Raw genomic sequence first — 56,142 nt, 5'->3', positions numbered from 1 at the left:
CCGGCACCGTTGGCCGACAGCTCGGCGATTACGCCATCGAGCTTGGCAAGCATCGGCTTCCAGTCCGAGACCGACAGACGGACCTGTTCGAGCACGGTCTGGACGCGTTTGACGAGGTCGGCAGCCTGGGTGGAATTCAAGGGGGCGATATGGAGCTGAATATGACTGACTCGTGCCGCGGGATCGCTCGGGTGGTCGGCGGAATAGAGCGTGGGGGCTCTGCCCTTTTCCATGACGAGGATTGGATGCACGGCCATGAACAGATCGCGGTAGGTGCTCGTCACTTCACCCATGACCGATTCATAAAGGAAAGGCATGTTCCGGTCGGTCACCGACAGCACCGAGACGGCGGTGCCGCCGGGTGTCACCTCGGCAAGTGTGTCGATGCTGACGCGGGGCGTCTTGCCGTTCCAGGCGGCAAGTTCCTTTGCCGAATGCACGGCAGAGCGCGCCAGCATGTCGGGCGTATAGAGTTCCAGATCGTCATTGCTCGCCCGGCCAAAGAGAATTTCCGGATCGAGATGCGCCTCGCTCATCGCCTTGGCGATCTTGCGCGCAGTCTCGATCTGCTTCTCCCGTTTCGGATTGTTTCTGGCAGCCATGGAACGCCTCCCCGCATTGGACTGATTTTTTCGCAAGCTAGCAGAAGATTTGTCGAAAGAATCCCTAAAATAGCGCTGTCGGGGATCGTTTTGATGCTTTTTTGCCGGCGGAAATTAGAAATTGGCAGAGTTTTTTCGCTTTTGAGGCCGAAACGCGTTGGCAAGGCCTCTCTTCCTGGTTTGCTTTCGCGGCACATTTCCATGCTCACGTGAAGAATGGTTGACAGCTCGCCGTCAAAAAGATCATCAAACGCCATCATCATTCGGACCTCGGTTTCATGTCGGAAAATGCAGCGGGCACAGTCATCGTTATTTCCAGCCATGTCGTGCGTGGCTCGGTCGGGAATCGGGCGGCGGTGTTTGCGCTGGAGACGCTCGGCCATCCGGTCTGGGCGCTGCCGACCATCGTTCTGCCCTGGCATCCCGGCCATGGCCGTTCGACGCGGCTGACGTTTGCCGAAGCGGATTTCGACGCAGCGATCGAGGATCTGATTTGCGCGCCCTGGATCGGTGAAGTCAGGGCTGTGCTTTCGGGCTATTTCGGCAATGCCGCCCAGGCACGCTCGGTCGCCCGGCTGATCACTGCGCTCCGGCAAAACAATCCTGAACTACTTTATGTCTGCGATCCGGTCATGGGCGATCTCGGCGGCCTCTACGTGCCGGAAGCGACGGCCGAGGCCATTCGTGATCATCTCATTCCGCTGGCCTCGCTCGCAACGCCGAACCGGTACGAGCTCGCCTGGCTGTCGGGAGCACCGCTCGATGACAACGGCGCAATCATGGAGGCGGCGCTGGCGCTCGGGCCGTCGCGCATGCTCGTCACCTCGGCGGTGCCGATGATGGCGGGCGGCACCGGCAATCTCTTCCTTTCCGGCCGTCACGCGCTTCTTGCCGAGCACCGCGTTGTCGAGAACCCGCCGAATGGTCTCGGCGACCTGCTGGCCGCCGTTTTCCTGTCGCGCCTGCTGTCCGGCCTCGAGGACGAAAAGGCGTTGCAGCTTGCCACCGCCAGCGTGTTCGAAGTGCTTGCGCGTGCGGTCAAGCGCGGCAGCAACGAGCTGATGCTGGCCAGCGATGCGTCCAGCCTTTCGACGCCGATGGCGATGGTGCAGATGCGCCGGCTCGTACACCCGGCGCAGCGTCGGAAAAAATGACGCATTTGCCAATGTGCGCATTTTGCGGTGCAGCAGTTGATCTTGTCCTCCGCGCGCGCTAATCCAGAGGCATGCAGCGTTTTCCAAACACCCTTCTGAACGGTTATCGCAACTTTATGAACGGGCGTTATGCCGACGCCCGCGACAGGTATCGGCAACTTGCCGAAAACGGCCAGAGTCCGAGTACGCTTGTCATTGCCTGTTCGGACTCGCGTGCGGCTCCCGAGCTGATCTTCGATGCCGGCCCGGGCGAGCTTTTCGTCATCCGCAACGTTGCCAACATGGTGCCGCCCTACGAGCCGGACGGCCATTTCCATTCGACATCGGCCGCTCTTGAATTTGCCGTGCAGGCGCTGAAGGTTTCGGACATCGTCGTGATGGGCCATGGCCGCTGCGGCGGGATTCGGGCGGCACTCGATCCGAATGCCGAGCCACTATCGCCCGGCGATTTCATCGGCCGGTGGATGTCGCTGGTCAGACCCGCAGCCGAGCAGATCCAGAGCAATGACGTGATGACCGCGGCCGAGCGGCAAACTGCGCTCGAGCGTGTCTCCATCCGCAACTCGATCGACAATCTCAGAAGCTTTCCCAATATCAAGGCGCTGGAAGAAGCCGGGAATCTTCATCTTCACGGCGCTTGGTTCGACATCTCGACAGGTGAGCTCTGGGTGATGGACGCGGACACGCGTGACTTCATTCGTCCCGAGATCTAGGGACTAGCGGGTTTATCAGTTTTTTAAGGATTGCTGTTAAACTTGCATCAATTGGTTGCGCGACCGGCATTTGATCACGTGGCGATTGGCGATGAAGTTCGAAACCATTAAAAAGGTTATGCTGGCCGCCGTTCTGCTGCCCTTCGCCTTCATGCTGATTGAAGGCGCCTTCGTTCTCCGAACTTCCATCCAGCATTACAGGGATCTTGAGAAAGACCGGCAGTTCGCCGATGTGCTGGCGCGTGGCGGGTCGATCGCGGCGACTGAAATCCTCAGTGAAATCGATGCCACTCGCCGCTATCTCGCGCATCCCAGCAGCGAGACTGCAGTCGACATGCAGCGAAGCCGACTGACGCTCGATCGCGAACGCCGCGCCTTCCAGGCCAGCCTGCCGCCCCGCGATACGCTCGATCAGGGACTTGCAGCTGAATTGTCGGCTCTCAGCCTTGCCTACAGCCGCATCGTCGCGGCGCGGAGCGCTGTCGACCAGGGCCGTTATTCAGGCAGCAATCCCGGCTCCGTCTACTGGTATGCGGCTCTGAAGCAGCTTGCGGTCGTCGACGCACTTTCACCACTGATCAGCGACCCGGTGCTGCTTGAGAAATCCAACCAGCTGATGGGCATCCTGCTGACCTACTACGGCGAAAGGCTGATCACCGGGATCGGCACCGTTACCTCAATCAAGACGTTTCCGCCAGATTTCCGATTGAACTCTTCATTCAGGGCAAGACCATGCTCGGTGCCGGCATGGATCACATGGTCTTCCATTCCACCGCGCCGATCGTGCGTGACATCGTTGCCTATCTCGGTCGCAGCGATCAGGTGAGGGCGGATGCGATCACCGATGCCATTCTCGCCCGGTCGCGGCCATCTCGCGCAATGGGCGACGCCTGGGCGGCCACACAGCGCGAACGCATGGTTTTCCTCCAGCAGAAGATGGTGGAGGCCGCGAGCGATATTCACGAGACCGGTGAACAGTTTTCGACGCTCTCGCACATACACCTGACGCGGATACTGGCGCTAAGTGCGGGCCTATTGATTCTCGCAACGCTGGTGATGTTGCTGGCGGCAAGAGGCCTTCGGCTGATAGACCGGCTGATCCGCGACCGTGAGACGCTGGTGGGCGAGTTGCGCAACGCTGCTCAAACCGACCTTCTGACGGGGCTGTACAACCGGCGTGGCTTCGAGGTCGCCGCCTCGGCGCTCCTCACCCAGGCCGAGCACGGGTCACGCTGGGTTTCCGTCGTTCTCTTCGATCTCGATCATTTCAAGAAGGTCAACGATGTTCACGGCCATGATTCCGGCGATGCCGTCCTTCGGCACGTCGCGAGCGTCGCGCATCAGAATTTCCGTTCATTCGATCTTCTGGTGCGCCATGGCGGCGAGGAATTCCTGGCGCTTTTGCCGGATTCGACACCTGATGACGCCGCAATCGTCGCCGAACGTGTGCGCATGGCGATCGAGGCGGCTGAGGTTCCTTTGCAGAGCGGCGAACTGCTCAGAGTCACGGCGAGCTTCGGATGCGCCGGCCGGGCAAATGCCGCCGCCAACCGGAACTTCGAGGATCTGGTCAAACGCGCCGATCTGGCGCTTTACGCCGCCAAGGCTTCGGGCCGCAATTGCGTGGTGTCGGGGCCAGTTGTGCCGACTCCTCCGCAAGAGGAGCGACGCAAGACGGCATCGAGCGGCGGTTTTGATTCCCGCATATGAAAAACGCCGCATTCACAGCGGCGTTTTCAGATTCATTGTCGATGAACGCTTATCTGCCGCCGTCGATCTGCTGTCCGATATAGGCGATCGCCTGCTGATAGACGCTGGCGGCGTTCCAGCCCTGAATCGCAGCGAAATTCGGCTCCCCCGGCTGATAGCCGGCGCCGGCACGCCAGCCGTGGCCCTTGAGGAAATTCGCTGTCGAGGCCAGCGCATCGGCGCGGGAGCCGACCATGTCGACCCGGCCGTCGCCGTCGCCGTCGGCGCCAAAGCGCACGACGTTGCGCGGCAGAAACTGCGTCTGGCCGATTTCACCATGGGCGGCACCCTTGGCCTGCGGGCTCAGATAACCCTCGGAGACGAGCTGGAGTGCCGCATAGAGCTGGTCGGTGAAATATTCCGAACGACGGCAGTCATAAGCAAGGGTCGACACAGCCGATAGCGTATGCTGGTTGCCCATATAGCTGCCAAAACCGGTCTCCATGCCCCAGATTGCGATCAGCGGACCGGCGGGAACGCCGAAGCGACGTTCGATCGAGGCAAAAAGGGCCTGGTTGGCCGCTTTCATCGAACGGCCGCGGGAAATGACGGCGGCACCGCCGCGCTTCTGCATGAAGGCGTCGAAGGAGAGTTTGAAGCTTTTCTGGCCGCGATCGGCGGCGATCGTCGGCTTGTTGTAGTTGACGTTAGCGAAGGCACGGCTGAGCACGGATTGGCTGACGCCATTAGCCGCTGCCGTCTGCTTGAAATCGGCGACCCAGGCGTCGAAGCCGGCGCTGGTATTGCCACATTGAAGTCCTTGCGCGAACGCCGGTACCGCGTTGAGGACGAACAGTGCCGCAGCGGCCGCCAGAAACAACTTTGTCATGCGCATTGAGAAACCCCGCTCTCGATCTGCATAGTTTTTAAGCGGGCAAGAGAATGCCAGCCACTCGCGATTTTGTCACGATCATCGTTTAGCGAGCGCTTATACAGTCGTATTTGCCCCGGAAAAAGCCCCGCTGAACGAGCAGGGCTTTAACATCTTATGGTTTACAAATGGTATCAGGCTGCCTGCTTGCGTGGCTTGACCAGGCCGCGATTGACGAGCAGCTCGGCGATTTGGATGGCGTTCAGCGCCGCGCCCTTGCGCAGGTTGTCGGAAACAACCCACATATTGAGGCCGTTTTCAACAGTCGCGTCCTCGCGGATGCGTGAGATATAGGTTGCATCTTCGCCGGCGGATTCATAAGGCGTGATGTAGCCGCCGTTCTCGCGCTTGTCGATGACGAGGCAGCCCGGGGCATCGCGCAGGATATCGCGGGCCTGGTCGGCGGTGATCTCGTTTTCGAACTCGATGTTTACCGATTCCGAATGGCCGATGAAGACGGGCACACGCACTGCCGTGCAGGTCACCTTGATCTTTGGATCGAGCATCTTCTTCGTCTCGGCCAGCACCTTCCATTCTTCCTTGGTGTAGCCGTCTTCCATGAAGCTATCGATGTGGGGAATGACGTTGAAGGCGATGCGCTTGGTGAACTTTTTGTTCTCGATCGGATCGGCAACGAAGACGGCGCGCGTCTGATTGAAGAGCTCGTCCATGCCGTCCTTGCCGGCGCCGGAGACCGACTGATAAGTGGAGACGACGACGCGCTTGATCTTGGCGAAGTCGTGCAGCGGCTTCAGCGCCACCACCAGCTGCGCGGTCGAGCAGTTCGGATTGGCAATGATGTTGCGCTTGGTGAACTGCGTGACGGCGTCCGGGTTCACTTCCGGCACGATCAGCGGCACGTCGGCGTCATAGCGCCAGGCCGAGGAATTGTCGATGACCACGCAACCCTGCTGGCCGATCTTGGGGGAAAACTTCTTGGAGACCTCGCCGCCGGCCGACATCAGGCAGATGTCGGTATCGGAGAAATCGTAATTCTCCAGATTGGAAACCTTCAGCGTCCGGTCGCCGTAGGACACTTCGGTGCCCTGCGAACGCGCCGAGGCGAGCGCCACGACCTCATCGGCGGGGAAGCCGCGTTCGGAGAGGATGTTGAGCATCTCCCGGCCGACATTTCCGGTCGCTCCCGCAACTGCTACTTTGAAACCCATTTCTCAAGCTCTCTTTCTCTTCTCTCCTCTGTCCGGTGAGGGGAAAGGCGCGAATAATCGCGTCTTCCTGTCCCCAGCCGAGCCGGGGAGAGAGCGGCAGGCCAGAGACGTCAGACGGTTTTCGTCGTCGTTTTGGCCTTGGTTTTGGAAGAAACCGGAACGGCAATATCCACCCCGGCAACCCGTGCCCGGTCATTGCATGCGGCAATGGCGTGTTCGTCGCGAACCATGGAGATTCCTTTTCCGCTGTTGCTCTTAGAAGGTTTTCCACAGGAGTCAAGGTTTTTGCGCTCGGAGGCGGAGGGCGAAAGCGGCAGCCGTCATGGTGCGACGTTGTCATGCCGCTGTCATCCTCGGGAGGTATCCCGGCCCGGTTGTCAATGTCTGCAACGAAAACGGGGGTTTTCCATGCGTACGCTTCTTGCCGCCTTTACGGCCACCACCATCCTTGCGGGCGCCGCCCAGGCGACGACGGTCTATCCGCTCGATCGCGCCACGATTCTTGCCGGTTCGCCGTTCGATTTCAAGGTCGAGATCAACAAGCAGGTCAAGCCGGAAGATGTGAAGATCACGGTCAACGGTCAGGATTACAAGACGGTTCTCGGGGGCGAAGCGCAGTTCATCGAGTTGGAAAAAGGCAAGGAAGACAACGCCCTCGGTTCCGCTCTTCTGCTCCGCGGCCTGAAGATCTCCGCACCCGGCGCCTACAAGATCGAGGTCTCCGCCGGCGATGAGACGAAGTCGGTCACCTGGGACGTTTATGAAACAGCCGCTCAGCCGAAGGCCAAGAACATCATCTTCCTCCTCGGCGACGGCCTTTCCGTTGCGCATCGCACCGCCGCCCGCATCATGTCCAAGGGCATGACCGAGGGCAAAGCGAATGGCCGCCTGAACATGGACGATCTCGATCATATGGCCTTCATCGGTACGTCAGCGACGAATGCCGTCGCCACGGATTCGGCCAACACCATGTCGGCCTTCATGACGGGGCACAAGACGGCCGTCAACGCGCTCGGCGTCTATGCGGACCGGACGCCGGCTCCGCTCGACGACCCGCGCGTCGAAACCTTTGGCGAGGCTGTTCGCCGCATGACGAAGAAGTCGATCGGCATTGTCGCGACCTCCGAAATCGAGGATGCGACGCCAGCTGCGGTCGTTTCCCATACCCGCAGCCGCAGCGAAAAGGCCGACATCGTCGGGATGCTGCTCGAAGTGAAGCCGGAAGTCATCCTTGGCGGCGGCTCGGCCTATTTCCTCGGCAAGGAAGTCGCCGGTTCCAAGCGCAAGGACAATCAGGATTACATCAAGCTGTTCCAGGACGCCGGCTACAAGCTCGCGACCGACAAGAACGAGCTCGCCGCCAATGCATCGGCTGACGGCAAGCTGCTCGGCCTCTTCCACACCGGCAATATGGACGTGACGCTCGATCGCGAGTTCCTGAAGAAGGGCACCGTCGACAAGTTCCCAAACCAGCCGGGTCTCGTCGAGATGACCAAGGTTGCGCTCGACCGCCTCTCGAAGAATGCTGACGGCTTCTTTCTGATGGTCGAAGGCTCCTCGATCGACAAGATGTCCCATCCGCTGGATTGGGATCGTGCGGTTATCGACACTATCGAATTCGACAAGGCGATCGGCGTTGCCCGCGAATTCCAGAAGGCCCATCCGGACACTCTGATCGTCGTCACCGGCGACCACACGCATGGCGTATCGATCATCGGCACAGTCGACGACGAGAAGCCCGGCACGGAAATGCGCGAAAAGGTCGGCACCTACGCCGAAGCCGGCTTCCCGAACTACAAGGACGAAAATGGCGACGGTTATCCCGACCAGGTCGACGTCAGCCGCCGCCTGTTCCTCAGTGCCAACAACGGCCCCGATCATTATGAGACCTTCCGTCCGAAGCTCGATGGTCCTTTCGTTCCGGCCGTCCAGAACGAGAAGAAGGAATATGTCGCCAACGAACAGTATAAGGATGTTCCCGGCGCCGTCTTCGTACAGGGCAATCTTCCGAAGAGCAGCGAGAGCGGCGTTCACGCCGTCGACGATGTCGTGCTGCAGTCGGCCGGTCCGGGTGCCGAAGGCTTCCATGGTTACATGGAACAGAGCGACGTCTATCGCGTGCTCGCCGACACCTTCGCTCTCGGCGCCAAGCAGACGAATTGATCGAAAGCCGATCTTGCAGGGCCGCTTGCCGACCTTGCCTCTTTTGTCGATCATGGTCCCGGCCGATTACAGCGCCGCGCGTCTTTCAGACGCGCAAAAAGGCGCTGTAACACTTTGAAGCTGGCATCGTGCTTTCCGAAAATCGTTTCGATTTTCGGGCCGATGCCAGAGGCCGGGATCTACTTCTTGGAGGTCGCCATGGACATATTCTCTTCGCTGCATCTCAGCCGCCGCCGGCTGATCGGCGCTGCCATTGCGTTTCCCTTTGCTGCTTATGCTGCGCGCGCGGCCGGCGCTTCGCTTTCGTTCGACGAGCTCTATGGCAAGTTCGGCGTGCTCGGTCTCGAATTCTCGGACAAGGTGAAGCGCCTTGCCGGGCAGGAAATCAACATGAAGGGTTTCATGGCGCCGCCACTGAAGGCAGAGGCGCAGTTCTTCGTACTCACCGAAGTGCCGATGTCGCTCTGCCCCTTCTGCTCTTCGGATGCGGACTGGCCCGACAATATCGTCGTGGTTTATCTCTTGGAAAAGCAGACCTTCGTGCAGCCGCGCCAGACAATCGAAGTGCGCGGCACGCTGGAATACGGCTCCTGGGCCGATCCGGAAACCGGCTTCGTCAGCCTATTGCGGATCCGCCAAGCCGAATATTTTGCTGTTTAAACCGACATGCTCGCACTCGATATCGAAAACCTTGATGTCACCTTTCCGGGCCTCAGCTCGCCGGCGCTGGCAATCGGCCGCCTGTCGGTCGAGGCCGGCAGCAGGGTCGCTATCACGGGAGCATCAGGCTCCGGCAAGAGCACCTTCGTCAATGTCGTCACGGGTCTTGAGCGGACGCGGCAGGGCCATATCCGCTGGAACGGTGAGGATATCGCCGCTTTTTCGGAAAGCCGGCGCGACCGGTTCCGCGCCGTCAATATCGGCCTGATCATGCAGGAATTCCACCTTTTCCCCGGCCTGTCGGCACTCGAAAACGTGCTTCTGCCTGCCCGGCTTGCCGGCGCCGCGACGGCCGCCGTCATCGAGCGGGCGCATGTGCTTTTGAGCACGGTCAACCTGTCCCGGCCCGGCCAGAAGATCGAGAGCATGTCGCGCGGCGAGATGCAGCGCGTGGCGATCGCCCGCGCGCTGTTGCGCAAGCCCGGTGTCATCATTGCCGATGAGCCGACCGCGAGTCTTGACGCAGAAAGCGGTGAGGCCGTCGGCGATCTCCTCCTCGATCTTGCCAATGCCGAAGGCAGCACGCTGATCGTCGTTTCCCACGACCAGCGGCTCGCCGGCCGTCTCGACCGGCATATCACGCTCAGTTCCGGCCGGATCAGCGAGGATTCCATTGCCGCTGCGGGGGAGGCTGCATGATCCGCTTCATTTGTGCCGATCTTCGCCGCCTGTGGGCGGGATCACTGGTTGTCGTGCTCCTGGTGGCGCTTGCGACCGCGCTCGGCGTCTCCGTGGTGCTGCAGGAGCGGGCGCTTCGCCTCGGCAGCGCGCGCGCCGCCGATAAGTTCGACCTCGTCATCGGCGCCGGCGGCAGCGAGACACAACTCGTGCTCTCCTCCGTCTTCCTGCAGCCCTCGCCCCTGCCGCTGATGCCGGGCGAGGTGCTGGCAAAACTTGCCGCCGACCCCCGGGTCGACTGGGCGGCGCCGATCGGCTTTGGCGATTTCTTCTCCAGCTACCCGATCGTCGGTACGACAACAAAGATGTCGAACAAGCTGTCCGGCGATCTTGCCGAAGGCAAGGCTTTCACCCACGAAGGAGAGGCAGTGATCGGCTCCGCGGTCAGGCTTTCGCTCGGCGATGAAATCAAGCCGATGCACGGTTCGGCGGAAGAAGGGGGCGAGACCCACACCGAACTCGCTTATCATGTCGTCGGTCGCCTGCGGCCGACGGATACTGCCTGGGACCGGGCGATTCTCGTTCCTATTCAGGCAGTCTGGCACATTCACGGGCTGGAGGCGGAGGAGCATGCGGGAGACGCCGAAGAGGACGGACACGATCATGATCATGCAGGCGCCGATCGTGACGCGCACGATCATCATGGAAAGCTCGATCCGGAAGCCGTGCTGAAGGAGACCTGGGCCACAGATGCTCCAGGCCTTCCGGCCATCCTCGTCAAGCCGAAAACGATCGCCGATGCCTATAAGCTTCGACGGGATTATCGCAACGGCAATACCATCGCCGTCTTCCCCGGCGAGGTGCTGACAAATCTTTACGCCACGCTGGGCGACGCCAAGCAGATCCTTGTTGTGGTCGCTTCCGGCGCACAGGCTCTTGTCGCGGCCTCACTGGTCCTGGTCACGGTCATTCATATCGGCCAGCGCCGCCGCCAGATCGGCGCGCTCAGAGCCTTCGGCGCCCCGCGCGGCGCGATCTTCGGCATCGTCTTCCTGGAATTCTTCTTTCTGGTGGCAGTCGGCATAGCACTTGGATTTGCGCTCGGTTTCGCCGCGGCACTGACCTTGGCCGGCATGCTCTCGCAGACCAGCGGCATCGCCATGCCGGTTGGCTTCGCCCGGGAAGATGCCGAGCTTACGGGGGTGTTGCTCGCCTTTGCCGGTATTCTCGCCGCATTGCCGGCGGTGCTTGCCTACCGGCAATCGCCGGCGCAGGCGCTGAGGGCTTAACAGGGGTTGAACCGTCCCGCCGCCAAATGCCATCGCCCGGCAGGAGGGCTGAGCAACGCTCCGATGCGAGTGATGGGACGGCCTCGTTAGACTAAAGTCATAATCCCAAAGCATCTCTCTTTGCGGCCTGTCTTTTCTGGCACACTCTCGTCAGGCGTGTCGCGGCCCGGGGTATGCTTTGAGGAGAGTCGGCCGCGCCCGTTGCTCATCACTCTGTGGAGGACAGACAATGGCAAATGTCACAAGCATCGACGGCGCGAAGGCCGGTCCGATGACGGGCGAGGAGAAGAAGGTCATCTTCGCCTCTTCGCTCGGCACCGTTTTCGAATGGTATGATTTCTATCTTTACGGTTCGCTCGCTACCTATATCGGTGCGACCTACTTCACCCAATATCCTGAGGCGACGCGCAATATCTTTACGCTGCTCGCCTTTGCCGCCGGCTTCCTGGTGCGTCCGTTCGGCGCGCTGGTTTTCGGCCGTCTCGGTGATCTCGTCGGCCGAAAATACACCTTCCTGGTGACGATCCTGATCATGGGTATGTCGACCTTCCTCGTCGGTATCCTGCCGGGTGCGGCCAGCATCGGCATCGCAGCCCCGATCATTCTTATCGGTCTTCGCCTGCTCCAGGGTCTGGCGCTCGGCGGTGAATATGGTGGTGCTGCAACCTATGTCGCCGAACATGCGCCGAACGGACGGCGCGGCTACTTCACCTCATGGATCCAGACGACGGCGACGCTCGGCCTGTTCCTGTCGCTGATCGTCATCATCCTGGTCCAGTCGCTGATGGGTCCGGTTCAATTCGCAGCCTGGGGCTGGCGCATTCCGTTCCTGGTCTCGGTCGTGCTGCTCGGCATTTCCGTCTGGATCCGTCTGAAGATGAATGAATCGCCGGCGTTCCAGCGCATGAAGGCAGAAGGCAAGGGCTCCAAAGCGCCGCTGACCGAAGCCTTCGGGCAATGGAAGAATGCCAAGATCGCGCTCATCGCCCTTCTCGGCGCCACCATGGGCCAGGCAGTCGTCTGGTACGGTGGCCAGTTCTATGCGCTGTTCTTCTTGCAGAACGTGCTGAAGGTCGATCTGTTTTCGGCCAATGTCATGGTCGCTATTGCGCTCTTCCTCGGCACGCCATTCTTTGTCATTTTCGGCGGTCTTTCCGACAAGATCGGCCGCAAGCCGATCATCATGGCAGGCCTCCTACTTGCAGCAGTGACCTATCAGCCGCTGTTCAAGGCAATGACCTGGATGGCGAATCCCGCGCTTGCCGAAGCGCAGGCGTCGATCCGCGCAACGGTCACGGCCGATCCGGCGGATTGCAAATTCCAGTTCAACCCGACGGGTACGTCGAAATTCACCAGCTCATGCGACGTGGCGACAGCATTTCTGACGAAGAACTCGGTGCCATATGACGTCGTGCCGGGTCCCGCCGGACAACCGGCGACGGTGAAGGTCGGTAACAGCACGATTACCAGCTTCGACGTCGTTGCCGCCGGCGACAAGGCGAAGGGCATGACCGCCGCCTTCGAAAAGGGCGTCAACATTGCGCTCCATGATGCCGGCTATCCGCTGAAGCGAGCCGCCGCCAAGGTGCCGGATAGCAAGCTCGATGCCTTTATCGCCGCTAATCCTGAACTGGCGCTCACTGCCGATGCGGTGCGCGCCGGCGACAAAGAAACCATGCCGGCAGCCAAGCTGCTCGAAGGCAAGCTGCTGACGGCCGACGAGGCCAATGGCGTCACTGACATGGCAGTCTACAACATCGCCAATGGCGGCGCCTTCGCCATGGTCGCCGATCCCGCCCGCGTCAACTGGGTCGGCACGATTGCCATCCTCTTCGTCCTCGTCATCTATGTGACGATGGTCTATGGCCCGATCGCGGCCCTTCTGGTCGAACTCTTCCCGACCCGCATCCGCTACACCGGCATGTCGCTGCCCTATCATATCGGCAACGGCTGGTTCGGCGGCCTGCTGCCAGCGACGGCCTTCGCCATGAGCGCTGCCGCGGGTGATATCTATTACGGTCTCTGGTACCCGATCGTCTTTGCGGCGATCACGCTGGTGATCGGCCTGATCTTCCTGCCGGAAACGAAGAACAGGGATATCCACGCCATGGATTGATGACGCGTCCGCGTCTGACATGCTCGAAAAAGGGCCCGGCGCTCACAAGGCGCCGGGCTTTTTCGCGTCGGGGAACAGGTGCTTGGCGAGCGGCCAGCCGTCCGGCGCCAGTTTGAAGAGCAGGCCACAACGGGCATAGACGATCGCCGTCAGCAGTGAGAACCAGCCGCCGAAAGCAAGACCGGCGATAACGTCGCTCGGATAGTGCGCACCGACCATGACGCGCGTCATGGCAAGCCAGATGGCGAAGGCGATGAAGAGAATGCGGTAACGCGGAAACAGAAGCGCAAAAGCGGCAAAGAAGGCGCCGACCGTGGTGGAATGGCCGGAGGGAAAACTTTCGAAAGCGGCATGACCTGAAAAAGGCGTGAAAGAAAACATGCCGTAATCGTGGAAGTGGTCGGGACGCGCCCTTCCAATCGCCCGTTTCAGGAGGTTGGCGAGAAGCCCGGAGCAGACGACCGTAGTGAAAAGGTAGGCGCCGATCCAGCTGACATAAAGCGCCTGTGCCCTGGAGCGCGCCGCCTTCAACAGCTTGTAGCCTGCCCTGCCCTGAAAGAAGAGCAGGATGCTGGTGTAGATCAGCCAGGCGGAATCACCGAAACCGGTCAGAAGCTCGCCAATTTGCTTCACCGGCGCGGGAGGCTTGCTCGCGCCAATCGGGGCATCGAAGAGCAACATGGAAAGGATGACGGCGTTGATCGTGATGAAGAGACAAGCCTGCCAGCGCAAAGGCGGCATCGCAGCGTCGCTCCGGCGCCAGCGCCTGTCCAGGGAAGCCCAAAATGCCCGCATGCCGTCGTCCGTTCGAATTAGCCTTCGAGTGCCGTGCGTGCGGCAGGCGCTCTTTCACTTTGAACTGGCGCATAGACCGGAAATCGTTTCCAACTTCCAAAATATGCGGAGGTGAAATCCGGCGCAAAAATACACGAGATTGTGGCAGAGGATAGTCCGTTTCGGCTAATTCGATCGAGTCCGGCGGGTTTTGTCTATCTCTGAAAGCCCCCCGCATGCGTGATGCGAAGGGCGGGAGCTGTTTCACGTGAAATATATCAGGCCGAAAGCGCCTTGAATTCGGCGAGGATTGCATCGCCCATCTCGACCGTGCCGACCTGCCGGCAGCCGTCGGCCATGATGTCGCCGGTGCGGATGCCCTTGTCGAGCACGTTGGCGATCGCCTTTTCCAGGTCATCGGCTTCCTTGACCATATTGAAGGAATAACGCAGGCACATGGCGAAGGAGGCGATCATGGCAATCGGGTTGGCAATGCCCTTGCCGGCGATGTCGGGGGCCGAGCCGTGCACCGGTTCATAGAGCGCCTTGCGCTTGCCGGTCTTACCATCCGGCGCGCCGAGCGAGGCCGAGGGCAGCATGCCGAGGGAACCGGTCAGCATGGCGGCGACGTCTGAAAGCATGTCGCCGAAGAGATTGTCGGTGACGATGACGTCGAACTGCTTGGGCTGACGCACCAGCTGCATGCCGCCGGCATCGGCCAGCATATGTTCGAGCTCGACGTCGGAATATTTCGCCTTATGCGTTTCGGTCACCACCTGGTTCCAGAGCACGCCCGACTTCATGACGTTGCGCTTTTCCATGGAGCAGACGCGGTTCTGCCTTGTGCGGGCCATTTCGAAGGCGACGCCGGCGATGCGCTCGATCTCGTAGGTATCGTAGACCTGCGTGTCGATGCCACGCTTCTGGCCGTTGCCGAGGTCGATGATCTCCTTCGGTTCGCCGAAATAGACGCCGCCCGTCAGCTCGCGGATGATCAGGATGTCGAGGCCTTCGACCAGTTCCGGCTTCAGCGACGAGGCCGAGGCAAGCGCCGGATAGCAGATGGCGGGACGCAGGTTGGCGAAGAGCTGCAGGTCCTTGCGCAGGCGGAGCAGGCCTGCTTCCGGGCGCACTTCGTAAGGTACGCTATCCCATCTGGGACCACCGACCGCGCCGAAGAGAACGGCGTCGGCGGCAAGCGCCTTCTGCATGTCGGCTTCCGAGATCGCCGCGCCATGGGCATCGTAAGCGCAACCGCCGACAAGGCCTTCGTCGGTTACGAAACCGGCATTCATCGCCTCGTTCATATAGGCGATGATCTTGCGGACCTCGCCCATCGCCTCGGGACCGATGCCGTCACCCGGCAGCAGGAAAAGATTGCGCGCAGTCATGAAACCCTCCTGGAAAAACAAGTTGCGGCTTCTTAGACCCCGGAAATAGGCATTTCAAGCGAGAGAAGGGTTGAATCAGTACGCTTCAATCCTCTGCGTCGGCCCGATTTTTCGGCCGATTCAGAGATTGAAAGCATAACAGCGTCCCTTGCGCGTCTGAAAGCGTGGGCCTGTAGGTCAGGAAGGTTGCTCCTGTGCCGGCAAACGGATTAGAACCGTCGTCTCACTTATCTCTTGGATGTTTGCATGGCTTCAGCACCCCTCCATCTCGACACGCCCCTGCTTCGGACATCCGCCGGCTATAGCGCCAGCGGCAAACCGCTCTGGCTGAAGCTCGATGCGCTGCAGCCTTCCGGCAGCTTCAAGCTGCGCGGCGTCGGCCGGCTGTGCCAGCAGGAGGTGAAAGATGGTGCGCGCGAGATCTTCTGCGCCTCCGGCGGCAATGCCGGCATTGCCGCGGCCTATGCCGGCCGGGCGCTCGGCGTGCCGGTCACGATCGTCGTGCCGGAGACGACGGCGGCCGATGTTCGGCAGTCGATTGCCGCAATCGGCGCAAGTGTCCTCGTCCACGGAGGCGTTTTCGACGAAGCCAATGCCCACGCGGTCGAACTCGCCCGCAGCCGCAAGGCGACCTATGTGCACCCTTTTGACCATCCGCTTCTGTGGGATGGTCATGCCACGCTGATCGATGAGGTCGTTGCGAAGGGTGCGACATTCGATTGCGTCGTCACCAGCGTCGGCGGCGGCGGGCTGCTGGCCGGCATTGTCGAAGGGCTGAAGCGGAACGGCCTTTCCGGTGTCCCCGTCATCGCAGTTGAAACCGAAGGGGCGGCGTCACTTCACGCAAGCCTCAAGGCAAACGAGCGCGTTACCCTTCCCGCCATCACCTCGATTGCCACGTCGCTCGGTGCACGGCAGGTGGCGCAGCATGTCTTCGATCTACCGAAGCAGCATCCGATCGAAAGCGTTGTCGTCAGCGACGCCGATGCCGTCGCCGCCTGCCTGAAATTTGCCGATGCGCATCGCATCCTCGTGGAGCCGGCCTGCGGTGCCGCCCTTGCCATTGCCGATGTGCATGCCGGGCTGCTTCAGCGCTTTGACAATCCACTGATCGAAGTCTGCGGTGGCATCGGCGTGTCGCTCGAAAAGCTGAGGCTTTGGAAGGAGAAGTTTCTCTGAGCTGTGGCCTCTCGATTCCCTCTTCTCCCCTCGGGGAGAAGGTGCCCGTAGGGCGGATGAGGGGGCCGGCGGAATCGGCCTTTCCATAGCGCTCATGCCGGTTTCGGCCGTATTGGCGCCTACCTCGGCAATATCTAGAGACAAGGCGCTGCCGTCAGACGTGGCAGATAGGTTCTGACCGGAGGGGTGATGCCGTGTGGCCCCCTCATCCGCCTGCCGGCACCTTCTCCCCGCTGGGGAGAAGAGGAAATGCCGCGCCATCTCCGTTCCTCGCCCGCTCTCGGCATTGCGAGCCCTCTTGCCGCGAGCGGAGTCCGGGTCGAGACGAAGTAGCGAGTTTGTCAGCAAGCTAAGCCGCGCGAAAGCCCGGCCTGATCGGCAGACAACCCGTCAGGGGTCAAGCCGCCCAGGGATGCGACGCGGCGTTCTTCTTTTCGAATTCGTCAATCGCCTTGCCCTTTTCCAGGGTCAGGCCGATATCGTCGAGGCCGTTCAGCAGGCAATGGCGCTTGAACTCGTCGAGATCGAACTTGATGGAGCCGCCATCGGGGCCGGTGATCTCGAGGTTTTCAAGATCGATCGTCAGGATAGCGTTCGAGCCGCGCGAGGCGTCGTCCATCAGCTTGTCGAGATCTTCCTGGCTGACCTTGATCGGCAGGATGCCGTTCTTGAAGCAGTTGTTGTAGAAAATATCGGCAAAGCTGGTGGAGATCACGCAGCGAATGCCGAAATCGAGCAGTGCCCAGGGAGCGTGCTCGCGCGAGGAACCGCAGCCGAAATTGTCGCCGGCGACAAGGATCTTGGCATCGCGATAGGCCGGCTTGTTCAGCACGAAATCGGGATTTTCGGAGCCGTCTTCATTATAGCGGGCTTCGGCGAAAAGGCCCTTGCCGAGACCGGTGCGCTTAATGGTCTTCAGATAGTCCTTCGGGATGATCATGTCGGTGTCGATGTTGACGACCGGCAGGGGCGCTGCAACGCCCGTGAGCTTCACGAATTTATCCATGACCTATGCTCCATTTCAGCAAAACGTACTTTCCTGAATGTGCATCTAGTCCAGTTTTTCGCCGAAATGAAGGAGAATCTTTCTAAAATGGCGGCCACGCGACGTTCGCGTGGCCTGGGGGCGGTGCGAGGCCTGTTACTTGGCAGGCGCGTTCAAGCCCCAGAGGACGCCGAACGGATCGCGAAGCTGGCCGTAGCGATCGCCCCAGAACATCAGTTCGACCGGCATGACGACTTCGGCGCCGGCGGCCACCGCACGATCCCACCAGAAATCGATATCGTTGATAACAAGCTGGATGGCAAAACCTTCATGGCCTTTGAAGGGATGGCCGTATTCGGGATAGGCATCCGCCAGCATGAGGGAGCTGCCATTGATATAGAGATGAATATGCATCGTCCGGCCGCTTTCATCGACCGGTACCCTGTGGGCCTCTTCGGCGCCGAAGGCCTTCTTGTAGAATTCCGCGGCCTTCACCGCACCATCGACGGTCAGGTAGGGCAGCAGGCCATTCTTCACCGGCGGCAGCTTGGCCGGTTTGTCTTCCATCGTATCCATGCTCGTCCTCCATCGTTTTTGAGCGCCGGCTGAATGCCCGGCTGCTTCAAAGACGTATCACGGAAGCATGATCCGACAGTGTCGGCCAATATTTTTGAAAGCAGGATCTCAGAGATCGATGATCGTGCCGCGGCCGTCGTTCCAGACGCGCATCTCCGGCTTGCCGTTGTTTGCCTTGGCGCGCACCGGAGCGGGCTTCATCTTCATCGAAAGCGCGCGTCCGACCATGAACACGGTCAGGATGCCGCCGACGGCAAGCGTCACCGAGAAGGTGAGAAGCAGCATGGCGACAAAGAAGGTGGCGCCGGCCAGCATGAAGAAGATGGAGCGAATGTTCTGCATGGGTTTGAAACCTTTCTACAGAAAGGAATGTGGTCCTTCCTTTTCCTCTCTGCAAGGCAAGCATGGCTTTTTGTTGTCTTGCCGGGCTTTGCGAAGCTTGGCACTAATGGCTGATGAAGCAAACCACACCTCTGCGTTCCTCAAGTCTGCGCCGCTCGGTGCTGAGTGTGCCGGCCATCAATCTGCGGGCGCTCGAAAAGAGCCGCTCCCTTGATTGTGATGCGGTTATTTTCGACCTGGAGGACTCCGTCGCGCCCGAAAGCAAGGGCCAAGCGCGGGAAAATCTGCATGCTTTTTTTGGCGGACAGCCGCTCGAGGGCAAGGAAAGGATCATTCGTATCAATTCTTTGTCATCCGGATTCGGGGCGGCGGATCTCGAGCTGGTCAAGGCGCTTTTGCCCGACGCCGTTCTCCTGCCGAAAGTGGATGGATCCCAGGATGTCATCGATATTGGCGATCTGCTGGCCGATGCACAGGTGCCAGAGGAGCTGCGCATCTGGGCAATGATCGAAACGCCGCGCGGCGTGCTGAACGTCGGGGCGATCGCCGAAACCGGCCGCATGCTGGGGGCGCGGCTCGATTGCCTCGTCGTCGGCCTCAACGACCTGCGCAAGGAAACCGGCGTCCTGCCGCAGCCGGGGCGAAGCTTTCTCGTGCCCTGGCTGATGCAGGTCATTCTCGCGGTCAAGGCTTATGGGCTTGATGCGCTCGACAGCGTTTTCAACGATTTCCGGGATGGCGAAGGTTTCGACGTCGAATGCGGGCAGGGTCGCGCTATGGGTTTTTCCGGCAAGATGCTGATCCATCCCGCGCAGATTGCGGCCGCCAACCGGCATTTCGGTCCGAGTGCGGAAGAGATTGCCGAAGCGCAGGCAATCATATCAGCCTTTGCCGATCCGGCCGCCCAAGGCCTCAACGTCATCAATGCGAACGGCCGCATGATTGAGCGGCTGCATCTTGTCCAGGCCGAAGCTCTGGTTCATAAAGCCCGCCTGATTTCTGCAAGAAAGCCCGCCTGATGAAACTCTACCGCTTCCTGACCGGTCCCGACGACGCTTCCTTCTGCCACAAGGTCACCGCCGCCCTCAACAAGGGCTGGTCTCTGGAGGGCTCGCCGACCTATGCCTTCAATGCCGCAACCGGCGCGATGCAATGCGGCCAGGCCGTCGTCAAGACTGTCGAAGGCAAGGATTACGATCCGGAGATGAAGCTCTCCGAGCAATAGCGCGTTCTGCCGAACGCACGGTTTCAGCGCTCGGCGGCTTCCTCGGCGCTGGCCTCGATCCGCTCCATATCCTCATCGCTCAGCCCGAAATGGTGGCCGATCTCGTGGATCAGGACGTGAGTGATGATATCGCCGAGCGTCTCGTCGTTCTCGGCCCAATAGTCGAGGATGGGGCGACGGTAGAGGCGAATGCGGTTCGGCATTTCGCCGGTTTCCACGGTGAAACGCTCCGAAATTCCCCTGCCTTCGAAAAGGCCGAGCAGGTCGAAAGGCGTTTCCAGCGCCATATCCTCGAAAACGTCGTCATCGGGGAAATCCTCAATCTCGATGGTGAGATTGGTCGTAAGCTGGCGGAATTCATCCGGTAGATGGCTGTAAGCCTCCATGGCCAGCGACTCGAAGGTGCTGATCGTCGGCGCATGGCGGTCCTGCCAATCATCGCTCTGGTCTACGCGGGCCATGAATATTCCTTCCTTTGCGGGCCCATATAGAACCTTTGCCGCCGATTTTCGAGTGCGGAATCAAAGGCAGGAATAAATTCATAAAAAATGATTGTTGACTCTTCTTCAGCTCTCTGGAATCCATAAGAACATAACAGGAACAAGACGGACGGAGTAAACGCCATGGCGCAGAACGCCCTGGCGCGCGAGCGGCTTTTTGCGCTCCGCGAAACCATCGCCAAGCTAGAAGGAAAGCCTGCGCCGGCGCTTGCGGCAGCGGAGCGAGAAGCCATAGCTTCGGAAAAGACCGGAGAGATTCAGGAACGAAACGACCTCGGGCTTCGCCTGCCAATTGGCGTGTCACCGCTCGACGAGGCGATGGAAGGCGGCCTGCCGCTCGACGCGATCATTGAATTTCGCGCTGCAAGTTCCCGCGATGCTGGGGCGGCAAGCGGCCTGGCTATGGCTGTTGTGACGTGGATGCAGAAACAAGAGGAAGATGCCGGGAGGTCTCTGCCGCTGCTCTGGATCGGCGATGCGGTTGGCGCGCTGGAAGCAGGCCGGCCTTATGCCCCAGGGCTTAAGGATTTCGGATTGAAGCCGGAGCGATTTTTCCATGCCGCGCCGCGCAAGCTGGAGGATGCGCTCTGGCTTGCGGAAGCTGCCGTTGAAAGCGCAGCCTTCTCTGCCGTCGTCATGGAGGTGCGTGGCAATCCTCTGCATTTCGGTCTGACCGAAAGCCGTCGGCTTAGCCTCAGGGCGCGTGCCGCCCGCCGTCCGCTTTTCCTCATCCGTCAAGCCGGCGCGGAGGAAGCGAGCAGTGCTGCTTTGCGCCTTCGGGTCGAGCCGGCGCCGTCGAATCTGCGGCCGTTACCGGACGGATCGAAGTTAGCCGGCAGTATCGGTAACCCGATTTTCCGTCTCACGCTGGAGAAGAGCCGACATCCGGCTCCATTCTCCTTCCTTCTGGAGTGGAGCCCCCATGAACGCGAATTTCTTGCCGTCGACAAACCAAGCTTCACTCGGTCTCCAGGCGAAAAATCAGCGCATTCTGGCGCTCAGCTTCCCGCATCTGGCCACAGATCGCATCGCACGCAAGCGCTGGGGGCTTTCCTGGCGTTCGAAAGGGCGTCCTGAAGAACCGCCGCTCGTCTGTTGCGGCAAGCTCAACAACGCCATGCGTTTGACGGCGCTGGACGAATTCGCCGAGAGGTTGGGATTGCGGAAGGATCAAGGCGTTGCCGAAGCGCGCGCCATGTATCCGGCGCTCGATGTCATGGAAGAAGATCCTGCGGCCGACCGCCGGCTTCTGGAAGCCATTGCCGACTGGTGCGACCGTTATACGCCGATGGTGGCGTTCGATGGCAGGGATGGGCTGCTACTTGACATTACCGGTTGCGCTCACCTCTTCGGCGGGGAAAGAGCTCTTCTCAAGGATATACTGTCGCGGCTCTTCCATATGGGGCTCGATGCACGAGGTGCGGTCTCATCGACGCCGGGCCTTTCCTGGGCTGTCTCCCGTTTCGGAAACGGCGGCATCGTGGAAGACGAGGAGACGGAACATGTTTTGATGCCGCTGCCTGTCGCGGCCTTGCGCCTGGAAGAACAGATCGTCGAGGCTTTGAAAAAGCTCGGGCTCAAATATGTCGGCGATGTCATTCATGCGCCGCGGGCGCCGCTCACCCGCCGTTTTGGCCAGGCGCTGCTTCTGCGGCTCGACCAGGCGCTGGGCCGCGAGGAGGAGCCGATCTCGCCCCGGCGTCCCGTCGCCAGTCTTTCGTCCGAACGTCGTCTGATCGAGCCGATCGGAACGGAAGAACAGATCCTTGCCGTCACCGGGCGGGTTGCCGTGTCGCTGAAGCCGTCGCTGGAAGCGCGCGGTGCCGGCGGGCGGGTGTTCGAGCTAGTGCTGTTTCGTGTCGACGGCAGGGTTTTCCGCATTTCCGTCGGTGCTTCGCGGCCGCTTCGCGAGCCGAAGCTCGTTGCAGGGTTATTTTCCGAACGGCTGCATGCGATTTATGACGATATCGATGCCGGCTATGGTTTCGAGATCTTGCGCCTGAATGTGCTGCGGCATGACCCGTTCAACGACATGCAGGGCGATTTTGAAGGTGACCGGCAGGATGAAATCTCTCTTTCAACCTTCGTCGACCGCGTTTCGGCCCGTCTTGGCCGGGATTGCCTGCAAAGTTTTCAACTTCGGGAAAGCCATGTGCCGGAGCGGGCCGTGATCACGGTACCGGCCATGGAGAGCCTACCGGCATTGCAGAAAGTGAAGCAGGACAGCGCGCTTCCTTTTCGTGAGGAGCGCCCTCTGCGGCTCTTTGCAAACCCGGAGCCCGTTGAGGTCGCATTTGCTGAAGTGCCGGACGGTCCACCGCAGACTTTCCGCTGGCGGCGGACACAACATCAGGTAGCAAGAAGTGAAGGACCGGAACGGGTCGCCATGGAATGGTGGATCGATGGGGATGATGCGCAGACGCGCGATTATTTCAGAATAGAGGATGAGTCTGGACACCGCTTCTGGATCTATCGTCAGGGTCTTTATGGTGAAAAACCCGATCCACGCTGGTTCATGCATGGGGTCTTTGCATGAGGGCCGAGCCTGCATTCTTCGAAATCGGCACGAGAACGAACTTCTCGTTCCTCGAAGGTGCCTCCAGCCCGGAGGAGATGGTCGTGCAGGCCGCTCACCTCGGACTCGGCGGTCTCGGCATTGCGGACCGCAATTCGGTTGCCGGCGTCGTCAGGGCACATGCGCAGGCCGAGCAGCTTGAGGAGAGATATAAAAACAGAGATGCGATTTTGGCTCAGGCAGCGAAGGAAGGGAAAAGAGAAGAGATTCTCGATCCTATCCGGATTCAGCCGGGCGCCCGACTCGTCTTTTCCGATGAAACGCCTGATATTCTCGCCTATCCCCGCAATCGGCAGGGCTGGGCGAATCTCTGTCGTCTCCTCAGCGCGGGCAATCTGAAAGAAGAGGCAGTCAAGGGCGCCTGCATTCTGACAGAAGCAGAGCTCATGGAATGGGGCGACGAGATGATGCTCGCGCTCGTTCCGGACCGGAGCCTTATCAGCGATCCTGCCCGCCAGCCGGTGCTTGAAGACTATCTGGAGCGGTTTCGCAAACGGTTCCGCAAGGGATTTTTCATGGCGTTGTCGCCAGCCTATGACGGGCGGGACCGGCAGGCCTTTGCGGTGTTTTCGATGCTGGCCGCCCGAAACCGTGTGCCCTTGATTGCAACCAATCAGCCGCTCTACCATCACCCCGATCGCCGGCCGCTTTCTGATATCGTGATCGCGATCCGGGAACATGTGCAGATCTCGGAAGCCGGATTCCTTCTGGCGCCCAATGCCGAGCGCTTTCTCAAGGATGCACGTGAAGTATCCAGGATTTTCCGGGACTATCCTCACGCGGTCGAGAATACGCAGGTGTTTTTCGCAGGGCTGAGCTTTTCCCTGAACGAGTTGAAACATAATTATCCCGCGGAAAACGATCCCGGCGAAACCCCGCAGCAAACTCTGAAAAGGCTGACGTGGGCAGGAGCGGCAAAACGTTATCCGGATGGTATTCCCGAGAAAGTGGCGCAGCAGATCGAGTATGAGCTGAAACTCATCGGCGACAAGAATTATGCCTCCTACTTTCTGACGGTTCACAAGATCATCCAGCACGCTCGTTATCAGATTGGTGTGCTCTGCCAGGGGAGGGGGTCGGCAGCGAATTCGGTCATTTGCTTTTGTCTTGAAATTACCGAAGTCGATCCTCAAAAGAGCACGCTCCTCTTCGATCGCTTTATTTCGATGGACCGGGACGAGCCGCCTGATATCGATGTCGATTTCGAGCATGACAGGCGTGAAGATGTCATCCAGCATATTTATGGAAGGTATGGCGTCGCGCATGCCGGGCTGACGGCAGCCGTCACCAGCTATCGCACTCGTTCGGCAGGCCGCGAAGTCGCCAAGGCTTTCGGCCTGTCGGAGGATGTTCAGTCGGCCATCAGCAGTCTCGTCTGGGGCTGGTCGGAAGACAATCTCTCGGAGCGGGATGCGAAGGCGGCTGGCCTCGACATCAAAAATCCAGTGACGCGCAATGTGCTGAAATATGCATCGGAACTCCTCGGTTTTCCGCGTCACCTCACACAGCATGTCGGTGGCTTCGTCATCACGCGGGACCGGCTCGACGAAGTGGTGCCGATCATGAAGACGGCGATGCCGGATCGATACATGATCGAGTGGGACAAGGACGATCTCGACAATGTCAAGATTCTCAAGGTGGATGTTCTGGCGCTCGGCATGCTCACCTGCCTGCGGAAAGCTTTCTCGCTGCTTGAACTGCATTATGAGATCAAGAAGACGCTCGCCGATCTCGGCAATAGGGAGCATGGAGAAGAAGGCGAGCCGGTCTATGACATGATGGGCCGCGCCGATACGGTCGGGGTTTTCCAGATCGAAAGCCGGGCGCAGATGAGCATGCTGCCGCGTCTGAAGCCCAGGCGCTTTTATGATCTTGTCATCGAGGTGGCGATCGTCCGGCCGGGACCGATCCAGGGCGACATGGTCCATCCCTATCTGAAAAGACGGGAACAGACGAAAAGGAATATTCCGATCGAATATCCGAGTGAGGAGCTGAAGACGGTTCTTGAAAGAACTCTTGGTGTGCCTTTGTTCCAGGAGCAAGCCATGCAGATTGCAATCACTGCGGCAGGCTTTGCGCCAGCGGAGGCGGACCGGCTTCGACGCGCCATGGCAACGTTTAAAAGAACCGGCACGATCGGCAATTTCGAGACGCGTTTCATCGAGGGGATGACGACAAACAAGCGTTACACCAAAGAATTTGCGCAGCAATGTTTCAATCAGATCAAGGGTTTCGGTGAGTATGGATTCCCCGAAAGCCACGCCGCCTCCTTCGCGCTGCTGGTTTATGCCTCCTCGTGGATCAAAGCCTATTATCCCGATGTCTTCTGTGCGGCGCTGCTGAATTCACAGCCGATGGGATTCTACGCGCCGGCCCAACTGGTACGGGATGCACGAGAGCATGGCGTGAAAATCCTGCCGGTCGATATCAACCAGTCGGACTGGGATTGTACCCTGGAAGAGGCCGCCTTCGATCATACGGCCATTGATTTTCGGCATCGTGAAATGCGGGAAATCATCAGGACACGACATGCGGTACGGCTCGGCCTGCGGCAGATCAAGGGTCTTTCGTCCACCGATATGCAGTTGCTCGTCGACAATCGTGGAGGAGGTTACGCGTCGGTGCGTGATCTCTGGCTGCGTTCCGGGCTGCAGAAATCCGTCATCGAGCGACTGGCGGATGCGGACGCCTTTCAATCCATCGGACTATCGCGTCGCGAGGCGCTTTGGGCGGTACGGGCTCTCGATGTGAAGAGCGCAACGGAGGAACTGCCGCTTTTCGGGCAAGTGCGCCATATCGATCTGCAGCCCGAACCTCAGGCAAAGCTGCCGGATATGCTGCCGGGAGAGCAGGTGATCGAAGATTATCGCTACCTGTCGCTGTCGCTGAAGGCGCACCCCGTATCTTTCCTGCGCGACGATTTGCGCAATGCTCGCGTAACACGCAATGTCGACTTGCTGCGCGTCGCGAACGGGCAGCGGGTGACGATTGCCGGCCTGGTGCTGGTGCGGCAGCGACCGGGATCGGCCAGCGGCGTGATCTTCATGACACTGGAAGATGAAACCGGCGTTGCCAATGCGATTGTCTGGCCGAAAATTTTCGAAAAATACCGGTCGGTCGTCATGGGTGCGCGGTTGGTGAAGATCTTCGGAAAACTGCAAAGCCAGAGTGGCGTGATTCATACTGTCGTCGAGCATATCGAGGACATGACGCCTTCCCTTGGTATCCTGCAGCGCGAGGCCTGCCGTTTCGGCGCTTGCGAACGCTCGGACGAGGTATTGCGGCCCGGCGGCGACCAGCGGCAGCTTGGCGATGCGCGCAAGAGGATGGGGCGAGAGACGGCTGCCGCAAGCCGGCATACGGATGTGGCGGAAACCGCCGATGTCATGCCACGCGGCCGGAATTTTCATTGAAACGCGTCGCGCTGCCCTGACTTATCTCCACGTCTTTTGTCGTGCATGTCATCGCCTCCGAAGCGAATATTAGAAAATTTGCAACAGGCTCCGCCTAACGTGCCTTGCAGGGAAGCGGACTCGAATTTTTTCTTGACAGCAACCATCTTCTTTAGCAGAAAACACGATAGTCAGTGTCATGTTTGGAAATGAAGACGTGCTTGTCTGCAGCTGCAATTACATAACCGACAAGGAAATCCGGGAGGTTATCACCAACCTTCTCGACGAAGATTGTTGGCAGCTTATCGTGCCTGCGAAGGTCTACCACGCCATGGAAAAACGCGGCCGTTGCTGCGGCTGCTTCCCCAACGTGGTCGACATCATCATCCAGACGACCGAGGAATATCACGCCCGTCGCCACTCGACGGAGGCCGAAATATTTGATTTCATGTCGCGCTTGAAGCAGTTCCATGAGGAAAACAGGAGAGCGGACATTGAAAGGCGACAAAAAGGTCATCGAGCGGCTTAACGAGGCATTGTTCCTCGAACTCGGTGCGGTCAACCAATATTGGGTTCACTATCGTCTTCTCGAAGATTGGGGCTACACCAAACTCGCCAAGAAGGAACGCGCCGAGTCCATCGAAGAGATGCATCATGCCGACCGGCTTGTCGCCCGCATCATCTTCCTCGAAGGTCATCCCAATCTGCAGACCTTGGCCCCTCTGCGTATCGGCCAGAACGTCAAGGAAGTCCTCGAGGCCGACCTCGCCGGCGAGTACGACGCCCGCACGGCCTACAAGAAGTCGCGCGATATCTGTTATGACGCCGGCGACTATGTGTCGATGAAGCTGTTCGAAGAGCTGCTGGCCGATGAAGAAGGCCATATCGACTTCCTCGAAACGCAGCTCGATCTGCTCGAAAAAATCGGCGAAAGCAAATACGGCCAGCTCAACGCCGATTCCGCCGACGAAGCCGAATAAGCTCCTACCAGATGCCGGCCGCGTCAGGGCGGCCGGCACTCCCGTGCTCGCCGCGCCCAAATCGGAAGCATCCCGGTCTGATCAGTCCTCCGATTTCAATGCTGTCAGATGCTGGAATTCGGCGATCACCTGGTCATAGACGGCGCGTTTAAAGGGGACGATCAGGCTAGGTAGCTCCTGCATCGGCTTCCATTCCCAGGCATCGAATTCGGGATCGTGGCCGCCGGGGGGCGGGTTGATGGCGATCTCGTTCTCGTCGCCCTCGAAGCGGAAGGCGAACCAGCGCTGCGTCTGACCGCGGAATTTTCCTTTCAGTCCGATGCCGATCAGCGTCGGCGGCAGATCGTAATTGATCCAATCGCTTGCCTCGGCGAGCAGCGTCACCGTCCTGATGCCGGTTTCCTCATAGAGCTCGCGATAGGCGGCATCCAGGGGATCCTCGCCCTTGTCGATGCCTCCCTGGGGCATCTGCCAGAGCTGCGGCGAGCCGTCATATTCGGAATTGCCGTCAGGGATGCGTCGGCCGGCCCAGACCAGGCCATCGCGGTTCAGGATCATCACGCCGACGCATGGGCGATAGGGCAGATCCTCGGCTTTCACGGTCGCTTGGCTCATCTTCTTCTCCGTTGAGACATCATCTCAGGGGTTTTTGGGGTCGTTGGAAAGCGCCGCGACGCCGACGATCTCGATGCCGCGCATCGAAGCCTCCTCGCTCCACTTGGCAATGGCGTCGACGCTTTCGTCAAAAGCCGAGGCGATGCCGATCGCCTGGCCGTTTTTGCGTGCGATGCGTTCGAGCTCGTCGAGTTTCTTCAGGATGGCGTCGACATTAAGCTGGCCGTCGAGCTGCAGATCGGCAAAGGCATAGGGCAGTTCGGTCCCCTTGGCGACATCCGCCGTCTTCGACTGCGCCGACGTCCCGTCGTCGAGGAAGAGCAGGCCGCGTTTGCCGATATCGCGCATCACGGGTTCCATGGCGGCAGGGTCGGAAAGGAAACGCCCGCCGAGATAGTTCATGATACCGGTGTAATTGGTGATCTCGCCCATCGCCTTGTGCAGGTTCTCGATGTTGCGGGCGATCGGCTTTGAGGTCAGCAGGGTCTCCGGGCCCGGATCATTGGCCGGATAATCAAAGGGTTCAAGCGGCACCTGAAGAAGGATTTCATGGCCGCCGCGGCGAGCCTCCTGCATCCAGCGCTGGAGGCTGTTGCCGCTTGCGGCAAAGGCCAGCGTGATCTCCTCGGGCAATTCGGCGATGGCGCGCTGCGTTCCTGTCTGGCTGAGCCCAAGGCCGCTGACGACAATGGCAATGCGCACACCGCGGGCGCCGGACGAGGGGCGGGCATACTGATCCATCGGCCGTCGGCCGTCGGGACCGACGATCGGCAGCCTGCCATAGGCCGAATCCTCGAGCAGTGTCTCGTTCGGCAGCGCCGCCATGCGCGGATCCTGGCCGACCTGCATGGCATCGACCAATACCGGTCCGCTGCCGTCGCGGGGACGGGGGCTGTATTTGGTAACGACGGAGCCGTCGCCGGTAACCATCTGCTCGACATTGGCGCCCGAACGCGGTTGCGCGCGTGGCATTCCATCCGCCGCCTGGCCGGCCGGCGTCTGCGCTGGTTGAGGTGTGCTGGAAGAGGGCGCTGCCGCTTGCTCGGTTGCCGGCGTTTTTTTGCGCTCGAGCCCGTCGCCGCGAAAGGCCGTATAGAGAGAGAAGCCGCCTATCGCGAAAAGGCATAGACTGGCGGCAATGCGGCCGAGGCGCAGCACTCCCGGCCGCCGACTGCCGGTTTTGCGGTTGCGCCCCAAAGGCGCATGCAGGTCCGTTCCCAATTTTCTCGCCCGCTCCAAACCGGGAAACAGCAGAAAGGGTCAAGGCCGGGCGAGTGCCCGGCCTTGCAATGATCGATTACTTGGCGACGACGGCCTTGTCCGGGTTCGGCGGGAAGGCCGGGTCGGTCTTCTTGCCGCGCAGCAGGTCGAGCGCGTAGTTCAGCTGAACGTCGTCCTTCGGGTCTGGCGGCACATAGGCAACGGAGCCTGAACCCTCGTCGGTTTCGCTCTGGCCCTTGATGTGGCCGCGCAGGCTGGATTCACCCTCCGTCACCATCTTGCCCTGAAGTTCCTCCGGCAGCGGCTCCTCGACCTTAATGTCGGGTGTGATGCCGGTGCCCTGGATCGAGCGCCCCGACGGCGTGTAATAGAGCGCCGTGGTCAGGCGTAGCGCGCCGTTTTCGCCGAGCGGGATGATCGTCTGGACGGAACCCTTGCCGAAGGAGCGGGTGCCGAGAACGGTGGCGCGACGAAGATCCTGAAGGGCGCCGGCGACGATTTCCGATGCGGACGCCGAACCGCCGTTGATCAGCACAATAACCGGCTTGCCGTCCGTCAGATCGCCCGGGCCGGCATTGAAGCGGCGGGTTTCATCGGGATTGCGGCCGCGGGTCGAAACGACCTCGCCACGCTGCAGCAGGGCATCGGAGACATTGATCGCCTGGTCGAGCAGACCGCCCGGATTGAGGCGCAGGTCAAGGACGTAACCCTTCAGCTTGTCGGCCGGAACGGTGTCCTTGATCTTCTTGATCGCCTTCTCCATGTCGGGATAGGTCTTTTCGGTGAAGGAGATGATGCGGAGATAACCGACATCGTCCTCGACGCGCGACTTGACGGCCTGGACCGCGACAACGTCACGGACGATCGTCAGCTCGATCGGCTTGTCGGCGCCCTTGCGGATCAGCGTCAGCTTGATTGGGGTGTTGACGGCGCCGCGCATCTTCTCGACGGCGTCTTCCAGCTTCAGGCCGCGAACGGACTGCCCGTCGATCTCGGAAATGTAGTCGCCGGCGAGAACACCGGCCTTGGCGGCGGGCGTGTCATCGATCGGCGTGATGACCTTGACGAGCTCGTCTTCCATCGTGACTTCGATGCCGAGACCGCCGAACTCACCCTTCGTCTGGGTGCGCATATCTTCGGCGTCCTTCGCATTCATGTAGCTCGAATGCGGGTCGAGCGAAGACAGCATGCCGTTGATGGCGTTTTCGATCAGCTTGTCTTCGGCCGGCGGCGTGACGTACTGCGCGCGCACGCGTTCGAAGACATCGCCGAATACCGACAGTTCCTTGTAGGTGGAGGATCCGGCTGCTTCTGCCGGCACACCTGCCGAATAAATGACGCTCATCGCGGTCGCACCCATCAATGCGCCGACCAGAACAAGAGAAGCCCTACGAATCATTGCGTGCCTTTCCAGTGTCCTTGGCGGTCCACCACGGTCGGGAATCGACCGGTTTACCGTCTTTTCGAAATTCAATGTAAAGCGTTGGCCGGTCCGTTTCCAGCGCCAATGCAGTTGCGCTCGCCACTCTTTTCGCTCCCATCATGGCGAGCGGTTCACCAGAGAAAACGAATTTTCCCTGACGGGTATTGATGGTATCCATTCCCGAGAGAACCAGGTGGTATCCGTCGCCCGCGTCGAGAATGATCATCTGACCGTAACTGCGGAAAGCGCCGGCAAAAACCACCAGCCCGTCTGCCGGGGCCGTCACCACTGTCTCCGGGTTGGTGGCGACCGTCATTCCCATGGCTTCATGCCCCGTGCCATCGGCATCGCCGAACTGGCGCAGGATATCGCCTGCCACGGGCAGTTCCAATTTCGCCCTCAAATCTGCGAAGGGATATGCGGGCGCAATGCGGTTTTTATCGGGCACGCCGCTCTCGGCCAGCGCCTTGGCCTGAGCCCGCTGCTCGTCCGTCAAGAGCTTGCGGTTCTCCTCGGCCTGACGGGCCGCGGCGGCCGCTTCGCGTACCGAGGCGATCTCGGATTCCATCGAGGCGACGAGGCCTTCGAGGCTGGTCGCCTTGCCCGCGAGTTCCTCGGACCGCTTCTTCTCGGCCTCCAGATCAGCGGCGTTGCTGCGGCTGAGCTTGTCGTTTTCGGCAAGCAGCAGATCCATGCGCCGCTCTTCCTCGATGCTGTCGGTCATCGTCGCCGTCAGCTGGCTCTTCTCGGCGGCGCTTGCCGTCTGTAGCGCGGCCAGGCTTGCGAGATCGGCGGCGAGCTTGTCGGTTTCCTTGCGGATGCCGGGAACGACGGCGCCGAGCAGGATGGCGCTGCGCACGGATGCGAGCGCGTCGTCCGGGGTGACGAGCAAAGCCGGCGGCGGATTGCGGCCCATGCGCTGGAGTGCCGCCAGCACCTCGGCCAGCAGGCCGCGGCGTTCGTGCAAGGAACGGCGGATGCCATCCTCCTTGACGCCGAGGTCGGCAAGCTTCTTCTCGCTCTCAAGGATCTGTTTTTCCAGCCGCTTGCGGCGGGCGGCGGAATCGATCAGCGCCTGGCGAATGCTCTGCGTGCTCTTTTCCAGATTGGCGATACTCTGCTGGAGTTCGCTCACCTTATCGGAGGAGAGGCTGATTGATTTCGACAGGGTTTCGAGTTCGGCGCGGGTCTGATCGCGTCTGGCGGCAAGTTCAGCGGCCGGATCGGGCGGCGGTGCCTCGGCGGGCGGCGGGTGTGAAGATTGCGCCGCTTCCGGGGCGGCATCCTGGGCCAGAACTGAAAACGGGCTTGTCGAGACGAGGATGACCGCAACACCGAAACCGGCCGCAAGTGCCGGCAAAATCATGCGGTGTCGCCTGGTTGGAGTTGTCGTCATGCGTGTCAGGGCACTCTCTCAAATCGCGCGGAGACTAAGCTGATTTGGCACGCTTTGCCAGAAAGTTTGCAGGAGAAAGCCTGCCTGCGCAAAACACGGCTGCGTGACAATGCGACGCATAGCCGAGCAATGGACTAGCCTGAATAGTCAGACGCGGTGATAGGGGTGGCCGGACAAAATGGTGACGGCGCGGTAGAGCTGCTCGGCGATCAGGGTGCGCACGAGTTGATGCGGCCAGGTCATCTTGCCCAGGCAAAGCGTGGCGTCGGCCCGGTCGTAAAGGCCGGGATCAAGGCCGTCGGCTCCGCCGATTGCAATCGTCAGCTCACGTATGCCCTGGTCACGGTAGTTTCCGAGCAGCTTGGCGAAGGCTTCACTGTCGAGCGCCTTGCCGCGTTCATCGAGAAGGATGAGAACGCTGCCCTCGCTCAGCGATTTCAGCAGCATCGCCGCCTCTTCTCGCTTTCGAGTCTCCGCATTGGAGGCCCGGCTTTCACCGACTTCAGCAACGCGGGTGAATTCGAGGCCGACAGCAGAGCCGGCCTTGGCAAAACGATCGAGGTAACGGGCCACAAGATCCTTTTCGGGGCCGGACTTCAGCCGTCCCACCGCAAAAAGACCAATTCGCATTTCCCCGCTCCTGCTCGTGACGGCATTTCAGGCACACGATACACCGCGGCCGGCTTCTCATGTTTCCCGGCCAGTCAAATGCCGCATCTCAGGCGCCGGGCGATGCCGGCCCGCCTGTCAGTGCCGTGTCTCTTCATCCATATCCGGAGCCGCCCACATCTTTTCGATGTTGTAGAACTCGCGGATTTCGGGACGGAACACATGCACAATGATGTCACCCGTGTCGATCAGGATCCAGTCGCCGCCTTCCTGACCTTCGACGCGGGCCGTACCGAAGCCTTCGTCCTTGAGATCGGTGAGCAGGTGATCCGAGATCGCCAGGACGTGCCTGTTCGAGCGGCCGGAGACGACCACCATGTAGTCTCCAAGCGCCGATTTTCCGGCAATGTCGATCGTGACGATATCTTCAGCTTTGGAGTCCTCAAGGCTGGTGAGGACGGCTTCTAAGGCGCGGGCAGCGGCATCGGCGCCACGTTCCGCACTCTTCGGGACAACGGCGAGCGTTTTTCCCTTGGCGTGTACTGTTGTCAGTTTTTTCCCTTTCCTGGAATGACAAACCATGCACAACACGAGATCCGATTAAGACCGGATCATGGTTAAGATAGGCATCAAACCATTAATGTTTCAAGACGTGCTAAGGTACAGAGCCGCCGAAAATCCGATCTGGTGTCAGAATTGAAGAATGTTGCCGCCGGGGCTGCTTGTGCGGTCGGTGTACAGTTTCCGTACCGCGGCGTAAAGTGCGGCAAATTCCTCGATTTTCCGATTCGATGACCGACTCAGCCGTAAAAACACCTGTTCCCGTCCTGCGAATCAGCTTTCCGAATGAGCACCGCCTCGGTCACGGCAAGATGGAGCTGCTGGAGCATATCCGCGCGACCGGGTCGATCTCGGCGGCCGGGCGGGCGATGAACATGTCCTATCGCCGCGCGTGGCTGCTCGTCAGCGAGATGAACCGGATGTTCTCAGAACAGGTGGTGGAGCCGCAGCGCGGCGGCCAGAAGGGCGGCGGCGCGGCATTGACGCCGTTCGGCGAAGAATTGCTAGCGCGGTTTCGCCGGATGGAACAGACGGTGCGGGAGAGCCTTGCCGAGGATCTCGCCTGGCTCGAAGCCAAGCGCAACCTGCCGCTTGGCGAGCACGGCTGATCAGCTCTCCAGGGCAACCGTCTTGATGATGGCGAAGACGATCTTGCCGCGCCGAAGATCGAGGCGCTCGCAGGAAAGCGCGGTGATGCGGGAGAGAACGGTATCGCCGTCGCAATCGAGCCGGATTTCGACTGTTCCGTCGTCGTCCGGCGCCATGTCTTCGATTTTGCCTTCAAGAATGTTCAGCGCGCTCATGCCCTCGGGCCTTGCTGTCGCCAGCATGACATCGCGGGAAGGAATGCGGATGCGCACCGGTCTGCCTGGTGCGAGGGCGGTGCCGGGAATATGCAGCCGGTTGGATTTCAGGGCGACGATCGACAGGCGGTGGCGCGCATCGAAGCTCTCGACCGTGCCTTCGAGCAGCGCCCCCACCTCTTTCCGGTCGGAAGCCGCAGAGGGATGGCTCAATATGTCGACTGCGGGACCTGTCGCCTCCACCTTGCCGTCGTGCATGACGACGACCTGGTTTGCCAGCCGCGCCACCTCGGCGATCGCATGGCTGACATAGACGATCGGGATTTCGGTCTCATCGCGCAACCGCTCGAGATAGGGCAGGATCTCGGCCTTGCGCGCCTCGTCGAGGGCGGCAAGCGGCTCGTCCATCAGGAGCAGGCGCGGCGAGGAGAGAAGGGCACGGCCGATCGCGACCCGCTGCTTTTCGCCGCCGGAAAGTTTTGCCGGGCTGCGTCCCAACAGCGGCTCGATGCCGAGCAGGTCGATGACATGATCGAAGCTCTCGCGGTGTGCCGCCTTTGTGGCAAACCAGCGGCCGTAAGAAAGATTGGCGCGGACGCTCAGATGCGGGAACAGCCGCGCCTCCTGGAAGACATAACCGAAACGGCGGCGGTGTTTCGGGACGAAGATGCCAGCTGTCGTTTCGGTGAGGCGCTCGCCGTCAAGCACGACGCGGCCCTCATCCGGCCGGGCGAGACCGGCAATGATGCGCATCAGTGAGGTTTTGCCGGAGCCGGAGCGGCCGAACAATGCGGTCACACCGCCTTCGGAGGTGAAGGCGGCGTCGAGCGCGAAGTCACCGAGCCTTTGTTTTGCCTCAACGATCAGGGTCATTCCGGATCGATCCTTCGGCCGGCGAGACGAGCGAGTAATTCGGAGGCGAGCACGGCAGCCATGGAAATGACGATGGCGACCAGCGTCAGCCGCAGCGCGCCGGCATCGCCGCCCGGCACCTGGGTGAAGGTGTAGATTGCGGACGACAGGGTCTGGGTCTCGCCGGGAATATTGGAGACGAAGGTGATTGTCGCGCCGAATTCCCCCATCGCCTTGGCGAAGGAGAGGATCATGCCGGCGATTATGCCGGGGAGCGTCAGCGGCAGCGTGATCGTCAGGAAAATCCAGACAGGGCCGGCACCGAGCGTTCCGGCCGCCTCCTCCAGCTTGCGGTCGACTGCTTCGATAGACAGGCGGATGCTGCGCACCATCAGCGGAAAGGCCATGACGGCACAGGCGAGTGCGGCGCCCGTCCAGTGGAAGGAGAAGACGATGCCGAAATGCTGGTCGAGCAGGCTGCCGATCGGACCGCGGCGGCCGAAAAGGATGAGAAGAAGGAAACCGGTTACGACGGGGGGCAGGATCAGCGGTAGGTGAACGATGCCGTTCAACACCGTCTTGCCCCAGAAGCGGCCGCGGGCCAAGAGCAGGGCAACGAGAATGCCGAAGGGCAGGCTCGCCAGCATCGCGACGATCGAGACGCGCAGGCTGAGCAGGATCGCCGTCCATTCCTCATTGCTCAGGCCCAGAATATCCAATCCAAACCGTCTCCCTGATAATCGAAGTCGCCGAGGCAAGCCTCAGTTTGATGACGAACCTGCGGTGTCACTCGACGCCTGCCCCTCATCCGCCTGCCGGCACCGACCGGGTCGAGCTATGGGTCTCGACCCGTCCTTCGGACCCCGTAAACGTGGCGAAGGGGGATCGCCGCAACCTCTCCATCCTTCGCCAACGTTCTCGCTGGGCATGTCCCCTCTCTCCGCGAGCGGGGAGAGGGTTAGGGTGAGGGGCAACCATCTGAACGAAGCGGGCAGCCAGAGCAGTGGGTCAGTAGCCTTGACTGACGCTAAGCTGTCGCCCCTGATTCCGCAATCGCCTTAGTTTCTCAATCACTTCAGGATAGTGAAGCCCTGCGCCGTGAAGAAGACGGACGCCTTGTCCGATTTCAGGAAGTCGATATAGGCCCTTGCATCCGGGTTCTTGCTCTTAGCAAGGATCGCGACCGGATAGATGATCGGTGGGTGGGAATCGGCCGGGAAGGTGCCGACGATCGCGACACCCTTGTCGGCCGCTGCGTCGGTCTGGTAGACGATGCCATAAGGCGCTTCGCCGCGGGAGACAAGGACGAGGGCTGCGCGTACGCTTTCGGCGCCGGCGACCTTGCTTTCGACCGGTGTCCAGGCGCCGAGTTTTTCCAGCGCAGCCATGCCGTATTTGCCCGCAGGAACCGATTTCGGCTCACCCATGGCAAGCCTGCCGTCACCGAGCAAAGCGGCGAGATCGAAACCTTGTTTGATCTCGATCGGCTTTGCCTTGTCCTTTTCGGCCACGAGCACGATCCGGTTTCCGAGCAGGTTCGAGCGGGTGTCGGCTTTGATCAGCTTCTTATCCGCGAGGTAGTCCATCCAGTCGAGGTCGGCCGAGATGAAGATGTCGGCCGGCGCGGCGTTTTCGATCTGCTTGGCAAGAGCCCCGCTCGCCGCATAGGAGGCGACGGCTTCCTTGCCGCTCTCCTGGGTCCAAGCGGCATTGGCGGCGTCGAGCGCATTTTTGACACTTGCCGCGGCAAACACGGTCAGCTTCTCAGCAGCTGCGGGTGCCGGCAGCGCCGCGCCTATGCAGAGAGCCGCGATCGCGGCGGTTGCCAGCTTCATCCATTGGCGGCGGTTCTGCATGCATTCAGTCCCCAGCTATCGAAATGTTTCTACGAATATAACGATACTCATAGTTTGGCTAGGGGATATATCCATGAAAATATAACCCTACCGGCGGCCGGGCTTATCTCTTCATGACGGGCTTGCTTTTGAGAGGTTGGTCCGTAGGCGCGCAATGAGCGGGGATGGCGATTGCCAAGTCATCGGACCCCGCAGGGGAAAGAGTTGTTTTGCAGAGCTTGCCGATTAATGCGGCAGCATTCGACGCCTTGTGACCGCAGTATTGCGTCGGTTGCATTGCTGCATTGCACAAAATGATATTCACGTTGCCGCGGAATATGGTACAACACATTCATCGAAACGGCTTTCTCCTCCTCCCATAGCCGTTCGACAGGGTCGGCAACACTCCTCCTCCCAGTTGTCGATCGAGTTTATAAGCCCGACGGATCTCCTCCCCCGTCGGGCTTTCTCGTTTCCGGGATTTTTTCTAGAGTCGGTCAGCTTTAAGCTGAATCGCAACGGGATTCCCTTTTTGCTTCGGTTGTGATTCAACATCATTGCTGGTGGGGAGGCCAGCAACGATGGCGCGACCTCTTTCCGTGGATTTACGCAAGCGCATTGCCGACGCACTTGCCGAGGGCATGACGGTGCGGGCGGCCGCCTTGCGCTTTGGGGTATCGGCGGCGACGGCAGTGCGGATCGGTCAGCTTGACCGATCCGGGCGTGGTTTGGCGCCGGCCAAGATGGGTGGGCATGTCAAACCCATGCTGTGTGGCGCGGCGGCCGATGAGGTTCACCGCCGCCTGGCGGCCAAAGCCGATTGGACGGTGCGGGCGCTTGCCGTCGATCTGAAGGTGGCAGGCATCCATGTCTCTCATGACACGGTTTGGCGTTTCTTGCGCCGTGAAGGCAAGACATTTAAAAAAAACGCTGATCGCCAGCGAGCAGGACAGGCCGAAGGTGGCGCGGTTCCGGAGCCGCTGGAAGACCCATCAACATCGACTTGATCCGGACCGCCTGGTGTTCGTTGACGAAACCTGGGTCAAAACCAACATGACGCGCACCCGCGGCTGGTGTCAGCGTGGGCAGCCGCTGATCGCCGGAATACCGCATGGCCATTGGAAAACGCTGACCTTCCTCGCCGGGCTGCGCCACGACCGCATCGTCGCGCCTTTCGTGCTCGATGGCCCGATCAACGGCACCGCTTTCACCGCCTGGGTCGAGCAATGCCTGGCACCAACCCTCAATCGCGGCGATATCGTCATCCTCGACAATCTCGGCAGCCACAAGGGCAAGCCGGCGCGCAACGCCATCCGCAATGCCGGCGCCCACCTGTTCTTCTTGCCGCCCTACAGCCCTGATCTCAATCCGATCGAGATGATGTTCGCCAAACTCAAGACTTTGCTGCGCAAGGCCGACGAGCGTAGCGTCGAAGCGACATGGCGGCGCGTCGGTGAAGTCCTCAAAGCATTCAGCCCGCGCGAATGCGCCGCCTATCTCAGGCATGCAGGATATGTTTCAACATAAACCTGACAGACTCTAAAATCAACTATCTGACCGTGCCCGGCAAAGCGCCGTTGCGGATTGCCGTCGAGCTCAGGCCGGAGCGTGGGCCGTGGATGAAGGTCCAGGCCGGAGCCCGCTTCTTCCAGAGAACGCGCGCATCGTCCTCGTCGACGCGCGCGAAATCGAAGCTCCGCGTCATTTTCGAAGAGAGATAGGAGAGCGTCGCGCCCGGCCGGTCGATCACCGCGATCGGAAAGGTGCGGGCGATCTCCTGCCATTTCTGCCATTTGTGAAAGGTCTGCAGGCTGTCGGCGCCCATGATCCAAATGAAATGCACATGCGGATTGCGGGCCTTGACGCGGGCCAGCGTATTGGCGGTGTAGCTGACGCCGAGCGCCTGCTCGAAAGCGGTGACCTTGATGCGCGGATCGGCGGCGACACGCTCGCTTTCGGCAATTCGTTCGGCGAGCGGCGCGAGAAGATTGCGGCTTTTCAGCGGATTGCCGGGGGTCACCATCCACCAGAGCTGGTCGAGACCGAGCCGCTTGATGGCGATTTCGGCGACGAGCGCATGGCCCTCATGTGGCGGATTGAAAGACCCGCCGAACAGGCCGACGACCATTCCGCGCTCGCTGTGCGGCATGCGGAGATAACGTCGGTCCAGCTCTTCCGTCGTCACGTCAGGGTCGGGTCTGTCCGGCACCGCGCACCCGGTATTTGAAGGAGGTCAGCTGTTCGACACCGACGGGACCGCGGGCATGCATCTTGCCGGTGGCGATGCCGATTTCCGCGCCCATGCCGAACTCGCCGCCGTCGGCGAACTGGGTAGAAGCGTTGTGCAGCAGGATCGCCGAATCGACTTCGGTGAAAAAACGCTCGACGACGCCGGGGTCTTCGGCGATGACGGCCTCGGTGTGGTTCGAGGAATATGTCTGGATATGGGCGATGGCGCCCGATATGCCGTCGACGACGGCGACCGAGATGATCGCGTCGAGATATTCGGTCGACCAGTCCTCCTCCGTCGCGGGCTTCAGGCCGGGCGCAACTTTCAGCACCGCCGCCGAAGCGCGGATCTCGCAGCCGGCTTCCGTCAGCACCTCGAGCAGTGGCGTCAGATGCGTGCCGGTTGCCGCGATATCGACGAGCAGAGTCTCGGCCGCGCCGCAGATGCCGGTGCGGCGCATCTTGGCGTTGACGACGATCTTCTTCGCCATCTCAAGATCGGCAGATGCATCGACATAGATGTGGCAGAGGCCTTCGAGATGGGCGAAGACCGGCACCCGGGCCTCGTTCTGGACGCGGGCAACCAGGCTCTTGCCGCCGCGCGGCACGATGACGTCGATCGCCCCCTCGAGGCCGCGCAGCATGGCGCCGACGGCGGCGCGGTCGGTGACCGGAACGAGTTGAATCGCATGCTCCGGAAGACCGGCCGCCTTCAGGCCGTCAACCATGCAGGCATGGATAGCCTGCGATGAACGGCGCGAATCCGAGCCGCAGCGCAGGATGACCGCATTGCCGGCTTTCAGGCAGAGCGCCCCGGCATCGGCGGTGACGTTCGGCCGGCTTTCGAAGATCACCCCGATGACGCCGAGCGGCGTGCGGACGCGCTCGATCTTCAGGCCGTTCGGCCGGTCCCAGGCGGCGATGACTTCGCCAACCGGATCGGCAAGGGCGGCGATGGCGCGGATTCCCTCGGCCATCTCGGCAATGCGCTTGTCGTTCAGCGTCAACCGGTCGACGAAGGAGGCAAGCGTTTCGCTGCCTTCGATATCCTTCAGGTCCTTAACGTTTTCGGCCAGGATATGCGCCCTGCTCGCCAGGATCGCGTCGGCCATGGCGTTCAGGGCCTTGTTCTTCGCCTCGGTGGACGCAAAGCCTAGCGGTCGCGCCGCAGCCTTCGCCTTGCGGCCGATGTCGTTCATCAGCGCATCAATGTCAGGCCCCGGCGCAACGGTATCAAGCATAGCTCGCGTCCTTCTTCTGCCTTTCCGATTTCGGTCTGATCTGGGCGGTCATCACCATGTCGTCGCGATGGACCATGGCGGCGCGTCCGGCATAACCGAGAATGGCCGCGATCTCGGCCGATTTGCGGCCGGCGATGCGGCGGGCGTCCTCGGCATCGTAGCTTACCAACCCGCGGGCGATCTCGCGACCGGCCGGTCCGATGATCGCTACCGTGTCGCCACGGCTGAAGAGGCCGGAAACGCTGCGCACGCCGGCGGGAAGCAAGCTCTTGCCGGCGCCGAGCGCGGTGACGGCGCCCTCGTCGACATGCAGTTCGCCCGCCGGCTGCAGCTGCCCGGCGATCCAGGTCTTGCGGGCGGTGACCGGTGTTCCCGAAGGTGCGAACCAGGAGGAGCGCGCGCCGTTTTCGATCGCCGACAGAGGGCTGTCGGTCTTGCCCGACGCGATGATCATGGCGCAGCCCGACGTGGTGGCGATCTTGCCGGCATCGATCTTGGTGCGCATGCCGCCTCGCGAGAGCTCGGAGGCGGCCCCTCCGGCCATCGCCTCGATTTCCGGGGTGATTTCGCCGATCGTCTCGAGGAAGGCCGCATTCGGATCGAGATGCGGCGGCGCGGTGTACAGGCCGTCAATATCGGAAAGGAGGATGAGCAGGTCGGCGCCCGTCATCGTCGCCACACGGGCGGCAAGCCGGTCGTTGTCGCCATAGCGGATCTCGCTGGTCGCGACCGTATCGTTCTCGTTGATGATCGGCACGGCGCCGATCTTCAGGAGCTGATTGATGGTGGCGCGTGCGTTGAGATAGCGGCGGCGTTCCTCGGTATCACCGAGCGTCAGCAGGATCTGGCCGGCGACGATTTCGTCGCGCGACAGGCTCTCCGACCAGGCGCGCGCCAAGGCGATCTGGCCGACGGCGGCGGCGGCCTGGCTTTCCTCAAGCTTCAGCGCGCCGGCGGGCAGGTTGAGCACCGAGCGGCCGAGCGCGATTGCCCCCGAGGAGACGACGAGCACGTCGATCCCCTTGGCCTTCAGGCCTGCAATATCGGCGCACATCGCATCGAGCCAGGCCTTCTTCAGCCCGGCCTTGCGATCGACCAGCAGGGCCGAGCCGATCTTGATGACGATGCGGCGGTAGCGGCCAAGCGGCTTACGGCTGGTCATCGGCCGCATCCTCGTCCGTGCCTTCTTCGCTGACGATCATGTCGCGATGCCGGAGCTTCGGCACCTTGGCCGGCTTCTCCTCGGCATTTTCTTCGACGATGATATCGCGCAGCGCGCGCAGAACCTCGGTCATGCCCCTGCCGGTGACAGCGGAGATCTGGAACGGCGTCTTGCCGCAGGCCTTCGCCAGCTCCTTCGTCTTCTTCTTCAGTTCGGCCTCGTCAAGCACGTCGATCTGCGACAGCGCCACGATCTCGGGCTTGTCGGTCAGCTCATTGCCATAGGCTTCGAGCTCGTGTTTGACCGTCTTATAGGCCTTGCCGACCTTCTCCTCCTGGGCGGAGACGAGATGGAGCAGCACGCGGGTGCGCTCGACATGGCCGAGGAAACGGTCGCCGATGCCGACGCCCTCATGAGCGCCTTCGATCAGGCCCGGAATATCGGCCAGGATGAACTCCCGCTCGTCAACCGTAGCAACGCCGAGATTGGGATGCAGCGTGGTGAAGGGGTAGTTGGCGATCTTCGGCCGGGCGCGGGTAACCGATGCGAGGAAGGTCGACTTGCCGGCATTGGGCAGGCCGACAAGGCCGGCATCGGCAATCAGCTTCAGCCGCAGCCAGATGGTTTTTTCCTCGCCTGGCAGGCCGGGATTGGCCCAGTCCGGGGCCTGATTGACCGAAGTTTTGAAATGGGCGTTGCCGAAGCCGCCATTGCCGCCATGGGCGAGGCAGTAACGCTGGCCTTCCTCGGTCAGGTCGCAGATCATCGTTTCCCGGTCTTCCTCGAAGATTTGGGTTCCCACGGGGACCTTCAACGTCACATCGCTGCCATTGGCGCCGGTGCGGTTGCGGCCCATGCCATGGGTGCCGATCGTCGCCTTAAAATGCTGCTGGTAGCGGAAATCGATCAGCGTGTTGAGACCGTTGACGGCCTCCACCCAGACATCGCCGCCGCGTCCGCCATCACCGCCATCGGGGCCGCCGAACTCGATGAATTTCTCGCGCCGGAAGGAAACGCTGCCCGCGCCGCCATCTCCGGATCGGATATAGACCTTTGCTTCGTCGAGAAATTTCATTTTACTTCCAATATTCCGTGGCAGTTGGACGGCCCGTCTTGGCCCATTCGATATAGGCGGTTCCGACGGAGGTCAAAGATTATCGTGAATTTTGTCAGCTATAACATACAGTACGGCTTCGGTCTCGACGGCCGATACGATCTGGCGCGGATCGCCCGCAGCCTCGAAGGCGCCGATGTCATCGCGCTGCAAGAAGTGACCCGCGGCTTTTCCCGCAACGGTTTTGCCGACATGGTGGCAGGGATTGCCGCCTTGTTTCCCGACCATTTCTGGGTGTATGGGCCAGCCTGCGACATCCATATCGACGGGGGCAAAGGCGGCCTGCAGCCGGTGCGCGGCACGCGTTTTCAGTTCGGCAATATGGTGCTGTCGCGCTGGCCGATCCTGTCGACGCGGACGCTGCTTCTGCCACGCAGCCGGACGATCGCCAAGATCAACCTGCAGCGCGGCGCAACCGAGGCGCTGATCGCCATTCCGGGCGGAGCGATCCGCGTCTACTCCGTGCATCTCGACCATGTCTCCGCCGACGAGCGCATCCGCCAGCTGCAATTCCTGAACGGCAAAATCAACGCATTCGTCCAGGAGGGCGGATCGCTGACGGGCGGTGGCGAGCTTGATCTGCCGGAGCTGCCGCTGCCCGACGACTATATGATCATGGGCGATTTCAACATGGAGCCGGAATCGCCGGAATATTGCGCACTTGCCGGTGCCGGCGGCGGATATTACGGCCGTGTTGCCAGGATCGGCACGCCGATGGACGCCTTTGCGGCGCTTAACGCTTACACGCCGGACAGCTACAGCTGGATGGATCCTGATGATCACGGCAAACGCATGCATCTTGACTATTGCTTCGTCAGTTGCGGCCTGGAGAGCCGGTTGAAATCCGCCCGGATCGATACGCAATCCCTCGGTTCCGATCATTTCCCTGTCTGGGTCGAGATCGGCGATTGACGAAGACGCCGCCGAGCCGGCGGCGTCTTCTTTTCCACTTCTTTCAGAGCATGTTCGGCACTAGGCTCTGTTATGCCACCTTCCGCGACTGCAACGCGCCCGGCTGCAGCACGGTTTCGATATGCGACACCATGGTGTTGCGGGCGAAACAATAGATTTCGCCGCAACCGGTCATGCGGAAACCGAGCTTCTCCTGCAGTCGCAGTGAAGCCGGGTTGTCTGCGAAGACACCGGAATGAACAGGCGTCTCGGGCATGCGGCGCGAAAAGCGTTCGATGATCGCTGCCACCGCCTCGCTCATATAGCCGCGTCGCCAGTAGTAACGGTTCAGCCAGTAGCCGAGGTGCCAGCGGCCGTGGCGCAGTTCGATCGAGACGGTGCCGATATGGACATCGTCATTGCCGGTGATGGCGAGCGACCAATCCGGCAGCGTGCCTGACGTGACCGGCATCAGCCAATCCAGCGCATCCTGCCTGTCGAAGGGCGCGGGGACGCGGGAAAGCATGCGCGTCACCGCGAAATCGGCAAGCGATTCCGCGATTGCCGGCGCATCGCTCAGCCGGTGGGGACGGAGCGTCAGCCGGGCAGTCGGGATGACCGGCGCGGGGCCGGGCATCATCGGCCTGGTGTCCGGCCTTTGCAGTGCCGTCGTGCTCATGCGATGTTCCCCCAGCTTCGCAGCGACATCCAGGTCTTGCGGTCGAGCCTGTACCATTCCACAGGCACGTTGCTGCCGAGCGCCAGCGAGGCCGCAAGCCCCGATCCCTGGAACTGGAAGCCGCACTTCTGGATGACGCGGCGCGAGGCGACGTTCATCACCCGGCAACGGGCGTCGATCTGGTCGACGTCCTGCCGCGTCCGGAACACCATGTCGACGAGGGCATGGCAGGCCTCGGTGGTGTAGCCCTGGTTCCAATAGGGCTCACCCAGCCAATACCCGATCTCGACGGTCTTGCCGTCGCTGTGCGGTTCCACGCCGCAGCACCCCATGAAGGCGCCGTTTTCGGCTTTGGTGATGGCATAGACGCACTTGCCAATCTCGCCATTTCGCGAACGCCAAACAAAGTCGGCGGCATCATTGGCGGTATAGGGGTGCGGCATACGCGATACCATGGTGGCGACTTTGGCGTTGTTGGCGAGATGGGCAAGGGCGTCGATGTCTTCCTCGTGGGGCGCGCGCATGACGAGCCTTTCCGATAACAAGACAGGGCAATCGGTCCTTAACCGCTCCGGCCTCAGCCGTTCCTTGGAAGACCGCTGGTCTTCCCGGGAAGACCGTGATTGGTCTACCCTTATCAATTCGCCTTGCATGTTCAGTCCTCCTGTTTGGACAAAGAAAAAGGGGAGATGGCGCCCCATCTCCCCTGTTTTCTGGACTGAAACTGGTACGGCCAGCCGGGTCGATGAGACGCCGGCTGTTTTTGAGCGCTACCGGCTTATTCCGCTGCTTCCGCTTTCGGCATAACAGACACGTAGACGCGACCGTTGGCCTTCGTTCGGTAGTCCACATTGCCGGCGGTAAGTGCAAAGATCGTGTGATCCTTGCCGAGGCCGACGTTGGAACCGGGATGCCACTGCGTACCGCGCTGACGCACGATGATGTTACCTGCGATGACGGCTTCGCCGCCGAACTTCTTCACGCCAAGGCGCTTGGATTCGGAATCGCGACCGTTGCGCGAGGAACCGCCAGCTTTTTTATGTGCCATTGGAGTTCTCCTTTAAACCTGAAACCCGTTGATCTTACTTGGCAGCCACGATGTCCGTGATACGGACGACCGTGTGATGCTGGCGATGGCCGCGCGAACGCTTCGAATTCTGACGACGGCGCTTCTTGAAGGCGATGACCTTCTTGCCGCGGGTCTGGTCGACAACTTCCGCCTTGACGGAGGCGCCGGCTACGAAGGGCGCACCGATCGCCGCGTCGGCGCCTTCGCCGATCACGAGGACTTCGGTGAATTCAATGGAGTCGCCAGCGGATGCTTCAAGCTTCTCGATGGTCAGCACGTCGTTGGCTGCCACACGGTACTGCTTACCGCCGGTCTTGATGACTGCGAACATTTTTTATCCTTTCATGTTCGTTCCGGCGCTCCCCGCTATTTCCGCAGGTGGCCGTCTTTTTATCAGTCGAAGTTAAGCAGGGATTTCAGGGAACTAGCCCAGAACTCTGGTCTGCCGGTGAAACCCCGCGCGAGCGCGAGGCGGGCAAGGGGCGGACTACTCCACTCCTATTGCGGATGCGGGATACGCGAGTGACAGAAAGGTGTCAAGGCAAAAGGATGGAAAAGCTTGAGATTTCGGCTTGCCAACCTGTCATCTGCCCGTTATGAGAACGCCCGCGCCGAACAAGCGCCGACCAAGACCGCGGAGAGGTGGCAGAGTGGTCGAATGCACCGCACTCGAAATGCGGCATACCTGCAAGGGTATCGTGGGTTCAAATCCCACCCTCTCCGCCATCATGCTCCTGTCCGGACCGGCTACCTACCAGTCGATTCTCGGGCTACGGCTGCGGTATTTTTCGCCAACAGCGGACGGCCGGCCTTAATGTTTGGCTGGACCCGCCAGTGCTGACGCAGGATCGATCTCACAAGCTTGAGGCCGGCGTTGCAGTTGCTTTGCGCTTGTTAAGCGAACCTCGCTCGCTTGAGCAAATCGGTTGCCAACGCGCTCATCGAAAAATTTCTTGCATGACCGGATCCGGATCGTCGATCCAGGCGACCGGCCCGGAGCAAATTTGTTGTTTATTTGCGGTTGATTGGCTCGTTTCGCGAACTATCATCAGGATCGGACAAGGGGCACGTCTTCGGATTGAAACCGCCTCCGTGTTCAGCCCGTCGCCACCCATACCTTTCCCGATTGCTCCCACTTTCAACCGAGGTTCCCCATGCGCATTGCCGTCGGTGGCATTCACATTGAATGCAGCACATACAATCCCGTTCTGAATGAGGAAAAGGATTTTCGGGTGTTGCGCGGAGAGGGGCTGCTGGAATCGTCCTATTTCGCCTTTCTGAAGGATTATGATGCCGAATTTCTGCCGACGGTCCATGCCCGCGCCATTGCCGGCGGGCCGGTTTCGCGTGCCACCTATGAGGGCTTCAAGAACGAATTCCTCGATCGGCTGAAGCCGCTGCTGCCGCTCGATGGTCTGTATCTTGCCATGCACGGCGCCATGTATGTCGAAGGCATGGAGGATGCCGAAGGCGACTGGATCAGTGCGGCCCGCGCGCTTGTCGGCGAGGCATGCACCGTCTCGGCAAGCTACGACCTGCACGGCAACGTCACCCAGCGCATCATTGATGCGCTCGACATCTACTCCACCTATCGCACCGCCCCGCATATCGATGTCGAAGAGACGATGCGCCGCTCGGTCTCGATGCTGGTCAAGAGCCTGGAAACCGGCGTGAGGCCGTTCGTCCTCTGGGCGCCGATCCCGGTCGTCCTGCCCGGCGAGCGCACCAGCACGGTCGATGAGCCGGCGAAGAGCCTCTATGCCTTGCTGCCCGAGATCGATGCCATGGCGGGCGTCTGGGACGCATCGCTGATGGTCGGTTACGTCTGGGCCGACGAACCGCGCGCCACGGCCGCCGCTATCATGACCGGCACCGACCGCGCCGTGCTGGAGCGCGAGGCGAGGCGGCTCGCCAAGGCCTATTGGGAGGCCCGCGAAGACTTCGTCTTCGGCTGCGAGACCGGTTCGGTCGAGGAATGCGTTGCGAGGGCGATCGCCAGCCCGACCGCTCCCGTCGTGCTCGCCGAATCCGGCGACAACCCGACCGGCGGCGGCGTCGGAGACCGGGCCGATGTCCTGGCCGAGCTGATCGCCAAAGGTGCTGACGGCGTCGTCTTTGCCGACATTGCCGACAAGGCGGCGACCGAAGCCTGTTACGCCGCAGGTGTCGGGGCTGAGCTTGTCCTCAGTGTCGGGGCCTCGCTCGATTCCAAGGGCAGCAGACCGGTCAATGCCCGCTTTACCGTCAAATTCCTGCATGAGACCGCCGACGCCGCCGATCGGCAGGCGGTCGTTTCGATCGGCGGCATCGATCTCGTGCTCTCGGCCAAACGGCGACCCTACCACAATATCGCCGATTTCACCCGACTCGGCATCGACCCGCACGCTGCCAAGATCATCGTCGTCAAATCGGGCTATCTCTCGCCGGAACTGGCGCCGATCGCAAACCCTAACCTGATGGCGCTGTCGGAGGGCGTGGTCGATCAGTTCGTCGAGCGCCTGCCGCGGCTGCGCAAGCAGCATCCGACCTATCCCTTCGACAAGGATTTTGCCTTCGAGCCGCAGGTCTTTCTCTCCGCGCGTTCGCTGCGGGCTTGAGGTCCTACCGACCCGAACAGGGATGATTTTGCAGAGAGGATGTTCGACATGACCGGATTTACGACTCGGCCTGAAATTCTCGGCACCTTCGGCGTCGTCACTTCGACGCACTGGATCGGCTCGGCGGTCGGCATGAGCATTCTCGAAAAGGGCGGCAACGCTTTCGATGCGGCGGTGGCAACCGGCTTCGTGCTGCAGATCGTCGAGCCGCATCTCTGTGGCCCTGGCGGCGACCTGCCGGCGGTGATCTATTCGAAGAAGAAGGGCAAGGTCGAGGTTATCTCAGCCCAAGGGCCGGCACCCGCCGGCGCGACGATCGAGCATTATACGCGGGAAGGCCTGACGCTGATCCCCGGCGATGGCCTGCTTGCTACGGTCATTCCCGGTGCCTTCGACGGCTGGATGCTGATGCTGCGCGACTACGGTACGATGAGCGTGCGCCAGGTGCTGGAACCGGCGATCTTTTATGCCGAGCACGGTCATCCGCTGCTGCCGCGCGTCGCGGCGACCATCAAGGGGCTTGCGGCCTTTTTTGAAAAGGAATGGCCGACCTCCCACGAAACCTGGCTGCCTGGGGGCAACGTTCCCGAAGCGCAGGCGAATTTCCGCAATCCGGCGCTGGCTGAAACCTGGAAGCGCGTCATTGCCGAAGCCGAAGCAAAAAATGATCAGGAAGCACAGGTGGAGGCAGCGCGCGACGCATTCTATCGCGGCTTCATCGCCGAGAAGATCGACGCCTACCTGAAGACGACCGAAGTGATGGATGCAAGCGGCAAGCGCCACAAGGGCGTGCTGACCGCAAACGACATGGCCAACTGGTCGGCGACGATTGAGGAGCCGCTGACCTATGATTATCACGGCTGGACCATCGCCAAGACCGGGCCGTGGGGTCAGGGGCCCGTGTTCCTGCAGACCCTGTCGATCCTGAAGGGTTTCGACCTCGCCGCGATGAGATCGGATGGGGCCGATTTCGTTCATACCGTCGTCGAGGCGATGAAGCTCGCCTTTGCCGACCGCGAGGTCTATTACGGTGATCCGCTTTTTTCCGAGATCCCCGTCGCCCATCTGCTGTCTGAGAGCTACGCTGCCGAACGCCGAAAACTCGTCGGAGCGGATGCCTCCTTCGATCTTCGCCCCGGTATCATTCCAGGTTTCGAAGTGCAGCACGAGCTGGCGATGAAGATGTTCGGCGCCGACACGAAGACCGGCGCTGTCTACGAGCCGACCATGGAGCATCTTTCCGAAAAGCGCGGCGACACCGTACATATCGACGTGATCGACCGTGAAGGCAACATGGTCTCCGTCACGCCGTCCGGCGGCTGGCTGCAGTCTTCGCCAACCGTGCCGGGCCTCGGCTTCTGCCTCAATTCCCGCGCGCAGATGTTCTGGCTCAAGCCAGGCCTGCCGACCTCGCTTGCTCCGGGAAAACGGCCGCGCACGACGCTGACGCCGTCCCTTGGCCTCTTCGAGGGCCGACCAACCCTTGTTTTCGGCACGCCGGGAGGCGATCAGCAGGAGCAATGGCAGCTTTCCTTCTTCCTGCGCCATGTCCATCACAAGCTGAACCTGCAGGCGGCGATCGATCAGCCGCTCTTTCATACCGCTCATTTTCCGAGCTCCTTCTATCCGCGCAGCCGCGAACCCGGCAGCCTGATGGCGGAAGAGAATTTCGGTCCGGATGTACTCGACGCGCTCGCCGGAAAGGGCCACAAGCTGACGATCACCGATGCCTGGACGATCGGCCGGCTGACCGCCGCAGAGCGGGATGCCGACGGGCTTATGCGCGCCGCAGCTACCCCGCGCCTCATGCAAGCCTATGCAGTCGGACGATAGCGGCGCCACGTCGCAAAGCGCCTGCGAGGCTCTAAGTATCGCCTGAGATACGCTGTGCCGGTGCGGTGCGCCCCCGTTCCTTTGCTGCACCGCTTATATGACTTATGCTAGATATTATTTCACCGATAATTGTTAACGACCAATCGCCTCCGTTTGTGTTCTCTTATCCTTGCGAATCAAAAAGGTTTGATTTGCCCGGGGACGACCACCATGTTCATGCATGGGGCGGTGCAACAGTTGGGTAGGAGCCTATGCTGCAGCGGATCGAAGACATTGATGCAGCCCTCATAGACAGGTTGCAGCATTCGGCATTCAAGTACTTCCTGAAATATTCCAATCCCGAAAATGGCCTGGTGGCCGATACCTCGATCGGCGGCGTGCCGGCGAGCATCGCGGCCGTCGGTTTTGCCCTTTCCTCCTATCCGGTTGCTGTCGAGCGTTGCTGGATCAGCCGCAAGGAAGCAGCCGAGCGCACGGTCAATACGCTGCGTTTCTTCGCCGAGGCGCGCCAAGGCGAAGAGCGCCATGCGACCGGCCATCGCGGCTTCTTCTACCACTTCCTCCACATGGATAGCGGCAATCGCGCCTGGAACAGCGAGCTTTCGACCATCGATACGGCGCTGCTGATCGCCGGCGTACTGACCTCAGCGCAATATTTCAATCGCGAAGACGAGACGGAGACTGATATCCGTGAGCTCGCGACCTTCATCTACGAACGCGTCGACTGGCGCTGGGCGCTGAACAAGGGTGACGCCATTTCCATGGGATGGAAGCCTTCGTCGGGCTTCCTGCGCTGGCGTTATCACGGCTTCGACGAGGCGATCATCCTTTATGCGCTGGCGCTCGCCTCGCCGACGCATCCCATTCCGCAGTCGAGCTACGACGCCTTCACATCGAGCTATTCCTGGATGATGTTCGGTGACCAGCCGTATCTCTATGCCGGCCCGCTTTTCATTCATCTCTTTTCACATGCCTGGATCGATTTCCGCGGCATCCAGGACAGGCCGATGAGGGAGCGCAACTGGGACTACTTCCGCAACACCCAGGTCGTTATCAACATGCAGCGCGACTATGCCGAGCGCAATCCCGGCGGTTTCGTTGGTTACAACAGGAATGTCTGGGGCTTTACCGCCTGCGACGGCCCACCGCCCACCCGGCGCATGCGCGGCGGCCGGCAGCCGAAGGTGCTGGGTTATGCCGCACGCGGCGCGCCGCTCGGACCTGATGACGGCACGATAGCACCCTGGGCCGCACTTGCCTGCCTGCCCTATGACCGGCAGGCGGCTCTCGACGGCACCAAGACGCTGCTGACCACCTATCCGAACCTGCTGTTGGAGGGCGGCTTCCCCGGCGGCTTCAATCCGACCGTCCAGACCAAACGTCCGGAGGGTTGGGTGGACGACCGCACCGTCGGCATCGACCAGGGCCTGATCGTCATGACCGTGGAAAACGAGCGTTCCGATTTCATCTGGAAGCTGATGCGGCAAGCGCCGATCATCCGCCGCGGGCTCGAGCGCGCCGGCTTTACCGGCGGCTGGCTTGAGGGCATCGAGCCGCAAGAGCTGGTGCGCAGGGTCGGTTAGCGCACAAACCCACGGAAATTGATTTTCCGGAACGGATTATCTCAGCGATCGAAGACGTGTGCCTTGCCCGATATATCCAGGCGCACGAGATCGCCTCGCGAGGGAAGGGCGACGCTCGAGGTTTTGATCCGGATCGGCGGCAGGGCAACGCCATCGAGCGAGACGGCGACCGTGCAGACCGCGCCGCCGAACTCCACCTCGACAACCCGTCCGCCGTAGTCGCGATCGCTTTCCCCGGCAATGACGCGGATCTGCTCGGGCCGCAGCATGATTTCCGCTTTGCCCTGGCGGCTGCCTTCGACGGCGACATGGCCGAGAGCGCAGTCGGCAAGACCGTTCCGGATGATGGCCGGAAGCAGCACGGCATCGCCGAGGAACAGCGCCGTCTCGCGGTCTCTGGGATGCAGATATAGCGTTTGCGGCGATCCCGCCTGGATCAGCCGCCCTTCCCTCAGGACCGCGACCTGATCGGCAAAACTCAGTGCCTCTTCCTGATCGTGCGTCACGAGAACCGCGGTTATGCCGGCCGCCTGCAGGACGCGCGCGACAGCTTTGCGCATGTTTTCCCGCAAGCCGGTGTCGAGCGCTGAGAATGGTTCGTCGAGCAGCATCAGCCGCGGCTTGCGACCAAGCGCGCGGGCGAGCGCCACGCGCTGCTGCTGCCCGCCGGAGAGCTGGTGCGGGCGCCGCGCCAGCATGCTGCGGTCGAGCTCGACCATATCGAGCAGTTCGGCGATGCGCCGCTCACGATCGGCAGCACCCCGCTCGAAGCCGAAGCCGATATTTTCAGCCACGCTCAAGTGCGGAAACAGCGCGCCATCCTGGGAGACGATGCCGATGCCCCGCTTGTGGGCCGGTACCGCCGCCAGGCCATCGGCCAGTACGTCGCCATCCAATGTCACCCTGCCGGCATCGGCCTGCTCGAAGCCGGCGATGATGCGCAGCAGCGTCGTCTTGCCGGAGCCGGACGGGCCGATGACGGCTGTGCGGCTGCCGGCCTGGACATCGAGCGAAATATCCTTCAGCGCCTGGACAGGCCCGTAGCGCTTGCTGATGTTTTCGATCGTAAGCAGCGTCATTGGCCGGCGGTCCGTTTCGATTGCGTATAAAGCGTCAGGGTGAGCGGCAGCGACAGCACGACCATCATGACGGCGTAAGGGGCGGCCGAGACATAATCGATCTCGCTCGTCAGCGACCAGAATTTCGTCGCCAGCGTATCGACGCCGTTTGGCGAGAGCATCAGCGTCGCCGTGAGTTCATTAGTAATGCCAAGTGCGGTCAGGGCGATGCTGGCCGCGGCCCCCGGTGCGGCAAGCCGCATGGTGATCTGCCGCACCGCCTGGCCGGGGGTGCGGCCGAGGCCCATCGCGGCGCGCTCCAGCTCCACCGGCGCCTGGGCGATGCTGGCGCGCAGGCCGACCATGGCCCGGGGCAGGAAAAGCATCACATAGGCGACGAGCAGCGTTGCGAAGGTCTGATAGAGCGGCAGCACGATACGAACGGTGATCGTTACCAGCGCCAGCGCCACGACGACGCCGGGCAGCGAGCCGACATAATAGTGGCAGGCTTCGAGCAGGCGCTGAAAGCGGCCGGGCGCGCGCACGGAAAGCCAGGCCATGGGGGCTGCGGCAATCGTCGCCAGCACGCCGCCGGCCAGAGCGAGCGCCATCGTCTGCAGGAAGGCGCTGCCGACTTCGATGCGCCAGATCTCGCTGCCGCCGAGATAGAGCCAGCGGCCGAGTGTCAGCAACGGCACGCCGAGCGTCAGCACCGCCAGGAGGACAGGCAGCAGGATGGCCGGCCCCAGGAACCAGCCGAGACGCCGGCGATCGGCCGGACGCGGCGAGCCGGAGCCGACGCGGGCATAACGTTCGTTGCCGCGCAGCAGCACTTCAAGGCCAAGCAGGAAAAGGCAGCAGGCAACGAGCACACCGCCGAGCATGTTGGAGGCCGGGCTGTTGTAGGAAGATTGGAACTGGTCGACGATTGCGGTGGCGAAAGTGTCGAACCGGATCATGACGAACAGGCCGTATTCCGACAGCAGGTGCAGCGCGATCAGCAGCGACCCGCCGCAAATGGCAAACCTCAACTGCGGCAGCACGGTTCGGAAGAAGACGCGCCAGGGGTCGAGACCAAGGGAGGCGGCGGCATCCTCGATGGCCGGGTCGAGACGGCGCAACGCTGCGGCAACCGGCAGATAGAGAAAGGGATAGTAAGCGAGGACAGAAACGAAGACGCCGCTCTCAAGGCCGCGCATGCCGGGGATAAGGCTGACCCAGGCATAGCTGTGCACGAAGGCCGGCACCGCGAGCGGCGCGATCGCCAGCCAGGCCCAGAGCCTGGCGCACGGAATGTCCGTTCGTTCGGTCAGCCAGGCAAGCGTCACGGCCAGCGCGATCGACAGCGGGATGGTGATCGATTCCAAAAGAACCGTATTGATGAGGAGTTCGCCGACACGGGCCCGGAAGACAAGTGTTTTCACCGTCTCCCAGCCAACATCGTAAGTTATCCAGCCGATGAAGCCGAGCGGCACGAGACTGAAGATCGCGATGACGGTGGCGAGTAGCATCACGGGCGCGTGCGGCATGCGCCGGCGCGGCAATAGCATTCGCGCGCGCTTCGGCGCGACCGGCGCCTCGTTGCCGGCGACGAAAAATCTGTTGTCCTGCAGCAAGGCCGATGCCTTCATACGCTGAAAAAGGAAGGCAACCGTCTTGGAAAGACAGTTGCCCGATCCCATCATGCCCTAAGGTTTTCTTGAGCCAAAAGCAATAGTTTTGGCTGCTGCAAGCCTGCGGCAGAAAGGCCGAAGCCTCTCCCGCATAAGCGCTACGACACGTAGAGAGCCTAAATCAGACCTGCCGCTGTCATCAGTTCCACGACCTTTTTGCTGTCCAGCGTCGAGGCTTCCACCTTCGGAGCATTGAGATCGGCAAGCGGAACGAGCTTGTCATTGGAAGGGGCGTCCTTGCCGACGGCATATTCATAGGACGAGCCGTTCTTCAGAACTGCCTGGCCTGCCTTGCTGGTGACGAATTTCAGGAAAGCCTGCGCTTCCTTCATGTGCTGCGTGGACTTCAGGACGCCGCCGCCCGAAATGCTGATGAAAGCGCCCGGATCCTGATTCTTGAAGTAATGCATGCCGACATTCTTGCTGTTTTCGCCGGTCTTTGACTGATCGCCGAACCAGTAGTAATGATAGATGACCGCGCCTTCGACTTCACCTGAATTGACCGCCTTCATGGCAACGCTGTTGCCCTTGTAGGGCGTCGCATTGTCCTTGAGCCCCTTCAGCCATGCCTTAGTGGCATCTTCACCCTTCAGTTGCAGCAGCGCGGCGACGATGGCCTGAAAGTCGGCGCCGGCGGGCGATGCACCCCAGCGGCCCTTCCAAGCGGGGTCGGCGAGGTCGAGCAGCGACTTCGGCAGCTTGTCTTCGCTGAGCTTCGTCTTGTCATAGGCAAAGACGGTAGAGCGGGCGGCAATGCCGGTCCACATGCCGTCGGCCGGACGATACTGCTCCGGCACCTGATCCAGTGTTTCCTTTTCGACCGGGGCGAAGAGGCCGGCGCCGTCGACCAGCGTCATGGCCGGCGAATTCTCGGTCAGGAAAACATCGGCGGGGGATGCGTCGCCTTCCTGAATGATCTGGTTGGCGAATTGCATGTCGCCGCCCTGGCGCATGGTCACCTTGATGCCGGTCTCCTTGGTAAAGGCATCGATCCATTCGCGGCCCAGGCTTTCGTGCTGCGCATTGTAGACGACGAGACCTTCATCCTGCGCATTGGCGCTGCCTGCGAGCACCGTGGTGGAGAGAAGCGAAGCGGCGAGCGCCAGCACGTGGGAAAAACGGTTAACAGCAGTAATCATGAGGGCCTCCATGGCGATGTCACCCCAACAGGGTAAGAGGCGTATATTTTTCTTGACTGGTTATTTCAAGTTTCGTCGCCGAGAAAAAAGCATCACAAAATCTTGACCCAATATTTCAGATTGCGAGGGAATAAATTTCGATCGAGCCAAAAAGGCGACGCTGGGCCCAGTGTCGCCTTTGTTGAGATTGTGCTTATTCGACGTCGAACTTGACGCCCTGCGCAAGCGGCAGCGTGCTGCCGTAATTGATCGTGTTGGTCGCGCGGCGCATATAGGCCTTCCAGGCATCCGAGCCGGATTCGCGTCCGCCGCCGGTCTCTTTTTCGCCCCCGAAGGCGCCGCCGATTTCGGCGCCCGAAGGCCCGAGGTTGACGTTGGCGATACCGCAATCCGAGCCGCGCGCCGAAACGAAGGTTTCCGCCTCGCGCATGTCGTTGGTGAAGATCGACGACGACAATCCCTGCGGCACGGCATTGTGCAAGTCCAGCACCGCATTGAAATCGCTGTATTTCATAACGTAGAGAATGGGCGCGAAGGTCTCGTGCTCGACCGGGCCGATCTGATCGGGCATTTCGACCAGCGCCGGGCGAACGTAGAAGGCATCGGCCGAACCATTGTCGACGCGTTCGCCGCCGGTCACCTTGCCGCCTGCCGCCTTTGCCTCGCCGAGCGCCGCCTGCATCTTCTCGAAAGCCTGACCGTCGATCAGCGGGCCCACCAGTGTGCCGGTCTCCAGCGGATTGCCGATGGCGACGGAGCCGTAGGCCTTCTGCAGGCGCGGCACCAGCTTGTTGTAGACGCTTTCATGGACGAAGAGACGGCGCAGTGTCGTGCAGCGCTGGCCGGCCGTGCCCATGGCGGAGAAGGCGACGCCACGCAGCGTCAGGTCGAGGTCGGCGCTCGGGCAGACGATCGCGGCATTGTTGCCGCCGAGTTCGAGTATGGCGCGGGCAAAACGCTGCGACAGGCGCGGGCCGACGGCGCGGCCCATGGCCGTCGAGCCGGTGGCGGAAACCAGCGGGATTTTGGGGTGGTCGACCAGCACCTCGCCGACCTCACGGCCGCCGATGATCAGGGTGGATAGATTGGCCGGCGCCTTGCCGCCCTCGGCGACGAAGCGCTTCAGGGCCTTTTCGAACAGCGCCTGCACGGCAAGGGCGGTCAGTGGCGTCTTTTCCGAGGGTTTCCAGACGGTGGAATTGCCGCAGACCATCGCCAGCGCTGCATTCCACGACCAGACGGCGACCGGGAAGTTGAAGGCAGAAATGATGCCGATCGCGCCGAGAGGGTGCCAGCTTTCCATCATCCGGTGCTCCGAGCGCTCGGTGGCGATCGTCAGGCCATAGAGCTGGCGCGACAGGCCAACGGCGAAATCGCAGATGTCGATCATCTCCTGAACCTCGCCGAGGCCCTCGGAGGTGATCTTGCCGACTTCGATCGAGACGAGGCGGCCGAGCGCCGTCTTGGCGGCACGCA

At 61.1% G+C, this 56,142-nt stretch carries 51 protein-coding genes, 1 tRNA gene and 2 pseudogenes (2 of these 54 only partly in view); 23 read left to right on the top strand and 31 right to left on the bottom strand.

Annotated elements, in window-relative coordinates; translation table 11 throughout:
* A protein-coding gene (locus tag NXC14_RS21740) for an NAD-glutamate dehydrogenase (RefSeq protein ID WP_085779887.1) crosses the window boundary here: on the bottom strand, positions 1-602 show its 5' end (the start). Its footprint begins 4,174 nt before the window's first position; 602 of the gene's 4,776 nt are visible here — the first part of the coding sequence; its start codon is at positions 600-602; its stop codon lies beyond the left edge, outside the window.
* 278 nt (positions 603-880) lie between these two features.
* Between NXC14_RS21740 and pdxY the strand changes: the two genes are divergently transcribed.
* From pdxY to NXC14_RS21725, 3 genes and pseudogenes are all read left to right on the top strand, one after another.
* Entirely contained in the window at positions 881-1,756 is an 876-nt protein-coding gene (gene pdxY / locus NXC14_RS21735; RefSeq protein WP_085779886.1) for a pyridoxal kinase PdxY, read from the top strand.
* A 71-nt stretch (positions 1,757-1,827) separates the two neighbouring features.
* A complete protein-coding gene (locus NXC14_RS21730; RefSeq protein WP_085779885.1) occupies positions 1,828-2,469 on the top strand; it encodes a carbonic anhydrase in 642 nt (213 codons plus the stop codon).
* A 91-nt stretch (positions 2,470-2,560) separates the two neighbouring features.
* A pseudogene (locus NXC14_RS21725) lies at positions 2,561-4,179 on the top strand (GGDEF domain-containing protein).
* A gap of 49 nt (positions 4,180-4,228) precedes the next feature.
* On the opposite strand, the gene NXC14_RS21720 reads toward NXC14_RS21725, so the two are convergent.
* From NXC14_RS21720 to NXC14_RS33970, 3 genes are all read right to left on the bottom strand, one after another.
* Positions 4,229-5,053 carry a lytic murein transglycosylase gene (locus NXC14_RS21720; protein WP_085779884.1) on the bottom strand — a complete coding sequence of 275 codons (825 nt, stop codon included), beginning with the start codon at positions 5,051-5,053 and terminating at the stop codon, positions 4,229-4,231.
* Between the two features lie 170 nt (positions 5,054-5,223).
* A complete protein-coding gene (locus tag NXC14_RS21715; RefSeq protein WP_020922622.1) occupies positions 5,224-6,258 on the bottom strand; it encodes an aspartate-semialdehyde dehydrogenase in 1,035 nt (344 codons plus the stop codon).
* A gap of 110 nt (positions 6,259-6,368) precedes the next feature.
* Positions 6,369-6,575, bottom strand: coding sequence for a hypothetical protein (locus NXC14_RS33970; protein WP_085779883.1), 207 nt, complete (start codon positions 6,573-6,575; stop codon positions 6,369-6,371).
* A gap of 91 nt (positions 6,576-6,666) precedes the next feature.
* Between NXC14_RS33970 and NXC14_RS21705 the strand changes: the two genes are divergently transcribed.
* From NXC14_RS21705 to NXC14_RS21685, 5 genes are all read left to right on the top strand, one after another.
* Positions 6,667-8,421 (top strand): alkaline phosphatase, encoded by a 1,755-nt coding sequence (locus tag NXC14_RS21705; protein ID WP_085779882.1) that lies wholly within the window; start codon positions 6,667-6,669, stop codon positions 8,419-8,421.
* A 198-nt stretch (positions 8,422-8,619) separates the two neighbouring features.
* Positions 8,620-9,081 (top strand): hypothetical protein, encoded by a 462-nt coding sequence (locus NXC14_RS21700; RefSeq protein WP_085780242.1) that lies wholly within the window; start codon positions 8,620-8,622, stop codon positions 9,079-9,081.
* A 6-nt stretch (positions 9,082-9,087) separates the two neighbouring features.
* Positions 9,088-9,780: an ATP-binding cassette domain-containing protein gene (locus NXC14_RS21695; protein WP_085779881.1), complete on the top strand. Its 693-nt coding sequence runs from the start codon at positions 9,088-9,090 to the stop codon at positions 9,778-9,780.
* A complete protein-coding gene (locus tag NXC14_RS21690) occupies positions 9,777-11,048 on the top strand; it encodes an FtsX-like permease family protein (protein WP_085779880.1) in 1,272 nt (423 codons plus the stop codon). Before NXC14_RS21695 ends, NXC14_RS21690 begins: the two co-directional genes overlap by 4 nt.
* Positions 11,049-11,277: 229 nt before the next feature.
* Positions 11,278-13,164, top strand: a complete 1,887-nt coding sequence (locus NXC14_RS21685; protein WP_085779879.1) for an MFS transporter — start codon at positions 11,278-11,280, stop codon at positions 13,162-13,164.
* Positions 13,165-13,206: 42 nt separating this feature from the next.
* Here NXC14_RS21685 and lpxE read toward each other — a convergent pair whose 3' ends face one another.
* Complete coding sequence (gene lpxE / locus NXC14_RS21680; protein ID WP_198175484.1) at positions 13,207-13,959, bottom strand: lipid A 1-phosphatase LpxE; 753 nt, start codon at positions 13,957-13,959, stop codon at positions 13,207-13,209.
* 257 nt (positions 13,960-14,216) lie between these two features.
* Entirely contained in the window at positions 14,217-15,329 is a 1,113-nt protein-coding gene (gene leuB / locus NXC14_RS21675; RefSeq protein WP_085779877.1) for a 3-isopropylmalate dehydrogenase, read from the bottom strand.
* A 246-nt stretch (positions 15,330-15,575) separates the two neighbouring features.
* Here leuB and NXC14_RS21670 point away from each other — a divergent pair, with 246 nt between their 5' ends.
* The gene (locus NXC14_RS21670; RefSeq protein ID WP_085779876.1) at positions 15,576-16,508 is read left to right on the top strand and encodes a pyridoxal-phosphate dependent enzyme; all 933 of its coding nucleotides are present in this window, start codon (positions 15,576-15,578) and stop codon (positions 16,506-16,508) included.
* A 397-nt stretch (positions 16,509-16,905) separates the two neighbouring features.
* On the opposite strand, the gene leuD is transcribed toward NXC14_RS21670, so the two are convergent.
* From leuD to NXC14_RS21655, 3 genes are all read right to left on the bottom strand, one after another.
* Positions 16,906-17,514, bottom strand: coding sequence for a 3-isopropylmalate dehydratase small subunit (gene leuD / locus NXC14_RS21665; RefSeq protein ID WP_085779875.1), 609 nt, complete (start codon positions 17,512-17,514; stop codon positions 16,906-16,908).
* Between the two features lie 135 nt (positions 17,515-17,649).
* Positions 17,650-18,069: a glyoxalase/bleomycin resistance/extradiol dioxygenase family protein gene (locus NXC14_RS21660; protein WP_085779874.1), complete on the bottom strand. Its 420-nt coding sequence runs from the start codon at positions 18,067-18,069 to the stop codon at positions 17,650-17,652.
* A 108-nt stretch (positions 18,070-18,177) separates the two neighbouring features.
* A complete protein-coding gene (locus NXC14_RS21655) occupies positions 18,178-18,411 on the bottom strand; it encodes a hypothetical protein (protein WP_085779873.1) in 234 nt (77 codons plus the stop codon).
* A 113-nt stretch (positions 18,412-18,524) separates the two neighbouring features.
* Between NXC14_RS21655 and NXC14_RS21650 the strand changes: the two genes are divergently transcribed.
* Positions 18,525-19,430 carry a CoA ester lyase gene (locus NXC14_RS21650; RefSeq protein WP_085779872.1) on the top strand — a complete coding sequence of 302 codons (906 nt, stop codon included), beginning with the start codon at positions 18,525-18,527 and terminating at the stop codon, positions 19,428-19,430.
* Complete coding sequence (locus NXC14_RS21645) at positions 19,430-19,636, top strand: DUF1737 domain-containing protein (protein WP_009996762.1); 207 nt, start codon at positions 19,430-19,432, stop codon at positions 19,634-19,636. Before NXC14_RS21650 ends, NXC14_RS21645 begins: the two co-directional genes overlap by 1 nt.
* Positions 19,637-19,659: 23 nt before the next feature.
* On the opposite strand, the gene NXC14_RS21640 is transcribed toward NXC14_RS21645, so the two are convergent.
* The gene (locus tag NXC14_RS21640; protein ID WP_085779871.1) at positions 19,660-20,097 is read right to left on the bottom strand and encodes a metallopeptidase family protein; all 438 of its coding nucleotides are present in this window, start codon (positions 20,095-20,097) and stop codon (positions 19,660-19,662) included.
* 162 nt (positions 20,098-20,259) lie between these two features.
* Here NXC14_RS21640 and NXC14_RS33465 point away from each other — a divergent pair, with 162 nt between their 5' ends.
* The 5 genes and pseudogenes from NXC14_RS33465 (at position 20,260) to bfr (ending at position 27,083) form a co-directional block, all read left to right on the top strand.
* Positions 20,260-21,213: a hypothetical protein gene (locus NXC14_RS33465; RefSeq protein WP_245362116.1), complete on the top strand. Its 954-nt coding sequence runs from the start codon at positions 20,260-20,262 to the stop codon at positions 21,211-21,213.
* A 40-nt stretch (positions 21,214-21,253) separates the two neighbouring features.
* Positions 21,254-22,672: a DNA polymerase Y family protein gene (locus tag NXC14_RS21630; RefSeq protein ID WP_245362171.1), complete on the top strand. Its 1,419-nt coding sequence runs from the start codon at positions 21,254-21,256 to the stop codon at positions 22,670-22,672.
* Entirely contained in the window at positions 22,669-26,124 is a 3,456-nt protein-coding gene (locus tag NXC14_RS21625; protein WP_085779868.1) for an error-prone DNA polymerase, read from the top strand. Before NXC14_RS21630 ends, NXC14_RS21625 begins: the two co-directional genes overlap by 4 nt.
* Before the next feature lie 99 nt (positions 26,125-26,223).
* A pseudogene (locus NXC14_RS21620) lies at positions 26,224-26,632 on the top strand ((2Fe-2S)-binding protein).
* Positions 26,598-27,083: a bacterioferritin gene (bfr, locus tag NXC14_RS21615; protein ID WP_064805736.1), complete on the top strand. Its 486-nt coding sequence runs from the start codon at positions 26,598-26,600 to the stop codon at positions 27,081-27,083. The pseudogene NXC14_RS21620 and the gene bfr overlap by 35 nt, the downstream one beginning before the upstream one ends.
* Positions 27,084-27,164: 81 nt before the next feature.
* Here the strand turns inward: bfr and NXC14_RS21610 are convergent, their stop codons facing one another.
* The 6 genes from NXC14_RS21610 to rsfS all read right to left on the bottom strand — a co-directional run bounded on the left by NXC14_RS21610 (position 27,165) and on the right by rsfS (position 32,929).
* Positions 27,165-27,698, bottom strand: a complete 534-nt coding sequence (locus NXC14_RS21610; RefSeq protein ID WP_085779867.1) for an RNA pyrophosphohydrolase — start codon at positions 27,696-27,698, stop codon at positions 27,165-27,167.
* A 24-nt stretch (positions 27,699-27,722) separates the two neighbouring features.
* On the bottom strand, positions 27,723-28,919 hold the full coding sequence (locus NXC14_RS21605) for a divergent polysaccharide deacetylase family protein (RefSeq protein ID WP_085779866.1): 1,197 nt from the start codon (positions 28,917-28,919) through the stop codon (positions 27,723-27,725).
* 76 nt (positions 28,920-28,995) lie between these two features.
* Positions 28,996-30,318, bottom strand: a complete 1,323-nt coding sequence (locus NXC14_RS21600) for a S41 family peptidase (protein WP_003543943.1) — start codon at positions 30,316-30,318, stop codon at positions 28,996-28,998.
* Positions 30,308-31,708: a murein hydrolase activator EnvC gene (locus tag NXC14_RS21595; protein WP_085779865.1), complete on the bottom strand. Its 1,401-nt coding sequence runs from the start codon at positions 31,706-31,708 to the stop codon at positions 30,308-30,310. Before NXC14_RS21595 ends, NXC14_RS21600 begins: the two co-directional genes overlap by 11 nt.
* 177 nt (positions 31,709-31,885) lie before the next feature.
* Positions 31,886-32,368, bottom strand: a complete 483-nt coding sequence (rlmH, locus tag NXC14_RS21590; protein WP_085779864.1) for a 23S rRNA (pseudouridine(1915)-N(3))-methyltransferase RlmH — start codon at positions 32,366-32,368, stop codon at positions 31,886-31,888.
* Between the two features lie 117 nt (positions 32,369-32,485).
* A complete protein-coding gene (rsfS, locus tag NXC14_RS21585) occupies positions 32,486-32,929 on the bottom strand; it encodes a ribosome silencing factor (protein WP_085779863.1) in 444 nt (147 codons plus the stop codon).
* A 209-nt stretch (positions 32,930-33,138) separates the two neighbouring features.
* On the opposite strand from rsfS, the gene NXC14_RS21580 reads away from it, so the two are divergent.
* Positions 33,139-33,516 carry a winged helix-turn-helix domain-containing protein gene (locus NXC14_RS21580; protein ID WP_085779862.1) on the top strand — a complete coding sequence of 126 codons (378 nt, stop codon included), beginning with the start codon at positions 33,139-33,141 and terminating at the stop codon, positions 33,514-33,516.
* Here NXC14_RS21580 and modC read toward each other — a convergent pair whose 3' ends face one another.
* The 3 genes from modC to modA form a co-directional block, all read right to left on the bottom strand.
* Positions 33,517-34,584 (bottom strand): molybdenum ABC transporter ATP-binding protein, encoded by a 1,068-nt coding sequence (gene modC / locus NXC14_RS21575; protein ID WP_085779861.1) that lies wholly within the window; start codon positions 34,582-34,584, stop codon positions 33,517-33,519.
* Positions 34,581-35,282: a molybdate ABC transporter permease subunit gene (gene modB / locus NXC14_RS21570; RefSeq protein WP_085779860.1), complete on the bottom strand. Its 702-nt coding sequence runs from the start codon at positions 35,280-35,282 to the stop codon at positions 34,581-34,583. The genes modC and modB overlap by 4 nt, the downstream gene beginning before the upstream one ends.
* Before the next feature lie 351 nt (positions 35,283-35,633).
* The gene (gene modA, locus NXC14_RS21565) at positions 35,634-36,419 is read right to left on the bottom strand and encodes a molybdate ABC transporter substrate-binding protein (protein WP_085779859.1); all 786 of its coding nucleotides are present in this window, start codon (positions 36,417-36,419) and stop codon (positions 35,634-35,636) included.
* Positions 36,420-36,979: 560 nt separating this feature from the next.
* Between modA and NXC14_RS21560 the strand changes: the two genes are divergently transcribed.
* Positions 36,980-37,925 (top strand): IS630 family transposase gene (locus tag NXC14_RS21560; RefSeq protein ID WP_198175470.1). Its coding sequence is split into 2 segments (ribosomal slippage): positions 36,980-37,318 and positions 37,320-37,925, totalling 945 coding nucleotides; the frame shifts between segments, so codons are not numbered across the junction.
* A gap of 22 nt (positions 37,926-37,947) precedes the next feature.
* Here NXC14_RS21560 and NXC14_RS21555 read toward each other — a convergent pair.
* The 4 genes from NXC14_RS21555 to obgE are packed head-to-tail and all read right to left on the bottom strand — an operon-like array spanning position 37,948 to position 42,105.
* Positions 37,948-38,547: a nicotinate-nucleotide adenylyltransferase gene (locus NXC14_RS21555; RefSeq protein ID WP_245362170.1), complete on the bottom strand. Its 600-nt coding sequence runs from the start codon at positions 38,545-38,547 to the stop codon at positions 37,948-37,950.
* Between the two features lie 37 nt (positions 38,548-38,584).
* The gene (locus tag NXC14_RS21550; protein WP_085779857.1) at positions 38,585-39,868 is read right to left on the bottom strand and encodes a glutamate-5-semialdehyde dehydrogenase; all 1,284 of its coding nucleotides are present in this window, start codon (positions 39,866-39,868) and stop codon (positions 38,585-38,587) included.
* Positions 39,861-41,030: a glutamate 5-kinase gene (gene proB, locus NXC14_RS21545; RefSeq protein WP_085780241.1), complete on the bottom strand. Its 1,170-nt coding sequence runs from the start codon at positions 41,028-41,030 to the stop codon at positions 39,861-39,863. Before proB ends, NXC14_RS21550 begins: the two co-directional genes overlap by 8 nt.
* Positions 41,017-42,105 carry a GTPase ObgE gene (obgE, locus tag NXC14_RS21540; protein WP_085779856.1) on the bottom strand — a complete coding sequence of 363 codons (1,089 nt, stop codon included), beginning with the start codon at positions 42,103-42,105 and terminating at the stop codon, positions 41,017-41,019. Before obgE ends, proB begins: the two co-directional genes overlap by 14 nt.
* 84 nt (positions 42,106-42,189) lie before the next feature.
* Between obgE and NXC14_RS21535 the strand changes: the two genes are divergently transcribed.
* Positions 42,190-43,056 (top strand): endonuclease/exonuclease/phosphatase family protein, encoded by an 867-nt coding sequence (locus NXC14_RS21535; protein ID WP_085779855.1) that lies wholly within the window; start codon positions 42,190-42,192, stop codon positions 43,054-43,056.
* Between the two features lie 70 nt (positions 43,057-43,126).
* Here the strand turns inward: NXC14_RS21535 and NXC14_RS21530 are convergent, their stop codons facing one another.
* The 4 genes from NXC14_RS21530 to rplU all read right to left on the bottom strand — a co-directional run bounded on the left by NXC14_RS21530 (position 43,127) and on the right by rplU (position 45,114).
* A complete protein-coding gene (locus tag NXC14_RS21530; RefSeq protein ID WP_085779854.1) occupies positions 43,127-43,714 on the bottom strand; it encodes a GNAT family N-acetyltransferase in 588 nt (195 codons plus the stop codon).
* Positions 43,711-44,367, bottom strand: coding sequence for a GNAT family protein (locus tag NXC14_RS21525; RefSeq protein WP_011427247.1), 657 nt, complete (start codon positions 44,365-44,367; stop codon positions 43,711-43,713). The genes NXC14_RS21530 and NXC14_RS21525 overlap by 4 nt, the downstream gene beginning before the upstream one ends.
* A gap of 125 nt (positions 44,368-44,492) precedes the next feature.
* Positions 44,493-44,762 carry a 50S ribosomal protein L27 gene (rpmA, locus tag NXC14_RS21520; RefSeq protein ID WP_004676172.1) on the bottom strand — a complete coding sequence of 90 codons (270 nt, stop codon included), beginning with the start codon at positions 44,760-44,762 and terminating at the stop codon, positions 44,493-44,495.
* Positions 44,763-44,796: 34 nt separating this feature from the next.
* Positions 44,797-45,114 carry a 50S ribosomal protein L21 gene (gene rplU, locus NXC14_RS21515; protein ID WP_007824851.1) on the bottom strand — a complete coding sequence of 106 codons (318 nt, stop codon included), beginning with the start codon at positions 45,112-45,114 and terminating at the stop codon, positions 44,797-44,799.
* Between the two features lie 305 nt (positions 45,115-45,419).
* Between rplU and NXC14_RS21510 the strand changes: the two genes are divergently transcribed.
* The 4 genes from NXC14_RS21510 to NXC14_RS21495 all read left to right on the top strand — a co-directional run bounded on the left by NXC14_RS21510 (position 45,420) and on the right by NXC14_RS21495 (position 50,796).
* Positions 45,420-45,509: transfer RNA gene (locus NXC14_RS21510), tRNA-Ser, on the top strand.
* A 428-nt stretch (positions 45,510-45,937) separates the two neighbouring features.
* Positions 45,938-47,380 carry a M81 family metallopeptidase gene (locus NXC14_RS21505; protein WP_085779853.1) on the top strand — a complete coding sequence of 481 codons (1,443 nt, stop codon included), beginning with the start codon at positions 45,938-45,940 and terminating at the stop codon, positions 47,378-47,380.
* A 48-nt stretch (positions 47,381-47,428) separates the two neighbouring features.
* A complete protein-coding gene (locus NXC14_RS21500) occupies positions 47,429-49,213 on the top strand; it encodes a gamma-glutamyltransferase family protein (protein WP_085780240.1) in 1,785 nt (594 codons plus the stop codon).
* Between the two features lie 251 nt (positions 49,214-49,464).
* On the top strand, positions 49,465-50,796 hold the full coding sequence (locus NXC14_RS21495) for a glucoamylase family protein (protein ID WP_085779852.1): 1,332 nt from the start codon (positions 49,465-49,467) through the stop codon (positions 50,794-50,796).
* 41 nt (positions 50,797-50,837) lie between these two features.
* On the opposite strand, the gene NXC14_RS21490 is transcribed toward NXC14_RS21495, so the two are convergent.
* From NXC14_RS21490 to NXC14_RS21475, 4 genes are all read right to left on the bottom strand, one after another.
* Positions 50,838-51,875 carry an ABC transporter ATP-binding protein gene (locus tag NXC14_RS21490; RefSeq protein WP_085779851.1) on the bottom strand — a complete coding sequence of 346 codons (1,038 nt, stop codon included), beginning with the start codon at positions 51,873-51,875 and terminating at the stop codon, positions 50,838-50,840.
* Positions 51,872-53,539 (bottom strand): iron ABC transporter permease, encoded by a 1,668-nt coding sequence (locus NXC14_RS21485; RefSeq protein ID WP_085779850.1) that lies wholly within the window; start codon positions 53,537-53,539, stop codon positions 51,872-51,874. Before NXC14_RS21485 ends, NXC14_RS21490 begins: the two co-directional genes overlap by 4 nt.
* Before the next feature lie 104 nt (positions 53,540-53,643).
* Complete coding sequence (locus NXC14_RS21480) at positions 53,644-54,666, bottom strand: iron ABC transporter substrate-binding protein (RefSeq protein ID WP_085780239.1); 1,023 nt, start codon at positions 54,664-54,666, stop codon at positions 53,644-53,646.
* Between the two features lie 193 nt (positions 54,667-54,859).
* Positions 54,860-56,142 carry the 3' portion of an aldehyde dehydrogenase family protein gene (locus NXC14_RS21475; protein WP_085779849.1) on the bottom strand. Its footprint extends 256 nt past the window's final position, so only the last 1,283 of its 1,539 coding nucleotides appear in the window; its start codon lies beyond the right edge, outside the window — the gene reads right to left on this strand; the stop codon is at positions 54,860-54,862.

Source organism: Rhizobium sp. NXC14, assembly GCF_002117485.1.
Classification (GTDB): domain Bacteria; phylum Pseudomonadota; class Alphaproteobacteria; order Rhizobiales; family Rhizobiaceae; genus Rhizobium.
The sequence above is the reverse complement of the archived record's forward strand: the minus strand, read 5'-3'. Positions and strand labels throughout refer to the sequence as shown.

Excerpts from the sequence above, each read along its gene's own strand:
- NXC14_RS21720 (WP_085779884.1), bottom strand. The coding sequence starts at position 5,053 with ATGCGCATGACAAAGTTGTTTCTGGCGGCCGCTGCGGCACTGTTCGTC.
- NXC14_RS21660 (WP_085779874.1), bottom strand. The coding sequence starts at position 18,069 with ATGGATACGATGGAAGACAAACCGGCCAAGCTGCCGCCGGTGAAGAAT.
- NXC14_RS21645 (WP_009996762.1), top strand. The coding sequence starts at position 19,430 with ATGAAACTCTACCGCTTCCTGACCGGTCCCGACGACGCTTCCTTCTGC.
- leuD (WP_085779875.1), bottom strand. The coding sequence starts at position 17,514 with ATGGATAAATTCGTGAAGCTCACGGGCGTTGCAGCGCCCCTGCCGGTC.
- NXC14_RS21485 (WP_085779850.1), bottom strand. The coding sequence starts at position 53,539 with ATGATGGGATCGGGCAACTGTCTTTCCAAGACGGTTGCCTTCCTTTTT.
- NXC14_RS21650 (WP_085779872.1), top strand. The coding sequence starts at position 18,525 with ATGAAGCAAACCACACCTCTGCGTTCCTCAAGTCTGCGCCGCTCGGTG.
- NXC14_RS21625 (WP_085779868.1), top strand. The coding sequence starts at position 22,669 with ATGAGGGCCGAGCCTGCATTCTTCGAAATCGGCACGAGAACGAACTTC.
- NXC14_RS21655 (WP_085779873.1), bottom strand. The coding sequence starts at position 18,411 with ATGCAGAACATTCGCTCCATCTTCTTCATGCTGGCCGGCGCCACCTTC.
- NXC14_RS21505 (WP_085779853.1), top strand. The coding sequence starts at position 45,938 with ATGCGCATTGCCGTCGGTGGCATTCACATTGAATGCAGCACATACAAT.
- NXC14_RS21685 (WP_085779879.1), top strand. The coding sequence starts at position 11,278 with ATGGCAAATGTCACAAGCATCGACGGCGCGAAGGCCGGTCCGATGACG.
- NXC14_RS21630 (WP_245362171.1), top strand. The coding sequence starts at position 21,254 with ATGCGTTTGACGGCGCTGGACGAATTCGCCGAGAGGTTGGGATTGCGG.
- NXC14_RS21670 (WP_085779876.1), top strand. The coding sequence starts at position 15,576 with ATGGCTTCAGCACCCCTCCATCTCGACACGCCCCTGCTTCGGACATCC.
- NXC14_RS21595 (WP_085779865.1), bottom strand. The coding sequence starts at position 31,708 with ATGATTTTGCCGGCACTTGCGGCCGGTTTCGGTGTTGCGGTCATCCTC.
- NXC14_RS21480 (WP_085780239.1), bottom strand. The coding sequence starts at position 54,666 with ATGATTACTGCTGTTAACCGTTTTTCCCACGTGCTGGCGCTCGCCGCT.
- NXC14_RS21705 (WP_085779882.1), top strand. The coding sequence starts at position 6,667 with ATGCGTACGCTTCTTGCCGCCTTTACGGCCACCACCATCCTTGCGGGC.
- rsfS (WP_085779863.1), bottom strand. The coding sequence starts at position 32,929 with ATGGTTTGTCATTCCAGGAAAGGGAAAAAACTGACAACAGTACACGCC.
- NXC14_RS21690 (WP_085779880.1), top strand. The coding sequence starts at position 9,777 with ATGATCCGCTTCATTTGTGCCGATCTTCGCCGCCTGTGGGCGGGATCA.
- modC (WP_085779861.1), bottom strand. The coding sequence starts at position 34,584 with ATGACCCTGATCGTTGAGGCAAAACAAAGGCTCGGTGACTTCGCGCTC.
- NXC14_RS21490 (WP_085779851.1), bottom strand. The coding sequence starts at position 51,875 with ATGACGCTGCTTACGATCGAAAACATCAGCAAGCGCTACGGGCCTGTC.
- NXC14_RS21495 (WP_085779852.1), top strand. The coding sequence starts at position 49,465 with ATGCTGCAGCGGATCGAAGACATTGATGCAGCCCTCATAGACAGGTTG.
- rlmH (WP_085779864.1), bottom strand. The coding sequence starts at position 32,368 with ATGCGAATTGGTCTTTTTGCGGTGGGACGGCTGAAGTCCGGCCCCGAA.
- rpmA (WP_004676172.1), bottom strand. The coding sequence starts at position 44,762 with ATGGCACATAAAAAAGCTGGCGGTTCCTCGCGCAACGGTCGCGATTCC.
- lpxE (WP_198175484.1), bottom strand. The coding sequence starts at position 13,959 with ATGCGGGCATTTTGGGCTTCCCTGGACAGGCGCTGGCGCCGGAGCGAC.
- NXC14_RS21580 (WP_085779862.1), top strand. The coding sequence starts at position 33,139 with ATGACCGACTCAGCCGTAAAAACACCTGTTCCCGTCCTGCGAATCAGC.
- NXC14_RS21695 (WP_085779881.1), top strand. The coding sequence starts at position 9,088 with ATGCTCGCACTCGATATCGAAAACCTTGATGTCACCTTTCCGGGCCTC.
- obgE (WP_085779856.1), bottom strand. The coding sequence starts at position 42,105 with ATGAAATTTCTCGACGAAGCAAAGGTCTATATCCGATCCGGAGATGGC.
- NXC14_RS21530 (WP_085779854.1), bottom strand. The coding sequence starts at position 43,714 with ATGAGCACGACGGCACTGCAAAGGCCGGACACCAGGCCGATGATGCCC.
- NXC14_RS21610 (WP_085779867.1), bottom strand. The coding sequence starts at position 27,698 with ATGAGCCAAGCGACCGTGAAAGCCGAGGATCTGCCCTATCGCCCATGC.
- rplU (WP_007824851.1), bottom strand. The coding sequence starts at position 45,114 with ATGTTCGCAGTCATCAAGACCGGCGGTAAGCAGTACCGTGTGGCAGCC.
- NXC14_RS21500 (WP_085780240.1), top strand. The coding sequence starts at position 47,429 with ATGACCGGATTTACGACTCGGCCTGAAATTCTCGGCACCTTCGGCGTC.
- NXC14_RS21715 (WP_020922622.1), bottom strand. The coding sequence starts at position 6,258 with ATGGGTTTCAAAGTAGCAGTTGCGGGAGCGACCGGAAATGTCGGCCGG.
- NXC14_RS21730 (WP_085779885.1), top strand. The coding sequence starts at position 1,828 with ATGCAGCGTTTTCCAAACACCCTTCTGAACGGTTATCGCAACTTTATG.
- NXC14_RS21600 (WP_003543943.1), bottom strand. The coding sequence starts at position 30,318 with ATGATTCGTAGGGCTTCTCTTGTTCTGGTCGGCGCATTGATGGGTGCG.
- proB (WP_085780241.1), bottom strand. The coding sequence starts at position 41,030 with ATGACCAGCCGTAAGCCGCTTGGCCGCTACCGCCGCATCGTCATCAAG.
- NXC14_RS21550 (WP_085779857.1), bottom strand. The coding sequence starts at position 39,868 with ATGCTTGATACCGTTGCGCCGGGGCCTGACATTGATGCGCTGATGAAC.
- NXC14_RS21525 (WP_011427247.1), bottom strand. The coding sequence starts at position 44,367 with ATGCAAGGCGAATTGATAAGGGTAGACCAATCACGGTCTTCCCGGGAA.
- NXC14_RS21700 (WP_085780242.1), top strand. The coding sequence starts at position 8,620 with ATGGACATATTCTCTTCGCTGCATCTCAGCCGCCGCCGGCTGATCGGC.
- NXC14_RS21555 (WP_245362170.1), bottom strand. The coding sequence starts at position 38,547 with ATGCCGCACAGCGAGCGCGGAATGGTCGTCGGCCTGTTCGGCGGGTCT.
- pdxY (WP_085779886.1), top strand. The coding sequence starts at position 881 with ATGTCGGAAAATGCAGCGGGCACAGTCATCGTTATTTCCAGCCATGTC.
- NXC14_RS33465 (WP_245362116.1), top strand. The coding sequence starts at position 20,260 with ATGGCGCAGAACGCCCTGGCGCGCGAGCGGCTTTTTGCGCTCCGCGAA.
- NXC14_RS21640 (WP_085779871.1), bottom strand. The coding sequence starts at position 20,097 with ATGGCCCGCGTAGACCAGAGCGATGATTGGCAGGACCGCCATGCGCCG.
- modA (WP_085779859.1), bottom strand. The coding sequence starts at position 36,419 with ATGCAGAACCGCCGCCAATGGATGAAGCTGGCAACCGCCGCGATCGCG.
- leuB (WP_085779877.1), bottom strand. The coding sequence starts at position 15,329 with ATGACTGCGCGCAATCTTTTCCTGCTGCCGGGTGACGGCATCGGTCCC.